Annotated in this window: 58 protein-coding genes and 1 other RNA gene (1 of these 59 cut by a window edge); 43 read left to right on the forward strand and 16 right to left on the reverse strand. The window is 41.8% G+C overall.

The features are described 5' to 3' along the window. Positions 1–149: 149 nt before the first annotated feature. Positions 150–527 (reverse strand): ATP-binding protein, encoded by a 378-nt coding sequence (locus cpu_RS00135; protein ID WP_075857959.1) that lies wholly within the window; start codon positions 525–527, stop codon positions 150–152. 211 nt (positions 528–738) lie between these two features. Here cpu_RS00135 and cpu_RS14095 point away from each other — a divergent pair, with 211 nt between their 5' ends. The 3 genes from cpu_RS14095 (at position 739) to cpu_RS00145 (ending at position 3,257) form a co-directional block, all read left to right on the forward strand. Continuing rightward, positions 739–867: a hypothetical protein gene (locus cpu_RS14095; RefSeq protein WP_268761767.1), complete on the forward strand. Its 129-nt coding sequence runs from the start codon at positions 739–741 to the stop codon at positions 865–867. Positions 868–1,086: 219 nt separating this feature from the next. Next, positions 1,087–2,481: a MurT ligase domain-containing protein gene (locus cpu_RS00140; protein ID WP_075857960.1), complete on the forward strand. Its 1,395-nt coding sequence runs from the start codon at positions 1,087–1,089 to the stop codon at positions 2,479–2,481. Continuing rightward, positions 2,481–3,257, forward strand: a complete 777-nt coding sequence (locus cpu_RS00145; RefSeq protein ID WP_075857962.1) for a type 1 glutamine amidotransferase — start codon at positions 2,481–2,483, stop codon at positions 3,255–3,257. The genes cpu_RS00140 and cpu_RS00145 overlap by 1 nt, the downstream gene beginning before the upstream one ends. Here the strand turns inward: cpu_RS00145 and cpu_RS00150 are convergent. After that, the gene (locus cpu_RS00150; RefSeq protein ID WP_075857963.1) at positions 3,208–5,043 is read right to left on the reverse strand and encodes an APC family permease; all 1,836 of its coding nucleotides are present in this window, start codon (positions 5,041–5,043) and stop codon (positions 3,208–3,210) included. The two genes, cpu_RS00145 and cpu_RS00150, sit on opposite strands and share 50 nt — an antisense overlap. A 301-nt stretch (positions 5,044–5,344) precedes the next feature. Here cpu_RS00150 and acs point away from each other — a divergent pair, with 301 nt between their 5' ends. The 3 genes from acs to cpu_RS00165 all read left to right on the forward strand — a co-directional run bounded on the left by acs (position 5,345) and on the right by cpu_RS00165 (position 9,208). Then, entirely contained in the window at positions 5,345–7,228 is a 1,884-nt protein-coding gene (gene acs, locus cpu_RS00155) for an acetate--CoA ligase (RefSeq protein WP_088775877.1), read from the forward strand. Between the two features lie 57 nt (positions 7,229–7,285). Next, positions 7,286–7,471 carry a hypothetical protein gene (locus tag cpu_RS00160; RefSeq protein WP_075857964.1) on the forward strand — a complete coding sequence of 62 codons (186 nt, stop codon included), beginning with the start codon at positions 7,286–7,288 and terminating at the stop codon, positions 7,469–7,471. A 99-nt stretch (positions 7,472–7,570) separates the two neighbouring features. Continuing rightward, on the forward strand, positions 7,571–9,208 hold the full coding sequence (locus cpu_RS00165; protein ID WP_075857965.1) for a hypothetical protein: 1,638 nt from the start codon (positions 7,571–7,573) through the stop codon (positions 9,206–9,208). 1 nt (position 9,209) lies between these two features. On the opposite strand, the gene cpu_RS00170 is transcribed toward cpu_RS00165, so the two are convergent. Next, positions 9,210–9,776, reverse strand: a complete 567-nt coding sequence (locus tag cpu_RS00170) for a xanthine phosphoribosyltransferase (protein WP_075857966.1) — start codon at positions 9,774–9,776, stop codon at positions 9,210–9,212. 76 nt (positions 9,777–9,852) lie between these two features. Between cpu_RS00170 and cpu_RS00175 the strand changes: the two genes are divergently transcribed. Then, a complete protein-coding gene (locus tag cpu_RS00175; protein ID WP_075857967.1) occupies positions 9,853–10,311 on the forward strand; it encodes a RidA family protein in 459 nt (152 codons plus the stop codon). Here the strand turns inward: cpu_RS00175 and cpu_RS00180 are convergent. Further along, positions 10,308–10,709, reverse strand: coding sequence for a hypothetical protein (locus tag cpu_RS00180; RefSeq protein WP_075857969.1), 402 nt, complete (start codon positions 10,707–10,709; stop codon positions 10,308–10,310). The genes cpu_RS00175 and cpu_RS00180 overlap by 4 nt on opposite strands. A 72-nt stretch (positions 10,710–10,781) precedes the next feature. Between cpu_RS00180 and cpu_RS00185 the strand changes: the two genes are divergently transcribed. Next, positions 10,782–11,270, forward strand: a complete 489-nt coding sequence (locus cpu_RS00185) for a GNAT family N-acetyltransferase (protein ID WP_075857970.1) — start codon at positions 10,782–10,784, stop codon at positions 11,268–11,270. A gap of 32 nt (positions 11,271–11,302) precedes the next feature. On the opposite strand, the gene cpu_RS00190 is transcribed toward cpu_RS00185, so the two are convergent. Next, positions 11,303–11,488 (reverse strand): hypothetical protein, encoded by a 186-nt coding sequence (locus tag cpu_RS00190; protein ID WP_075857972.1) that lies wholly within the window; start codon positions 11,486–11,488, stop codon positions 11,303–11,305. A 59-nt stretch (positions 11,489–11,547) separates the two neighbouring features. On the opposite strand from cpu_RS00190, the gene cpu_RS00195 reads away from it, so the two are divergent. The 3 genes from cpu_RS00195 to uvrA all read left to right on the forward strand — a co-directional run bounded on the left by cpu_RS00195 (position 11,548) and on the right by uvrA (position 17,206). Then, entirely contained in the window at positions 11,548–12,264 is a 717-nt protein-coding gene (locus tag cpu_RS00195) for an NAD-dependent deacylase (RefSeq protein ID WP_075857973.1), read from the forward strand. A gap of 85 nt (positions 12,265–12,349) precedes the next feature. Then, a complete protein-coding gene (gene uvrB / locus cpu_RS00200; RefSeq protein WP_075857974.1) occupies positions 12,350–14,341 on the forward strand; it encodes an excinuclease ABC subunit UvrB in 1,992 nt (663 codons plus the stop codon). 18 nt (positions 14,342–14,359) lie between these two features. Further along, positions 14,360–17,206, forward strand: a complete 2,847-nt coding sequence (uvrA, locus tag cpu_RS00205) for an excinuclease ABC subunit UvrA (RefSeq protein ID WP_075857975.1) — start codon at positions 14,360–14,362, stop codon at positions 17,204–17,206. A 48-nt stretch (positions 17,207–17,254) separates the two neighbouring features. Here the strand turns inward: uvrA and cpu_RS00210 are convergent, their stop codons facing one another. Continuing rightward, positions 17,255–19,249 (reverse strand): cytochrome c3 family protein, encoded by a 1,995-nt coding sequence (locus cpu_RS00210; protein ID WP_075857976.1) that lies wholly within the window; start codon positions 19,247–19,249, stop codon positions 17,255–17,257. Between the two features lie 257 nt (positions 19,250–19,506). Between cpu_RS00210 and cpu_RS00215 the strand changes: the two genes are divergently transcribed. The 30 genes from cpu_RS00215 to ssrA all read left to right on the forward strand — a co-directional run bounded on the left by cpu_RS00215 (position 19,507) and on the right by ssrA (position 49,409). After that, positions 19,507–21,189 carry a hydantoinase/oxoprolinase family protein gene (locus cpu_RS00215; protein WP_075857978.1) on the forward strand — a complete coding sequence of 561 codons (1,683 nt, stop codon included), beginning with the start codon at positions 19,507–19,509 and terminating at the stop codon, positions 21,187–21,189. Next, entirely contained in the window at positions 21,182–22,465 is a 1,284-nt protein-coding gene (locus cpu_RS00220; RefSeq protein WP_075857979.1) for a histone deacetylase family protein, read from the forward strand. The genes cpu_RS00215 and cpu_RS00220 overlap by 8 nt, the downstream gene beginning before the upstream one ends. Then, the gene (locus cpu_RS00225) at positions 22,462–22,755 is read left to right on the forward strand and encodes a hypothetical protein (RefSeq protein WP_075857981.1); all 294 of its coding nucleotides are present in this window, start codon (positions 22,462–22,464) and stop codon (positions 22,753–22,755) included. The genes cpu_RS00220 and cpu_RS00225 overlap by 4 nt, the downstream gene beginning before the upstream one ends. 173 nt (positions 22,756–22,928) lie before the next feature. Beyond that, the gene (locus tag cpu_RS00230; RefSeq protein ID WP_075857983.1) at positions 22,929–23,168 is read left to right on the forward strand and encodes an AbrB/MazE/SpoVT family DNA-binding domain-containing protein; all 240 of its coding nucleotides are present in this window, start codon (positions 22,929–22,931) and stop codon (positions 23,166–23,168) included. Continuing rightward, on the forward strand, positions 23,168–23,548 hold the full coding sequence (locus cpu_RS00235) for a hypothetical protein (RefSeq protein ID WP_075857984.1): 381 nt from the start codon (positions 23,168–23,170) through the stop codon (positions 23,546–23,548). The genes cpu_RS00230 and cpu_RS00235 overlap by 1 nt, the downstream gene beginning before the upstream one ends. Before the next feature lie 2 nt (positions 23,549–23,550). Then, positions 23,551–25,374, forward strand: coding sequence for an excinuclease ABC subunit UvrC (uvrC, locus tag cpu_RS00240; protein WP_075857985.1), 1,824 nt, complete (start codon positions 23,551–23,553; stop codon positions 25,372–25,374). A 4-nt stretch (positions 25,375–25,378) separates the two neighbouring features. Further along, positions 25,379–26,182 carry a Cof-type HAD-IIB family hydrolase gene (locus cpu_RS00245; RefSeq protein WP_075857987.1) on the forward strand — a complete coding sequence of 268 codons (804 nt, stop codon included), beginning with the start codon at positions 25,379–25,381 and terminating at the stop codon, positions 26,180–26,182. A gap of 25 nt (positions 26,183–26,207) precedes the next feature. Then, positions 26,208–27,230: an alpha-hydroxy-acid oxidizing protein gene (locus cpu_RS00250; protein WP_075857988.1), complete on the forward strand. Its 1,023-nt coding sequence runs from the start codon at positions 26,208–26,210 to the stop codon at positions 27,228–27,230. A gap of 1 nt (position 27,231) precedes the next feature. Beyond that, positions 27,232–28,188 (forward strand): ROK family protein, encoded by a 957-nt coding sequence (locus cpu_RS00255; protein ID WP_075857990.1) that lies wholly within the window; start codon positions 27,232–27,234, stop codon positions 28,186–28,188. 13 nt (positions 28,189–28,201) lie between these two features. Then, the gene (locus cpu_RS00260) at positions 28,202–28,945 is read left to right on the forward strand and encodes a PHP domain-containing protein (RefSeq protein ID WP_075857991.1); all 744 of its coding nucleotides are present in this window, start codon (positions 28,202–28,204) and stop codon (positions 28,943–28,945) included. A gap of 21 nt (positions 28,946–28,966) precedes the next feature. Then, positions 28,967–29,845 (forward strand): RNase adapter RapZ, encoded by an 879-nt coding sequence (gene rapZ, locus cpu_RS00265; RefSeq protein ID WP_075857992.1) that lies wholly within the window; start codon positions 28,967–28,969, stop codon positions 29,843–29,845. Next, the gene (locus cpu_RS00270; protein ID WP_075857993.1) at positions 29,842–31,083 is read left to right on the forward strand and encodes a gluconeogenesis factor YvcK family protein; all 1,242 of its coding nucleotides are present in this window, start codon (positions 29,842–29,844) and stop codon (positions 31,081–31,083) included. The genes rapZ and cpu_RS00270 overlap by 4 nt, the downstream gene beginning before the upstream one ends. Continuing rightward, positions 31,084–31,908, forward strand: coding sequence for a polysaccharide deacetylase family protein (locus tag cpu_RS00275; RefSeq protein ID WP_075857994.1), 825 nt, complete (start codon positions 31,084–31,086; stop codon positions 31,906–31,908). Between the two features lie 133 nt (positions 31,909–32,041). Further along, the gene (whiA, locus tag cpu_RS00280; protein ID WP_075857995.1) at positions 32,042–32,980 is read left to right on the forward strand and encodes a DNA-binding protein WhiA; all 939 of its coding nucleotides are present in this window, start codon (positions 32,042–32,044) and stop codon (positions 32,978–32,980) included. Next, positions 32,980–33,954, forward strand: a complete 975-nt coding sequence (locus cpu_RS00285) for an MBL fold metallo-hydrolase (protein ID WP_075857996.1) — start codon at positions 32,980–32,982, stop codon at positions 33,952–33,954. The genes whiA and cpu_RS00285 overlap by 1 nt, the downstream gene beginning before the upstream one ends. Next, positions 33,951–34,439 (forward strand): acyltransferase, encoded by a 489-nt coding sequence (locus tag cpu_RS00290; protein ID WP_075857997.1) that lies wholly within the window; start codon positions 33,951–33,953, stop codon positions 34,437–34,439. Before cpu_RS00285 ends, cpu_RS00290 begins: the two co-directional genes overlap by 4 nt. Beyond that, entirely contained in the window at positions 34,432–35,019 is a 588-nt protein-coding gene (locus tag cpu_RS00295) for a DUF1405 domain-containing protein (protein WP_075857999.1), read from the forward strand. The genes cpu_RS00290 and cpu_RS00295 overlap by 8 nt, the downstream gene beginning before the upstream one ends. A 64-nt stretch (positions 35,020–35,083) precedes the next feature. Beyond that, a complete protein-coding gene (gene rpoN, locus cpu_RS00300; protein WP_075858001.1) occupies positions 35,084–36,466 on the forward strand; it encodes an RNA polymerase factor sigma-54 in 1,383 nt (460 codons plus the stop codon). 287 nt (positions 36,467–36,753) lie between these two features. Next, positions 36,754–37,761: a type I glyceraldehyde-3-phosphate dehydrogenase gene (gene gap / locus cpu_RS00305; protein WP_075858003.1), complete on the forward strand. Its 1,008-nt coding sequence runs from the start codon at positions 36,754–36,756 to the stop codon at positions 37,759–37,761. A 49-nt stretch (positions 37,762–37,810) separates the two neighbouring features. Next, positions 37,811–38,998: a phosphoglycerate kinase gene (locus cpu_RS00310; protein WP_305764296.1), complete on the forward strand. Its 1,188-nt coding sequence runs from the start codon at positions 37,811–37,813 to the stop codon at positions 38,996–38,998. A gap of 17 nt (positions 38,999–39,015) precedes the next feature. After that, positions 39,016–39,771, forward strand: a complete 756-nt coding sequence (gene tpiA, locus cpu_RS00315; RefSeq protein WP_075858004.1) for a triose-phosphate isomerase — start codon at positions 39,016–39,018, stop codon at positions 39,769–39,771. 12 nt (positions 39,772–39,783) lie between these two features. Then, entirely contained in the window at positions 39,784–41,304 is a 1,521-nt protein-coding gene (gene gpmI, locus cpu_RS00320; RefSeq protein ID WP_075858005.1) for a 2,3-bisphosphoglycerate-independent phosphoglycerate mutase, read from the forward strand. A 23-nt stretch (positions 41,305–41,327) separates the two neighbouring features. Beyond that, positions 41,328–42,614 (forward strand): phosphopyruvate hydratase, encoded by a 1,287-nt coding sequence (eno, locus tag cpu_RS00325; protein ID WP_075858007.1) that lies wholly within the window; start codon positions 41,328–41,330, stop codon positions 42,612–42,614. A gap of 155 nt (positions 42,615–42,769) precedes the next feature. After that, entirely contained in the window at positions 42,770–43,003 is a 234-nt protein-coding gene (gene secG / locus cpu_RS00330; protein ID WP_075858009.1) for a preprotein translocase subunit SecG, read from the forward strand. Between the two features lie 39 nt (positions 43,004–43,042). Further along, positions 43,043–45,103 carry a sodium-translocating pyrophosphatase gene (locus cpu_RS00335; protein WP_075858010.1) on the forward strand — a complete coding sequence of 687 codons (2,061 nt, stop codon included), beginning with the start codon at positions 43,043–43,045 and terminating at the stop codon, positions 45,101–45,103. A gap of 112 nt (positions 45,104–45,215) precedes the next feature. Further along, a complete protein-coding gene (locus tag cpu_RS00340) occupies positions 45,216–45,623 on the forward strand; it encodes a PaaI family thioesterase (protein WP_075858012.1) in 408 nt (135 codons plus the stop codon). Beyond that, positions 45,623–46,174, forward strand: coding sequence for an HDIG domain-containing metalloprotein (locus cpu_RS00345; protein ID WP_075858013.1), 552 nt, complete (start codon positions 45,623–45,625; stop codon positions 46,172–46,174). Before cpu_RS00340 ends, cpu_RS00345 begins: the two co-directional genes overlap by 1 nt. A gap of 90 nt (positions 46,175–46,264) precedes the next feature. After that, complete coding sequence (rnr, locus tag cpu_RS00350) at positions 46,265–48,442, forward strand: ribonuclease R (RefSeq protein WP_075858014.1); 2,178 nt, start codon at positions 46,265–46,267, stop codon at positions 48,440–48,442. Positions 48,443–48,599: 157 nt separating this feature from the next. Beyond that, positions 48,600–49,049 (forward strand): SsrA-binding protein SmpB, encoded by a 450-nt coding sequence (gene smpB, locus cpu_RS00355; protein WP_075858015.1) that lies wholly within the window; start codon positions 48,600–48,602, stop codon positions 49,047–49,049. Positions 49,050–49,052: 3 nt separating this feature from the next. After that, positions 49,053–49,409: a transfer-messenger RNA gene (gene ssrA / locus cpu_RS00360) on the forward strand. On the opposite strand, the gene cpu_RS00365 is transcribed toward ssrA, so the two are convergent. The 10 genes from cpu_RS00365 to cpu_RS00410 all read right to left on the reverse strand — a co-directional run bounded on the left by cpu_RS00365 (position 49,388) and on the right by cpu_RS00410 (position 56,761). Then, a complete protein-coding gene (locus tag cpu_RS00365) occupies positions 49,388–50,911 on the reverse strand; it encodes a recombinase family protein (RefSeq protein WP_159433953.1) in 1,524 nt (507 codons plus the stop codon). The two genes, ssrA and cpu_RS00365, sit on opposite strands and share 22 nt — an antisense overlap. A gap of 84 nt (positions 50,912–50,995) precedes the next feature. Further along, a complete protein-coding gene (locus cpu_RS00370; RefSeq protein WP_075858016.1) occupies positions 50,996–51,589 on the reverse strand; it encodes a hypothetical protein in 594 nt (197 codons plus the stop codon). Next, a complete protein-coding gene (locus tag cpu_RS00375; protein ID WP_075858017.1) occupies positions 51,579–52,184 on the reverse strand; it encodes a hypothetical protein in 606 nt (201 codons plus the stop codon). Before cpu_RS00375 ends, cpu_RS00370 begins: the two co-directional genes overlap by 11 nt. 114 nt (positions 52,185–52,298) lie before the next feature. After that, positions 52,299–52,520 carry a hypothetical protein gene (locus cpu_RS00380; protein WP_075858018.1) on the reverse strand — a complete coding sequence of 74 codons (222 nt, stop codon included), beginning with the start codon at positions 52,518–52,520 and terminating at the stop codon, positions 52,299–52,301. 51 nt (positions 52,521–52,571) lie between these two features. Beyond that, a complete protein-coding gene (locus cpu_RS00385; protein WP_075858019.1) occupies positions 52,572–53,243 on the reverse strand; it encodes a DUF4352 domain-containing protein in 672 nt (223 codons plus the stop codon). Between the two features lie 61 nt (positions 53,244–53,304). Beyond that, on the reverse strand, positions 53,305–53,688 hold the full coding sequence (locus cpu_RS00390) for an ImmA/IrrE family metallo-endopeptidase (RefSeq protein WP_075858020.1): 384 nt from the start codon (positions 53,686–53,688) through the stop codon (positions 53,305–53,307). A 100-nt stretch (positions 53,689–53,788) separates the two neighbouring features. Next, the gene (locus tag cpu_RS00395) at positions 53,789–54,058 is read right to left on the reverse strand and encodes a hypothetical protein (RefSeq protein ID WP_075858021.1); all 270 of its coding nucleotides are present in this window, start codon (positions 54,056–54,058) and stop codon (positions 53,789–53,791) included. 19 nt (positions 54,059–54,077) lie between these two features. Beyond that, the gene (locus tag cpu_RS00400; RefSeq protein ID WP_075858022.1) at positions 54,078–54,641 is read right to left on the reverse strand and encodes an NYN domain-containing protein; all 564 of its coding nucleotides are present in this window, start codon (positions 54,639–54,641) and stop codon (positions 54,078–54,080) included. Between the two features lie 213 nt (positions 54,642–54,854). Continuing rightward, positions 54,855–55,979: a type I restriction endonuclease gene (locus tag cpu_RS00405; protein ID WP_075858023.1), complete on the reverse strand. Its 1,125-nt coding sequence runs from the start codon at positions 55,977–55,979 to the stop codon at positions 54,855–54,857. A 20-nt stretch (positions 55,980–55,999) separates the two neighbouring features. Continuing rightward, positions 56,000–56,761, reverse strand: a complete 762-nt coding sequence (locus cpu_RS00410) for a LexA family protein (protein ID WP_075858024.1) — start codon at positions 56,759–56,761, stop codon at positions 56,000–56,002. A gap of 159 nt (positions 56,762–56,920) precedes the next feature. Here cpu_RS00410 and cpu_RS00415 point away from each other — a divergent pair, with 159 nt between their 5' ends. Both cpu_RS00415 and cpu_RS00420 read left to right on the forward strand, forming a co-directional pair. After that, positions 56,921–57,151 (forward strand): helix-turn-helix transcriptional regulator, encoded by a 231-nt coding sequence (locus cpu_RS00415; protein WP_075858025.1) that lies wholly within the window; start codon positions 56,921–56,923, stop codon positions 57,149–57,151. Positions 57,152–57,165: 14 nt separating this feature from the next. Beyond that, positions 57,166–57,340 carry the 5' portion of a hypothetical protein gene (locus cpu_RS00420; RefSeq protein ID WP_075858026.1) on the forward strand. 110 nt of this gene lie beyond the right edge of the window, so 175 of the gene's 285 nt are visible here — the first part of the coding sequence; it begins with the start codon at positions 57,166–57,168; the stop codon falls past the right edge of the window.

The raw sequence follows: 57,340 nt of genomic DNA on the forward strand, positions 1-57,340 counted from the left end.
AAATTATATCATAAATTTAGGGGCTATTGTTATTTTATTCTACATTTTCTATTTTTTATAATACTTTTTTCAGGGGTCTCGGACGGTTCTGAGAGAGGATGTTTTCTACAATGGGTAGAAATAGCTCTCTGACAGAACCGTCCGATAAGTTAGCTGTGGATGAGGCGGGGGAGGCACTGGGCACAGGCCCAGAGGCTGTCGCCCTTAAAGCGAATTGGGAAAAGGGCTTTATCGTATTCGGAATTGCCGCAGAAGTGGCAGAAGATTTCTTCTACCTCCCGGTGAGCTTTGACTTCTTCCACCGCTTCGTGGGAAAAAGGAACTGTTTCCCGCTCTTCAATGGTTAGAGCGCCAGTGGGGCAAACTGCCAGGCAAAAGCCGGCGCCGTCGCAAAGCTCTTCCCTTATGACTTTAGCTTTACCATTTACCAGTTCAATAGCACCCTCCACACAGGGGGTTATGCACTTACCGCAGCCGGTGCAGAGGTCTTCGTTTATTTTGACAATTTTTCTTACTACTTTTTCCATCGAAAACACCCTTTCTTTTTTAATTTACAAGTTTATTATAGCGGAAAAAATTTAAACCTTTTGTATTATGGAGCAAAAATCTCTGTGAGATTAGTCACAGGAAATTACCTGAAAATTATTAATAAGTGTCTTGTCAGAGCGAACAGCAAATGCTAAAATAAAAGTATAAAGTATGGTGTATACAGGCATACACCGTTTGGGGGTAGTTAAAATGTTTTATTTAGTTAGCTGGTCATACGGGGAAGAAGAGGTTTTTTATAAATTTGTAAGTGAAGAAGAGCTGGGCAAAATACTTGAGGAAGACAAAAATTATATCATTACTCCCGTTTACGTTGCTTAAATTAAATTTTTGGCTAAAACCCCCTGATTTGCATCAGGGGGTTTTATTTTTAGGGCGCGCTTCTGTGCGCCTTTTTTATTTTAACGACTGATGTAACGAATTAAACAGCAATTAAATGCCATATCGCAATAAAATTTGCTTTCCTTTGCAACTTTTTTATTTAATTTTGCATCTTAATGATTATCATACAACTACTTAAATGTATTTTGGAGGAAAAAAATGAAAATAAGACGATTAATTGCACTAATTTTGTCCAAGGGTTTATTAAAAGCAATTAATATTATAAAGCAAGGGGCCGGAGGAACAGCATTACCGGGGAAAGTTCTTCTTTTTTTTGATAAAAATTTTTTAAAGGAAATTGCGCCAAAATTTAAAATCATTATGGTTACTGGAACAAATGGCAAAACAACGACTACCAGAATGATTGGACAAATTTTAAAAGAAAATGGTATTAACTTTATCTCCAATTTTGCTGGAGCAAACCTGTTAAGTGGTATTGCCACTACTTTTTTGCAAGGAGTGGATATTTATGGGTGCCCGCGTTACCCGGTAGCCTTATTGGAAGTAGATGAAGCAACTCTAAAAAAAATCAGCAGTTTTTTGTGCCCAGAGGTTTTAGTAGTGACAAACTTTTTTCGGGACCAATTAGATCGCTTTGGCGAAGTATATCAAACATTAAATTATGTAAAAGAGGGTGTTAGGAAATTTTCAAACCCTAAACTCGTACTTAATGCTGATGATTCATTGGCAGTTTCAATTGCTCGAGACCTCAATTTACAGCCAGTATATTATGGGATTAATATTAAAGGATACGAAAATGACCACCAAAATACCGATGCCAGTTATTGTTTGTATTGTAAAACCAAGTATACCTATAATGAACAATACTATGGCCATTTAGGGCATTTCAAGTGCCCAAAGTGTGGTTATAAAAGACCTTTGCCGGATTTAAGTTGTGCAAAAATAATTGAAATGTCCGAGAACCATTCTTTAGTGAAAGTGGAAATAAAAGATGGAAATAAAATACAAGCGGTTTTTTGCCGTATTTCACTTCCTGGTTTTTATAATATTTACAATGGTTTGGCGGCACTAGCCTGTAGTACGGTTTTAAACTTGCCTTTGGTAAATTCCCTTCAAGCTTTAAACAATATATCCGGGGCTTTTGGGCGGATGGAGAACATTTTGCTTGACGGCAAGCTAATAAAAATAATTTTAGTTAAAAATCATACCGGCTTTAATCAAGCCTTAAACTTATTGTTGCAAGAAAAAAATAAGATGCGCCTTGCTTTTTTAATAAATGATCTTTTGGCAGATGGGCAAGATGTTTCCTGGTTATGGGATGTGAATTTTGAGGTATTACAGTTAATAGTTGATAAAATTGAAGTTTTTTTTGCAGCTGGCAGGCGGGCGGAAGATATGGCCGTAAGATTAAAATATGGGGGTATAGAAGAAGAAAAAATAAAAGTTGTTAATGATTATCATGAATTAATTAAATCAGGTTTGAGGGGTTTAAATGACCAAGGATCATTTTATGTTTTTCCAACGTATACGGCGTTACTTGAATTTCGAAAAGTGTTGAGTAAAAAATTTAGCTTAAAGGAGTTTTGGAAGTGATGTATGAATTAACAATTTGTCATTTATATCCTGATTTATTAAATACTTATGGGGATATAGGAAATATTATTGCTTTAAAGATGCGTTCCCAATGGAGGGGAATTAAAGTTAACATTAAAAATATCAGTTTAGGTGATAAGTTTAAGGCATGTGAGTGTGATCTTATTTTTATAGGAGGAGGACAGGACTTTGAACAGGAGCTGATTCAAAAGGATTTTTTGCAAAATAAAGGTAACGAGTTAAAAACAGCTATTGAAAATAATCAGGTGGTTTTGGCAGTTTGTGGAGGCTATCAACTATTAGGAAAATTTTATCGTACCGCAAAGGGTAAAGAAATTGAGTGCTTAGGTGCTTTAGATCTTTGGACAGTAGCTGGGGCAAAGAGGATGATTGGTAATATTTTAATTGAAAGTGAGATCTTAAAAATTTTTGGTCATGACGGAAAAATTATAGGTTTTGAGAATCACTCAGGAAAAACTTATTTAGGGCCCAAAGTAAAGCCTTTGGGCCGAGTTATTACTGGTTATGGTAATAATGGTGAAGACGGCTTTGAGGGTGTAGTCTATAAGAATGTTATTGGTACTTACCTCCATGGAAGTGTACTGCCTAAAAACCCGGTGTTGACCGATTATTTACTCACTCTTGCCTTAAAGAGAAAGTATCCAGAATTCAATGGATTAAAAAGGTTAAATGATGATTTTGAAAATATAGCACGAAATAGACTTATTAGTCGGTTAAGTGGTAAGGGACACTGGTTACTAAAACATTTTTTCTAAAAAGGAGGAGAGTTTTTAATTTAAAGCCTGTTTGGTTGTGCAGGATAAAATGCCACCATTTATGGGGGACAAATTCCGGAATTACTACCATGACAAAACGCCCTTTTTCTACCGCCCGGTGTTCCATGTGGTTAATAAACCTTAATACCGGTCCATAAACGTCCCGGTAAGCTGAAGTAATTACAACCAGCTTGGCCGGGACTTTAAATTTTTCCCATTTTTCTTCAATCTTGGTTTTGCTTTCGGGATCAAAAACGATATTAACAGCAATAACCTCATCGGAAATTGACCGGGCATATTTAATAGCATTTAAAACGACTTTATTAAAGCTGGCCACGGGTATAATCACTAAAGGAGACTGGGTTTCACTTTCCCATAAACCTTCAGGTATGGTAACTACCCTTAACTGGTCGGCGATGGCGGTGTAATGACGCTTAATTTTTAAAAAGCCATAAATCATCAAGGGGATTACTACGATAACTATCCAGGCCCCGCCTAAAAACTTGGTTGCCGCAATAATTATTGAAGCAATACCGGTGGCGATGGCGCCTATACTATTTATTACAATGTTTATTTTCCAGCCGCTTTCTTTTGTTTTGTACCAGTGTTTAATTAAACTTGCTTGCATCAGGGTAAAGGAAACAAAAACACCAACAGCATATAAAGGGATTAAGGCGTGGGTATCTCCTTTAAAAATAATAATTAAAAGGGAAGAGATAATTCCAAGTACCATAATACCTTGGCTGAAAACCAACCGGGTTCCCAGAAAGGAAAGAATTCTTGGTAAATAGCCGTCCTTGGCCATTAAGCAGGAAAGCCGGGGAAAACCGTTAAAACTGGAGTTGGCGGCCAAAAACAAAATTAAAGCGGTACTGGCCTGGACCAGATAGTAAAAAAGGTTTTTCCCAAAAATCAGCCGGGCAATTTGGGAGACAACAGTCTCTCCTTCTTTAGGGGTAATATTTAAGCGGTAAGCCAAGTAAGTTATACCAAAAAATAACACTCCCAGCAAAACTGCCATCCAAACCATGGTGGTGCGGGCATTTTTGTCTTCAGGAGGGAAAAAAGCGGGAACTCCATTGGAGATAGTTTCCACTCCCGTTAGAGCGGTACAACCGGAAGAAAAAGCTTTTAACAAAAGAAAGAGAGTTAAAGGTGCAAAACTGCTACCTAAAGAGGCTGGAGGTAGAGGAGTTAAATGACCAGTTAAGAGTTTAAAAGTGCCGACGCCAATTAAGATAAGGAAAGTAAAAATAAAAACATAAGTTGGGATGGCAAAAAAGCTTCCCGATTCGCGGACACCGCGTAAATTTATTAAAGTTATAAATAATACCGTTATTACAGCCAGGACCACCCGGTAGGGATAAAGGGAAGGAAAAGCAGAGGTTATCGCGGCAATACCTGAGCTGACGCTAACGGCCACGGTTAAAACGTAGTCCACCAGCAGGGCTGAGCCGGCAATTAACCCGGGTACTGGACCTAAATTTTCCGAAGATACGACATAAGCTCCGCCACCATTGGGATACGCTAAAATTGCCTGGCGGTAGGATAAAGTTAAGATTGATAAAAGAACCAAGATAGCAATTGAAATTGGCAGGGAAAAATGTAAAGCTAAGGGCCCTGCGGCGATTAAAACAAGTAAAATTTCTTCGGTGGCATAAGCTACCGACGATAAGGCATCCGAAGAAAAGATAGCTAAAGCTTTTACTTTGGTCAGCCGTTCTTCAGCTATTTTTTCGGTCCTTAAAGGAGAGCCAATTAAAATTTCTTTTAATTTGTAAGGCATAACCATTCCTCCAAACTCTATTTTTACAACAACAATTAAACAACCTTATGGCGAAAAAATAAATCTTAAAAATCAAGCAAAAATCAGGAAATACTGTTAATTTTGCTTTTATTACCAAAAGGTTATAGTATTACCTTTTAAGCATTGTTATTTTGTGATTTTTTATTTTTTTTTAATCAATGGCATTTTACCCCCTTCCTTTGACATTTGAGGTTGAAAATTTTGGCTTTAAGGAAAAAGAGATATTCTTTTTAGGGTAAATTTCTTAAAATTAAGAAAAAAGTGGCAGGAGGGGGACGCGGTGAGCGAGCTTAACAATTTTTTGGCGATGGAGGAAAAGGTTTTTCCGCCCCAAAGGGTTCTTGAGGGAACATATTTAAAAGAATTTGACCGGGAATACCGGGAATCAGTAGAGGACTTAGAAAAGTTCTGGGGAAAAGTGGCTAAAGAGCTTTTCTGGTATGAAAAGTGGGAGCGGGTCTTGGAGTTTAATTACCCCTGGCACCGCTGGTTCGTAGGCGGGAAAACCAACATCACCTACAACGCTTTAGATGCCCAGGTGGCTAATGGTAAAGGGAATAAAGCGGCGTTTATCTTTTTAACGGAAGATGGTCGGGAAGAGGTTTATACCTACCGGATGTTAAAAGACCGGGTGGAGCGTTTGAGCCGGGGATTAAAACAAATGGGGATTAAAAAGGGTGACCGGGTAGTAATTTACATGCCCCTAACCCCGGAAGGGGTGATGGCCATGCTAGCGGTGGCCCGCATTGGAGCGGTGCACAGTGTGGTTTATGCTGGGCTTGGCTTTAAAGCTTTACGGGAGAGAATTTTGGATTCCGGGGCTAAATTAGTGATTACTGCCGATTACGGCTATCGCCGGGGAAAAAAAGTGGCGTTAAAGCCTGTAGTCGATGAAGCTTTAGAAGGTGTTTCTTGTGTAGAAAAGGTGGCCGTATGGTTTCGGGAAAAACGCCAACCTTTGGGTCCCCGGGAAGTGGATTTTCTCTCCTTATTAAAAAATCCTCCGGGAGAGCCGGCAGAGGTGATGGAGGCGGAAGACCCGCTGTTTATTTTATATACTTCCGGTACTACCGGCAAACCTAAAGGAGTGCTGCATGTTCACGGCGGGTACATGGTTGGCACTTACTACCATGCCAGGACTTTTTTTGATTTAAAAGATGAGGATGTTTTTTGGTGCACTTCGGATATTGGCTGGATTGTAGGCCATAGCTATATTGTTTATGCACCGTTAGTTGCTGGCGTTACGACTTTATTTAGGGAAGGGGCCTTAGATTATCCTTCCCCCGATACTCCCTGGCAAATTATTGAAAAATACCAGGTTTCGGTGATTTTTACCGCACCTACGGCCATAAGACTTTTAATGAAATATGGCGAAAAGTGGACGGAAAACTATGATTTGTCGTCTTTAAGGCTAATTACCTGTGCCGGCGAGCCCTTAAATCCCGAAGCCTGGCGCTGGGCCTATGAAAATCTTTTAAAAGCTCACGGAGGCTTTATTGTAGACAACTGGTGGCAAACGGAGCTGGGAGGGCCTACTTTAGGTACGCCTCCGGTAAAACCGGCAAAACCGGGTAAGGTAGGATTTGCGCTCCCGGGAGTGGTAGCAGAAGTTTTGGACCGGGAAGGGAACCCGGTGCCGACAGGTCAGGGCGGGCTTTTATGTTTGAAAAATCCTTTTCCGCATATGTTGAGGACGGTTTACGGGGATGATGCTCGCTATGAGAAAGCGTGGCAGGAAATTCCCGGCTGGTATTTTACCGGGGATGTAGCGGTAAAAGATGAGGAAGGTTATTTTGCCGTCTTAGGACGGGCCGATGATGTGTTAAATATCGCCGGCCACCGGATAGGTACCGCCGAAGTGGAAAGCGCCCTAATTTCCCATCCGGTGGTAGCGGAAGCAGCTGCCGTAGGAGTTCCGGATCCTTTAAAAGGGGAAGTATTAAAAGCATTTGTTATCTTAAAGCTGGGGGTTAATCCAAGCGAGGAATTGGCCCGGGAGTTAATAGAACATGTGAAAAAGGAGTTAGGGCCAATAGTGGTGATCGGGGAACTAAAATTTGTAGATAAACTTCCCAAGACTCGCTCGGGAAAAATAATGCGCCGCGTATTAAAAGCCCAGGAAATGGGTATTGATCCAGGAGATTTAACTACTTTAGAAGAATAAAAAAGGGAAACAGCCCCTTTGGTCGAAATATAAGCAAAAAGGACAGGAGGGGTTATTATGCCAAAGCAGGAAAAAGACCTTGGTACTGGTAAGCTGGTTTTAGATTTTATTGATAACCGCTGGTGTGTAATTTATTACACCGAGTTTTACAGTGAAAAAGGACGGGAACTAAAGGAAGAAAATCGCTGGTATTTTGCAGGCTTAGAGGAAGCAGAGAAATACTTTAATGACTTTGTGTGCTAAGAGCAAAGGCTTTAGGCTTTGCTCTTTTTCTTTTCCCCTTTATTTCTTTAGGTATTAAAGCTAAAATAAAAGTGATTCCAAAAAGAAAAGGGGATGGCCATGCAGGACGTTAATAAAATTTACGCCCAGGCAGTAGCAGAAAGCTTATTACAACCCGACTGGCAGTGGTATTTATTAGAAGACAAAATTAAAAATATTTTAAAAACCCGCAGGTTACCGGAGCTTTCCGGGAAAAGTTTGCCGGAGTATTTAGCGGATGCTACTCCTGCCGAGTTTGCCCGCTGGGTGGATATCTTAAACCGGATAACCGGTCCAGCTTTAAAGGAAATAATCCTGGAGGCTTTTCGGGAAAAGGACTTGGGGTATAAAGTTTTGGTGTTAAAAAATATCGAAAACATTAAAGGAGAATATCTTGTAGACTTGATGGAGGAAGTGGCCTGGGAACAGGTAGAGGTAGATTCCCTAATTTTTTTAACGAAAAAGTTTAACCAAAATGCCCTTGATTTTTATTTTTTACATAAAGTGAAAAATCGGGCCCAGGAATTACCACTGGAAAATCTCTTGCCAGAAAGCCAGGGGGAATATAAAAAAGCCCTTCTCTGGCTTTTAGCTCAGACTAAAAGCGAGAAAGCTTACAGGAAAATTTTAAATCTTAAAGACGAATTACCAAGGGAGTATTTTAATTACCTTTTATTAATTGCCGGCGGCGAAAAAGCCTTGGAAGTAATTAAAGAGGAAGATCCTTTAAAATACTTTGAGAATCCCCAGGAAATTTTTATGCTGTTAGAAGGGTTAGATGAAGCCATGATTTTAGCTAAGATTACCGAAATCCTTCGTCCTGAAGATTTAGAGGAGGGGATGAGGTTTGTAATGGCTTCAATTTTAGAAAGTGGAGGCTTTTATGCCGAGGCCGAAAAATATTTTACGCTACTTTCCAACCTGGAAAGTCCCCAGAGCCTGTATTTAAAAGCTAAGTTTACTCTTCACCAGGGTCGACAGGAAGAAGCCCGGGAAATCTTTTTAATGGCATTAACTGCTATGCGGGAACAACTTTTAAAGTCACCGAATTTTAATGGAGGGGAAATAGAAGAGCTTTATTTCCTGGGATCTAAAGATGGGTTTTTGACTTTGGAAGAAACTGCTAACTTTTATGCTGACCTTTTGGAAGGGGCTCTTTGGTTTTACGGGGCGATAACCGGAGAAGAAGTAGAGCCAATATTTAAAGAAATTCTGGGGGTAACGCTGCCTATTCCGGTAGAAGAGGTAATAAAAGAACTTACCCGACGCCAGGGAGTAGTGGTAACGGAAAAGATTATTGCCCTGAAGCGGGTTTCTGACCCCCAAGGACTTATCTCCCGGAGAATTGCCCGGAAAATTCTCCCCTCTCCTCTGGCGGTGGATACTGTTTTACGGGTTTTTTATGGGGAAAGCTTTCGACTAATATCCAATTACCGGGATATTGAAAAATACCTGCAAAATTTAAAACAACGCCAGGGTTTATTGCTCTTAAATCCCAAGCTTTTTGATTTAAAAGCGTTAATTGAGCGCTTCCAGACGGAAGAACCGGAAGCGATTGTTCACAGCTACTCACCTTTAGTAAACGAAAACGAACCGGAAGAGTACGAAAAATTACTAAACTATTTAGAAACAGTTTGGAACGATACTCCTAACTGGGAACTTTTTGGTATGAGTGTTTCGGAGCTTAAAGAATTATCCGAGGAAAAACTGTTAAACTAAATTAAAGAAACTCAATTTTTCCCCGGTCTAAAGATTTTATTTTTACTAAACTTTCGGTGGGAACTCCAAGGGAACTGAGAAAACTGGCCCCAGCTTGAAAGCTTTTTTCAATAGCGATACCTACTCCTACCAAGGTGGCCCCGGCGGTATTTACGATTTCTATAAGTCCGCGGGTGGCTTCTCCTGTAGCTAAAAAGTCGTCAATTATTAAGATGCGGTCATTAGGAGTAAGGTATTTCCTGTCAACGGTAATAAAAATATTTTCCTGGCGGGTGTAGGAAAAAATTTTAGCATGATAAAAATTGTCGGGGATAGTGCCTCTTCTTTTCTTGGCAAAAACCACCGGTATTTTCATTATGTAACCAGTCATTAAGGCTAAGGCTATACCGGAAGCTTCTACCGTCAGAATTTTGTTGGGATTCTTAGCATAAAACCTTTTAGCGAATTCCTGCCCTATTTCCATAAGAAAAGGAGGATCTAACTGGTGGTTTAAGAACGAATCAACTTTTAACACGTTATTGGGTAGAACCCGACCTTCAGTTAAGATTTTTTCTTTAAGTTTTTCCATTGTACCCTCCCCTTGGCTTTTAAGACTATAAAAGTATTTTACAACCTTAGCTTTTAAAAAGTAAAGGAGGATGAAAATGAAAGTTGAGCAAAAGTTAAATGAAATGGGAATGGTGCTACCGCCAGCACCGGCACCGGTTGCTGCTTACGTACCGGGAGTTTTAATTGACAATTATATTTATGTTTCTGGACAACTTCCCTTTGAAGGGGGAGAATTAAAAACCAAAGGTAAGCTTGGGGCGGAAATTACGGTAGAAGAAGGGTACCGCCTTGCCAAAATTGCTGCCTTAAATTGTCTGGCAGTGGTCAAGGGCCTGGTAGGGGATCTCGACCGGATTGAAAAAATTGTCAAAGTTACCGGCTATGTAGCAAGTAGCCCGGGCTTTAACGATCAGCCGAAAGTAATAAATGGTGCTTCGGAATTTTTAGGAGAATTATTAGGAGAAGCCGGAAAACATGCCCGGGCGGCGGTTGGAGTAAATGAACTTCCCCTTAATTCTCCGGTAGAAGTGGACATGATTGTTAAAGTACGTTAAAAATCCAGAGAATAATAAGCATAAGGTTTAGGGGAGTTTTGGGTCAAGGCTCTTAGACCTGAAAGCTCCCCTATAGCTATATATGGCATTATTTTCCTAAAGGGTTTATAATAAAAAGCAAAGGATAGGCCCCGATAGCTTTCTAAAAGGTACGGCCAGAGCCAGCGACACTTAGGGGTAAGATAAAGATAAATAGGTTGACCATAAATTTTAAGGTAGGCTTCGATTAAAAAGTCTAAACTGTCAATTATTACAGTATTTTGGGGAAGGTATTTAAAGGTTTTTTTTAAGACTAATTTTTCTGGGAGGATGGCTTGCCAGCATTCCAAAGTTTTAATCAGAAAAAAAGTTTGGCAGGATTCTGGGAAAAAACCAAGGAAACAACTGGGATAGACCATAGGATACCTCCTGAAGAAAAGGTATATTATTTTATAAAGAAGGTAAAAAAATGGTGACATGGGAGGAGAAAAATGGTAATAAGGGAAGCTAAAGCGGAGGACCTAAAAGAGATCTTTGCCATTTACAATGAAGAGGTTTTAAAGGGTATTGCCACTTTTGATACCGAACCGGTGGAAGAAGAAAGGCAGTTGCGCTGGCTCATAGAACGGGGAGCAAAACATCCGGTCCTGGTAGGAGAAGTAGAAGGGAGAATTGCTGCCTGGGGGAGTTTAAATCCCTATTCTCCCCGTAAAGCGTATGATTCAACCGTTACCGAATCGGTATATGTTCATAAGGATTTTCGGGGGAGAGGCTATGGGAAGAAAATGCTTTTCACTCTTTTAAAAGAAGCCCGGAACCGGGGGCTCCGGGCAGTTTTGGCTTTAATTGCGGCTGAAAATGAAGGAAGTTTAAAGCTTCACTATAAGTGCGGATTTCAAAAGGTGGGAGAGCTAAAAAAAGTTGGTTTTAAGTTTGGCCGCTGGTTAGATGTGGTTATTTTAGAGTATCTTATATTTTAACTTCCGCCGCCGGCGGATTATCTTTTGCCACCTCAACCGCTACAGAATTTACGGGAAAGATTATTTAAGCTTTTAATATTGTTTTCAATCTGGGGAATTGTTTGGGCAATAAAAGCAGCTAAATCTTTATCTTTGGAATAAGCTAGATAATTCTGGTAATTTTTAAGATTGGCTTGTTCATATCTTAAAAGCCGAAAAACAATTTCCCGGTCAGTCATTTTCTCACCTCCAGCATGATTCTAATTTATAATATGAAAAATTTTCTGGGGGGGATTTTATGGAAAGAGCTGTTAAGATGCTGCTGGAAGCCCGGCATGCTATTGCCTTTACTGGAGCTGGAGTTAGTACCGAAAGCGGTATTCCTGATTTTCGGGGAAAAACAGGACTCTGGGAACAGTATCCCGTGGAAAAGGTAGCATCGAGAAGGGCCCTTGTGGAAAATCCTGCGTTTTTTCTTAATTTTTACCGGGAACGGTTTAAAAGTTATGCCGGTGTAAAACCCAATCCAGCTCACGAGGCGCTGGCCCGGATGGAAAAAGCAGGGATTATAAAAGGCATTGTTACCCAGAACATTGACGGGCTCCACCAGAAAGCTGGCAGTAAAAATGTAGTGGAGATTCACGGTACCTTAAACCGGGTGCGGTGTGATCGCTGTTTAAAATATTACTTGCCGGAAAAGCTCGATGAAGAAGAAGTACCCCGGTGTAACTGTGGTGGGGTTATTCGGCCGGATGTAGTTTTATTTGGGGAAGCTTTGCCCCGGCGGGAGTGGCAAAGGGCTTTAGAACTGGCCCAGAGGTCGGATCTCGTCCTGGTGGTGGGGTCATCTTTAGTGGTTACCCCGGCCAATCAAATTCCCGGCCTGGTACTTTTGGAAGGGGGCAAAGCTATAATTGTCAATAAAGAACCGACTCCCTTGGACGACCAGGCGCTTGTCCTTAGAGGCTATGCCGGGGAAATCCTTTCTAGGATGGTTGAGATGTTAGGTGTTTAAGAAGGCCCGAAGGAACCCTTCGGGTTTTTGTTTTTACTGGAGAAAAAGGATTTAAAGGCTTATAATATAGTTTGAGGTGTTTTAAATGGAACGTTTTAATTTAAGGTCTACTTACTCTCCTAAGGGAGACCAGCCCAAAGCAATAAAAGAGTTAACCGAAGGAATCAAAAAGGGGCTAAAAATGCAGACCCTTTTAGGGGTAACCGGTTCCGGGAAAACATTTACTATGGCCAATGTTATTGCTAACGTTAATAAACCAACTTTGGTAATTGCTCCCAATAAAACCTTAGCAGCGCAACTTTGCTCCGAGTTTCGGGAGTTTTTTCCGGAAAATGCGGTAGAGTATTTTGTAAGCTATTACGATTATTATCAGCCGGAGGCTTACTTACCGGCTACGGATACTTACATTGAAAAGGATTCTTCGATTAACGATGAAATCGATAAATTGCGCCATTCGGCAACCGCTGCTTTGTTTGAGCGACGGGATGTGATAATTGTAGCGTCGGTTTCCTGCATTTATGGTTTAGGCGATCCGGAAGAGTATTCCGAGTTGTTACTTTCGGTGCGGAAAGGGCAAGTTTACGACCGGGAAGAAATTTTACGAAAACTTGTAAATATCCAGTATGAGCGGAATGAGTACGACTTAACCCGGGGTAAATTTCGGGTTAAAGGGGATGTGATTGAAGTTTATCCTGCGTCGTACACCGACCGGGCCATTAGAATTGAGCTTTTCGGCGATGAGGTAGAAAGAATTTTAGAGTTTGATACGTTAACGGGAGAAATTCTTGGTGAACTAAACCATGCGGCAATTTTTCCGGCCAGTCACTTTGCTACTTCCCGGGAAAAGTTAGAACGGGCGATAAAAAGCATTGAAGAAGAGCTAGCAGAGCGCCTTAAATATTTTGAAGAGCAGGGTAAACTTTTAGAAGCCCAGCGCCTTCGGCAACGGACTTTATACGATATTGAAATGCTGAGGGAAGTTGGCTATACCAAAGGGATAGAAAATTATTCCCGGCATTTAACCGGTAGAAAACCGGGAGAGCCTCCCTATACTTTAATTGATTACTTTCCCAAGGATTTTCTTTTAATTATTGATGAAAGCCATATTACCATTCCTCAAATCCGGGGGATGTATGAAGGGGACCGCTCCCGGAAGGAAGCCTTGGTGGAGTATGGTTTTCGTTTGCCTTCGGCTTATGATAACCGGCCTCTTAAGTTTCCCGAATTTGAAGCAAGGATTAACCAGGTGGTTTTTGTTTCCGCAACCCCGGGGCCTTATGAGTTAGAACATTCTCAGAAAATTGTCGAGCAGATTATCCGACCTACGGGATTAGTTGATCCGGAAGTAGAAGTTCGACCGACCCGGGGGCAGGTGGACGATTTGCTCGGGGAGATAAAAGAACGGGTGGCCCGGGAGGACCGGGTGCTGGTGACCACTCTAACCAAAAGAATGGCGGAGGATTTAACCGAATATTTTCGGGAAATGGGGATTAAGGTGCGGTATCTTCACTCGGATATCGATACTTTAGAAAGAATTGAAATTTTAAGGGATTTAAGGCTTGGGGTTTTTGACGTTCTGGTGGGGATAAATCTTCTGCGGGAAGGTTTAGATTTACCGGAGGTAAGCTTGGTGGCCATTTTAGATGCGGATAAGGAAGGTTATTTGCGTTCGGAACGTTCCTTAATCCAGACTATTGGCAGGGCGGCCAGAAATGCTAACGGTAAAGTAATTATGTATGCCGACACCGTAACCGCTTCAATGAAAAAAGCTATCGATGAAACCAACCGTCGAAGAAAATTGCAGATGGAGTATAACCAAAAGCACGGAATTACGCCGCAAACGGTGCAAAAAGCCGTAAGAGATGTTATTGAGGCGACCAAAGCGGTAGTGGAAGAAATGCCCGAAGTAAAACGCGAATTTGTGCAAAAGATGAGTGCGAAAGAGTTTAAACAGTATGTGGAGAAACTTACCCGGGAAATGAAAGAGGCAGCTAAAGCCCTGGAATTTGAAAAGGCAGCCATGCTGCGGGACTTAATTATCGAACTTCGGGCGCAAAAGGCTGCAAAAAAGAAATAATGGAGGTTTTATTTTCTAATGGATACGATTGTCATTAAGGGTGCCAGGGTTCATAATTTAAAAAATATAGATTTAACCTTACCTCGCAATAAATTTATTGTGATTACCGGACTTTCGGGATCGGGCAAATCATCCCTTGCTTTTGATACAATTTATGCCGAAGGACAGAGACGGTATGTGGAGAGCTTATCGGCTTATGCCCGGCAGTTTTTAGGGCAAATGGATAAGCCCGACGTTGATTTTATTGAAGGACTATCCCCGGCAATTTCTATTGACCAAAAAACTACTTCCAAAAACCCCCGCTCTACCGTGGGAACGGTTACGGAGATTCACGATTATTTAAGGCTTTTATATGCCCGCATAGGAATACCCCACTGTCCCGTTTGCGGACGGGTAGTAGAGAAACAAACCATTGACCAGATGGTAGATAGGTTATTGGCTTTACCCGAACGGACCAAACTGGTGATTATGGCGCCTATCGTGCGGGGAAGAAAAGGGGAGTTTGTTAAGACCTTTGAGGACATTCGCCGCCAGGGTTTTGCCCGGGTCCGGGTGGATGGTATTCTTTATGATTTAGCCGAAGAAATTAAGCTAGAGAAGAATAAAAAGCATAATATAGATGTAGTGGTTGACCGGCTGGTTGTAAAAGACGGAATAAAAACCAGGCTTACCGATTCTCTGGAAACAGCTTTAAAATTAGCCGAAGGCCTGGCATTGGTAGAAATAGTGGATGGGGAAGAGATTACTTTTTCCGAAAACTTTGCCTGTCCCCACTGCGAAATCAGCCTCCCGGAAATAAGCCCCCGGCTTTTTTCCTTTAACAATCCCTTTGGGGCCTGCCCCGAGTGCACGGGCCTTGGCTATAAATTAGAAGTTGATCCGGACCTTGTAATCCCCAATAAAGATTTAACCCTGCGTCAGGGGGCGATAGCGGCCTGGAATGCCGGCAATACCGGTTCTTATTATTTCCAGGTGTTAGAAGCCTTAGCCCAAAAGTATGGATTTAGCGTCGATGTTCCGGTAAAAGATTTAGACCCGGAAATTTTAAGAAAAATTCTTTACGGCCTTCCCGGGGAAAAAGTCAGGGTCAAGTACTACAACTATACCAGCGGTAGCTCCTATACTTTCGATGCCAACTGGGAGGGCGTTATACCCAATTTAGAGCGGCGCTACCGGGAAACCCAGTCGGAAGCGATGCGGGAAGAAATTGAAAAATTTATGACCCAAAGGAAATGTCCTGCCTGTCAGGGGGCCCGGCTCAAAAAAGAAGCGCTGGCGGTAACCGTGGGCGGGAAGAATATCCACGAGCTTGGGGAAATGACTGTGGAAAAGCTTTTAGCTTTTATTGAAAATCTTGAGTTAACGGAAAGGGAGCTTTTAATTGCCCGCCAGGTATTGAAAGAAATTAAAGAACGCTTGGGCTTTTTAAATAACGTTGGCCTGGACTATCTGACGTTAAATCGTTCGGCTACCACCTTATCGGGGGGTGAAGCCCAGAGAATTCGCCTTGCTACCCAAATTGGCTCTGGCCTTACTGGGGTGCTTTATGTTTTAGATGAACCATCAATAGGTTTACATCCCCGGGATACCCAGAGGCTCTTAGACACTTTAAAGAGGCTGCGGGATTTGGGCAATACTTTAGTAGTGGTAGAACACGATGAAGAGACCATTCGGGCGGCGGACTATATAGTGGACATGGGCCCCGGGGCCGGAGAAAAAGGAGGCCAGGTAGTAGCGGCGGGAAGTTTCCGGGAAATTTTAAACCATCCCGATTCTATTACCGCCAAATATCTGCGGGGCGAGGAAAAAATTCCGGTACCGCCTTTGCGGCGTAAAGGCAATGGCAAAGCCTTAACCATTGTTGGTGCTCGGGAAAACAATTTAAAAAACCTTACTGTCAAAATTCCTTTAGGTAAATTTGTGGCAGTAACCGGGGTTTCGGGTTCCGGTAAAAGTACCTTAATTAATGAAATTTTGTATAAAGCGGTGGCGGGAAAGTTTTATAAATTAAAAGAAAAACCCGGCGCTTATGAGAAAATTTTAGGTTTAACCTATATTGATAAGATCATAAATATAGACCAGTCGCCTATTGGCCGGACGCCGCGCTCCAACCCGGCAACCTATACCGGAGTGTTCAATGATATCCGGGAGCTTTTTGCGGCAACGCCGGAAGCGCGGATGCGGGGCTACAAGCCGGGACGTTTCTCCTTTAACGTTAGGGGCGGGCGGTGCGAGGCGTGTCAAGGAGACGGTATTATTAAAATTGAAATGCATTTTCTGCCGGACGTTTATGTTCCCTGTGAGGTGTGTAAAGGGGCCCGCTACAATCGGGAAACCTTAGAGGTGCGGTACAAAGGGAAAAATATTGCGGAAGTCTTGGATATGACGGTAGAAGAGGCCTTAGAGTTTTTTGCGGCCATACCAAAAATTCAGCGAAAACTGCAAACTCTCTTTGATGTAGGTTTGGGCTACATCCGTCTGGGCCAACCGGCAACAACCTTATCCGGGGGAGAAGCCCAGCGGGTAAAGCTGGCAACGGAACTTGCTCGCCGTTCTACCGGGAAAACTTTATACATTTTAGATGAGCCTACTACCGGCCTCCACATAGCCGATGTCCACCGGCTTTTGGACGTTTTAAACCGCTTAGTAGAAGCGGGTAATACGGTGGTGGTAATAGAACACAATTTAGACGTAATTAAAACCGCCGACCACATTATTGATTTAGGACCCGAAGGTGGGGACAAAGGCGGGCAAATTATCGCTGAAGGCACCCCGGAGGAGGTGGCGCAAAACCCGGCATCGTATACCGGGAAGTTTTTGCGGCCATACCTTAATTTAGAGGTTAATCTAGAGGTTGGAGATTGATTAGAGATTAGAGAAAAGCCCCTGGTTTTCACCAGGGGCTTTTTAGTGCTATTGTTTTGGAATTTGTGTTAGGTAGTATTCAGCTTTATCTAAGAGGAGCTTGGTTAAAGCGATGTTGTGGATACCATGGGATGCGTCGGCGGATACAATTCCTGCTAAAGTGGAAGCATACTTATAGTTGGTATCGGTGTAAGCTGCTGCATAGGTGGTTTTGAGCTGGTTAAGAATGTTGTTAACCCGGTTATCGACGCTGTCAGTCCAGGTTTTTACAGCGTTAGCGTCAAAGCCAACGGTGTCGTGGCAGGTGCTGCAGCTGTTGTACGTAACTGTTCTCGAAAGAGTAACGTTATTGATGGTGATTTGTGGCGTACCGGGTTTAAAGTAGTGATAGCCGTTAGGCATATGGCAACTTATACACTCGGCACTGCCCATGGGGTTATAAACTTTTTCCGGTATACCTAAAGCGGTAAAGGATGAACCAAGCTGTCCGGTATAAACTTCTTTTTGCGGGTGGTGAACGCCGCTACTACCGGAAGTTGCGGTAAAGCCTTCGCCGGTGTGGCAGTCCATGCAAAGGGTATTGGGGTCGTTTCTTAACTGGCTGCCGTAACCTTTTTCGCTGTGTGGGCTGTGGCAGGTGACGCAAGTGATGCCCAGTTTAAAGTCGCTAAGTTTAACGGTAGCGTTAAAGTCAGCGGCGGTTTTCCCAGGGTTAGCCTTTAAATAACTATCCAAAGCATCCCGGTAATCCTGGGAGTGGCACTCTAAACAGCTTACACTGCCATGGGAATTTTGTTGAATAGTTTGCAGGGAAATACCGTGTTTGCCGTAAACGGTTCCGGTAATACCCGTAATGGAGTATTGGTCATTGTATTCGCCCCCGCGGTGGTTAGCCCCTTCGTGGCACTTTTCACAGGTGGCGCTGGTGGCAATGCCATCTTTTACACCTAAGATTTTGGTCGGGTCGCCAGTGGCGGCATGGAGTGCTCCTGGACCGTGGCAGGATTCACAGCCAATGCCCAGTTCGGTGAACAGTTCTTTGTAAGTATTACCGACAACTGAATACGGAGTTCCGGTTGCACCGTTAGGCCCTGGGTAACCTGTAACGTGGCATTTAGCACAGGAAGTGAGCCAGTTCTGGGTGTGACTGTCAGCTATCCAGCTGTTGGTTTCTTTATTATAGGCATAAGGCATGTATTTATAATCTTTACCAATAAAGAGTAGTTCGGTTGGTGAATTCAGGACATAGCGGACATCGCTGGCCTGGAACTTATCATTTAAGGACCAGAGTAAAGATTCACCAAAGAAAGAAACGGTTTTCACCATGTTAGGATGCCAGGTTGAAGAAAATTTGGAAAAACCATGGCAACTCTGGCAAGTTTTTGTACCAGCATAAGCAGTAGGCGCTGGCAATACTCTTGGATATTTGGCTTGAACCGCATTAAAGGCTTTAACGACTTCGGTGCGGCTGGCAGCAGCAGTGGGACTAAGATAAAGTTTGGTTCCCACTTTTTGGGCACTAAAGTAACCTTTCTTTACGGCCCAAACTAAAGCTTTTTGGTAGGCAGCAGCTGCCTTGGTGTAGTCGGCATACTTCTTAAGGTCGGTAGTGGTGACTTTTGCCACATCACCCTGAGCCTTGAGGGCTACCATTAAGAAGTAAGCCAGTCTTTGTTTGGTGATGTTTCCGGAAACCTTGCCAAAAGCTGACTCGGAAAGTCCGGAAACCCTGGCAAATTCCTTGACCACGTTGGCTTCGGTGAGCGGATCATAATTTAAGTCCACGGCTAATTTCTTGCCGTTTTGCATGAACAGGACGCCCCGCTCGGTCAAGGGGATTTGCGCAGTGCTGGTTGGCGCTGCGTGACAAATGGAACAACTTTTAGCATCCTTGTGGAATGCCAGCGTTCCTTGTGAGGGTACCTGGTGGCAATAACTGCAGTTTTTCCCTGTGTCTTTGGCGTACTGCTCAGTAGCCAATACTGGACTAGCTACTAACAGGAAAAGAACTGCAGCAACCAGTACCCATAAAACTTTACGCATAAAACCCCTCCTTTTAAATTTTTTGGTTATAAAAACCATCTATAACTATAAATACGACATTCACAAACAAATTCCTTCTTAAAATCAGAAAAATTGATAAATTTAACCAACATTAGAAATACTATATAAAATAAAATAGTATTTTCGAAAAACTAAGGATGAAGAAAAAATTAAAAACATTCATACAAATTTTTCTTAAATCCAAAGAATTTCAGTGATAAAATAAAGGAAAAAGTTTTTTTGCGGGGGAGAAAGGAATGATTGTAGGCATTGACGTAGGGGGAACGTATACCGACGGTGTGGCTTTAGACCACGGAAGAGTAGTGGCTAAAGCCAAAGTAGTTACGAAAAAAAACCTACCGGAGACTTTTGCCGAGGTATTGGCAAAGCTTATAGCCCAGCATAATCAGCCCATTAAAAGGGTGGTTTTAAGTACCACTTTAATTACCAATTTAGTAGCGGAGAAAAAATACGACCGGGCAGCGGCTTTACTGCTGCCTGGAGCAGGTATGGCTTATGAAAAGCTCAACTTTCCCTTTCCGGTAAAAGTTTTATCGGGAATGGTAGATTTCCGCGGTCGGGTTTTGGAGGATGTAAACGAGGTTGAAGTATTGAAAGCTTTAAAGGAGCTAATAGATAATGGGTATCATAAAATAGCGCTAGTGGGGAAGTTTTCGGTGCGAAATCCGGAGCTGGAAGCTAAACTTTACCGGATAGTTAAAAAATTTAATCCGGAGATAAAAACAGCTTTAGGACATAAAACCGGGGGGCGGTTAAATTATCTTCGCCGAATTTACTCGGCGGTCTTGTACTTGATGATTAAGGATGAGTTTACCCGTTTTATAGAGGAATTAAAGGTTATCTTTTATGCTTTAAAGATCCCCTTGAACCTGGTTTTTATTATGAAAGGGGATGGAGGTATTGTGCCCCTTGTCGAAGTAGGACGGTATCCCCTTTCTACCCTTTACTCGGGGCCGGCGGCAAGTGCGTTGGGGGCTTTTGCCCTTTGCAACTGTAAGAACATAGTAGTTCTGGATATTGGCGGTACAACAACGGACATAGCCTTAATTTTAAATAAACGGCCGCTTTTATCCCATAAGGGGGCGGATATTGGGGAATTTTTGACTTCGGTCCCCAGCTTAGCGGTGACTTCGGTACCTTTAGGGGGCGATACTGCTGTTGTTGTAAACTCAGGGAAAATTGCCTTTACCGGACAGCGAGAAGGTCCGGCCTACTGCTTAGGAGGGCCTGCGGTTACTGTTACCGATGCCCTAAGGTTTTTAAATTTAATTAATTATGGTGATAGCTACCGGGCCAAGCGGGGTATCACGAAAATTGCTCAAGAAGCGGGATTAACTCCTTTTGAAGCTGCCCAAAAAATTGTGGATATATTTGCCGAATTTGTTGCTGTCGAAGTAAAAAATACCTTTAAACGCTGGGAGAACGAGCCCAGGTACCGAATCTATGAAATTCTTACCGGGAAAAAATTTGAGCCAGAATTAATAAGCGGTATAGGTGGGGCTGCGTATCCCCTAACTTTATTTGTAGCCAAAAAGCTTGGCTTAAAAGGGGTAATATATGAAAATTACGAAGTGGCCAATGCTTTAGGAGCAGCGCTGGCCCGGGATAATCTTTCCATTACTGTATATATCGATACGGAGCAAAACTACGTGGCAATCCCCGAATGGGGCTATAAAGAGGCAATACCGAAACTAAAAAATTATAGTGAAGATGAGGTCAAAGAGTTTGCTCTTTTAGTTTTCCGGATTGGGGCCAAAAGAATGAATCTTCGCTATCCCCCTGGAAGTGAAGAGTTGATTTATTTTGAGCAGTTTAATGTGGTGCGGAATATGGTGACGAAAAATAAAATTTTTACCTTGGAAATAGCAGTACCTGCTGGAATTTTACGGCCGGTGGAGGGGAGGGTGTTGTATGAATAAAACCGGGCTGTTATTTTTTCCGGCTTTTGATTGGGCTATTGCCCCTACCCATCCGGAAAGGGAAGAGCGGCTTTTATATACCCGTGATCAGATAGTAGAGGAAGGAATTTTGGATTTACCTGCTTTTGTGGAATACAATGCTCGACCAGGGAGTATAGAAGACGTGGAGAGGGTTCACCTTACCATGCCCGATACCAGGTCGGTAATAACCGCTGCCCATTTAATCGCGGCGGGGAGCTGTATTGCTTTAGCCGAAGAGGTTTTCAAGGGTGCGGTAAAAAATGGCTTTGCCTTAGTCCGACCGCCGGGGCATCATGCTACCCGAACAGTTTATGGCAACCGTGGTTTTTGTAATATTAATAATGTAGCCATTACCGTTGATTATCTGCGCTGGGTTAAGGGAGTTAAAAAAATTGCTATAATTGATACCGATGTGCATCATGGGGACGGTACCCAGGACATCTTTTATCACGACCCGGATGTTTTGTTTATTTCTTTTCATCAAGATGGCCGAACCCTCTATCCCGGAACCGGTTTTATAGATGAGGCCGGAACTCCCAATGCTTACGGAACTACGATAAATTTACCTCTCCCCCCGGGAAGCGGGGATGAGGAAGTACTTTATCTTTTGGAAGAAGTGGTTTTGCCGATTGTGGCCGATTTTAAACCTGATTTTGTCATTAACTCTGCTGGTCAGGATAATCATTACTCCGATCCTTTGGCGCGGATGGCGGTAACAGCCCGCGGTTACGGCCGTCTAACAGAACTTATAAAGCCTCATCTGGCGGTATTGGAGGGTGGTTATTCTATAGAAGGGGCTCTACCTTATGTAAATTTAGCCATTTTGCTGGCCCTTGCCGGGGAAAGTTATGAAAAAGTTATAGAGCCCAAGGGGCTTCCTATTGAGTACCGGGCCCGCCATTTGGAGTACGCCAAAAAGCTTGCAGCAAAAACCCTGGAACGCTGGCAAAATCGCAGGGAATTAGCTGCAAAAGAGCGGAAAAACTACAATGGCTATTATACCTACAATAAAACCATCTATTACGACACCGAAGATTTTTATGAACACCGCGTTACCACGGTAAAGCTTTGTGAGCATTGTCCCGGCTACCACGGGATTAAAACTTACGCTTACGTTAATAACCGGGTTGTCTCCGGATTTGCAGTGATTATTATGCCGAGTACCTGCCCGGATTGCCGGGAGGAAGCTAAATGGTTGGTGGACGAGGCCCGGGCGAAAAAAAGTTATGATAAGGTAGTTATTATTCCCGAGTGAAAATTATTTCCGGAAAAATATATCAAGGTACCTTGAAACAAAATTCCGCTTTTTACTTACCCCTTTTCCCGGTTAAAGCTCTTTATCCGGATGTTTTTTCCTTACCTTATCCGGTGGATACAGCGGTTATCGTTTTACCAGTAGAAAAAGCAGTAAGTGTTTTAAAAGAGGTAGCCAAGGCTGGGATTGGTTCGGCAATAATCGTTTCCGGTGGATTTAAGGAGACGGGAAGGGAAGGAGCTTATTTAGAACAACAACTAATAATACGAAAAAGGTGCTTTAGTCGTTGACGCAAAAATACTGCATTAGACTTATTAAAGTTAGGGTAAGTAGGTCTTTGGGGGTACCCCAAAAACCTACTTTATTTATTTTTTGGGGGAGTTTGGGCCAGCAAATTTTTTTACTAAATTAAAGATTTAGTTTGGTATAATATATATAGTATATACGCTAGGGAGGTTTTATTTTGAACGTCAGGAAGACCTTTAAAGTGGGTAACAGCCTGGTAATTTCTATCCCTCAGGAATACGTAAAAAGTTTGGGGATAAAAGAAGGAGACCCTTTAATTGTGGAGCCCTGGGAGTCAGGATTTATAGTAAAAACTTTTGGTGCCATGACGCAAAGGCCCCAAAAGATTTCTTCTAAAACGCCGGTGGAGCGTCTTTTGGAGGAATACGGTTTCGTGCTGGAGGAGTTTTCCTCGTGATGAACTTAAAAGAGTGCCTTGATGCTTATTATCGCTATTACGGTGAGGAAAGGTTAATGGCAGTAAATGTTGATGCTTTGGACAAGGCTCTGGTCGAGCCTTATGCTAAAGCTTTTATTGGTGGACGGGAGCTTTATCCCGAAATGGCCGATAAGGCTGCAGCTCTCTTTGCAGCAATTTTAAAGTTCCGACCTTTTCCCCAGGGTAACCTTGCTTTTGCCTTTATTTTAACGGTATTATTTATTCATAAAAATGGCTGGCGGCTTTCTGCGTCCAATGAAGAAGTCCGCCAATTTTTAAATAATTTTTCTAAAGGTACCAGGGCAAATTTTGATATAAAAGGATGGTTTGCCCGGCGGATGGAGCAAGTGAGGGATTAACGTTGAACCTAAAGGATAAAGTTCAAAATCTTCCCGATAACCCAGGGGTTTATCTTTATAAAGATGGAAAAGGTGAAGTTATATACGTTGGTAAGGCCAAAAACTTAAAAAACCGCGTGCGTTCCTACTTCCAGCCTCCGGAAAAACTTTGGCCCAAAACTCGCGTAATGATGGAAAAGGCCCGGGATATAGAGGTTATTATTACTTCATCGGAAGTGGAAGCATTAATTTTAGAACAGAACCTCATTAAAAAATACCGGCCCCGGTATAATATCATGTTGAAAGATGATAAGTCCTATCCTTATTTAAAGCTTACCGGAGAAGAGTTTCCCCGACTTTTAATTACCCGGAAGGTGGTGAAAGATAAAAGTCGCTATTTTGGACCGTATCCCGATGCCGGGGCTTTAAATGAGTCTTATAAACTTTTGCGTTCGGTGTTTAAATTTCGTACGTGTACACCTACGGTTTTTGCTCAGCGCACCCGGCCTTGCCTAAATTACCATATAAAAAAATGTCCGGCTCCCTGTACTGGCGAAATTAGCCGGGAAGAATACTTAAGAGAAATAGAAATGGTAGTGGATTTTTTAGAGGGCCGGGGTGAAAAATTAATTAAAAAGCTTAAAAAAGAAATGAACAAAGCTTCAGAAAATCTAGAGTTCGAATGGGCGGCGAAGTTAAGGGACCAGATTTTAGCTTTAGAAAAAGTCCTGGTCAAACAAAAAATTTCCCGGGGTAATAGAAATGCGGATGTGGTGGCTATTGCTGCTAAAGAAAACTTAGGAGTGGGACATGTTTTTATTATCCGCCAGGGGAATTTACTAGGGCAGAAAGTTTACCCGTTTGAAGGGGAGATGGAGCCGGGAGAGCTTTTAAACCAGGTTTTATTAACCCATTACCGGGAGGAAGAGGAAATCCCAGGGGAAATCATTATTCCTTTCAGTGAGAATTTAGATGAAGAATTTCTTAATGCCTGGTTTTTAAATAAGTTTGGGAAAAAGCCGCAACTAACAATACCCCGGCGGGGAGAAAAATTTCTTCTTTTAAAAATGGCTTTAGAAAATGCTAACTTTGCCTTGGAAGAGAAAATTAAATTAAAAGAGAAAAAACAGCTAACCGCCCAAACGGCTCTTTTGGACTTAAAAGAGGCCATAAAACTCCCGGCGCTTCCCCGCAGGATTGAAGGCTATGATATTTCCCATTTAGCCGGGACGGGGACGGTAGCGTCGATGGTGGTTTTTATTGACGGCGAGCCGGAAAAAGGAAAATACCGGCGTTTTGCCATTCAAAGAGCGACTAACGATGATTATGCTTCGATGCAGGAAGCGATTTTAAGGCGTTTTAAAAAGTATCTGGCTTTAAAAGAGGCAGGGGATGAGGACGGTTCCTTTGAGGAGCTGCCGGACCTCATTTTAATTGACGGGGGAAAGGGTCAGCTAGCGGCGGCTTTGGAGGCTTTGCGGGAGACTGGGTTTTTAGGGCAGTTTATGGTAATTGCCCTTGCTAAAGAGCAGGAGGAATTTTTTCTTCCTGGCGAAAAAAACTCCCTTTTCTTGACACGGGATAGAGAAGGGTTAAAATTGTTACAAAGGGTAAGGGATGAGGCCCACCGGTTTGCTAAAGGTTATCAGGAAAAAAAGAGGACAAAGTCTTTAAGCTCTATCTTAGAACAAGTAGAGGGAATCGGGCCGAAAAGGCGAAAACAATTGCTTGGCAAATTTGGAGGGCTAAAAAACCTTAAAGGAGCCACAGTAGAAGAGATTATGGCCGTTCCCGGAATTACCCGGGAAATGGCGGAAAAACTAAAAGAACTTCTGGAAATGGAGTGATTTTTTGCGTTACCAATTATTAGCGGTGGACTTAGATGATACGTTTTTAACCCGGGAACTTCAAGTTTCACCGCGGGTTAAAGACGCGGTACTCGTTGCCTTAGCTAAGGGGATTATTGTAACTCTTGCTACCGGTCGGATGTATCGTTCGGCAAAAAAGTATGCCTTTTCTTTTTTAGGAGATATACCCCTTATTACCTATAACGGGGCTTTAATAAAATATTCCCAAGCGGGGCGGGAAATTTATCATAAGCCGGTACCTGGTGAGCTGGCTTTGGCCATTTATCGCAAAGTAAAGGGATATTTTCACCTCAATGTTTATCAGGACGATGAACTTTTAGTGGAAGAGGACAATCAATATATCCGGGACTATAGTAAACTTGCCGGTGTTCCCTTTCGGGTGGTGGCGGATTTAGAAGAGCGTCTTTACCAAAAAGCTCCTACTAAACTTTTAGCTATAGGTGACCCGGAAGATTTGAACCGCCTGTGGAATGAAGCACGGGATGAGTTTTCTGGAAAACTTCATATCACTAAGTCAAAGCCACATTATCTGGAATTTTTAGCCCCCGAGGTAAATAAAGGAGAGGCTCTTAAAGCTTTGGCTGCCCATTTAGGCATACCTTTAAAAGCAACTGTGGCCGTGGGCGATAGTTACAATGATTTAGAAATGCTGGAGGTGGCAGGGCTAGGGGTGGCTATGGGAAATGCCCTGCCGGTGGTAAAAAAACGGGCAGACTTTATAATACCGGGAAATGATGAAGACGGAATTGCTTATTTAATTAATGAAGTAATTTTAAAAAATAAATAAATATAAAAAGAGAGGGGAGAAACTTATGGATTTAAAAGAGATTCGGGCAACTGCTAAAGAAAAACTAAAAGGTTTTTGTCGGGTCTGTCCGGTATGTGATGGCCGGGCTTGTGCTGGAGAAGTTCCGGGAATGGGAGGCGTTGGCACTGGAAGGGCTTTTCAGGAAAATTTACGTGCCCTTGCCCGTTATAAGCTAAATATGCGAACCATTCACGGGGTAAAAGAACCGGATCTAAGTAGTGAGCTTTTTGGAGTACGGGTAAGTATGCCGGTTTTTGTAGCTCCAATTACCGGAACTACTTACAATATGGGTGGAGCATTGACCGAGGAGGAGTATACTCTGGCGGTTACCGAAGGAAGTCAATTAGCCGGAACATTAGCTTTTACCGGCGATGGGGCTGATCCATCGATGTATGGCTCTGGTCTTTTGGCCATTAAAAAAGTAAAGGGAAAAGGTATTCCGGTAATTAAGCCCCGGGCCCAGGAGGAAATAATAAAAAGGATTAAAGAAGCCGAAGAGGCCGGGGCAATGGCTGTGGGTGTGGATATTGACGGTGCCGGCCTTTTAACCATGGCGTTAAAAGGTCAACCGGTAAGTCCGAAAACCTTAGAGGAAGTAATGGAAATTGTAAATTCCACCAAACTTCCTTTTATCTTAAAAGGAATTATGACCCCCGATGAAGCAGAGCTGGCAGTAAAAGCCGGGGCTAAGGCCATAGTTGTTTCGAACCATGGAGGACGGGTATTGGATGAGACTCCCGGAGCAGCTGAGGTATTGCCGGAAATAGCAGCAAAGGTAAAGGGGAAAGCCACGATTTTAGCCGATGGGGGAGTGAGATCCGGCGTTGATGTGTTAAAGCTATTGGCTTTGGGGGCCGACGGGGTCTTAATTGGCCGGCCGGTAATTGTAGCAGCGTTTGGTGGAGGCGCCCAAGGGGTTAAACTTTATCTTGAGAAAATTGCTAAAGAGTTAAGGGAAGCAATGCTTTTAACCGGTGTGGCCCGGGTGACGGAAGTACCAAGAACGGTTATTCGGAAGGAGCAGTAAGATGGAAAACTTTGTTGTGGGAATTGACCTGGGAGGCACCAAAATTTACACAGCTTTAGCCAATTTAAAAGGTGAACTTCTGGCGGAATTGATAGAACCTACCGAAAAAGAGGAAAAAAAACTTTTAAACCAGTTAGGGACAATGGTTAAAGCGGTAATTGCGAAAGCAGGAGTGGCCAAAGAAAAGGTGCTGGGAATCGGAATTGGAGCACCGGGGACAGTGGATTTTCGAACCGGTACGATTATTACTGTTCCCAATCTTCCCTGGCAAAATTATCCTTTAAAAGTAAAACTGCAAGCGCTATTACGCTTACCGGTTGAAGTAGATAACGATGCCAATCTGGCGGCTTTAGGAGAGTATAAATATGGAGTTGGCCGGGGCCATCGAGATATGGTTTATGTTACCGTAAGTACCGGGGTGGGCTCGGGAATAATAATTGATGGACAACTTTACCGGGGAAGTTCCGGCAGTGCCGGTGAACTTGGTCATACGATAGTGGAGCCTGCCGGGCCTCGCTGTAATTGCGGTAGAAGAGGTTGCCTGGAGGTAATGGCCTCAGGCACTGCCATTGGCCTGCGGGCAAGGCAGTTAATAGCCGAGGGCTATGGCCAGGAAATCTTAAAACGAGCTCAGGGAAAAGTAGAAGAAGTCAATGCTAGAATTGTCGGAGAGGCATTTTTAGCAGGAGATTTGGAAGCCAGGGCGATTTTAAAAGAGGCGGCTTTTTATCTGGGGATAGGCCTTGCTAATGTAGTAAACCTCTTAAATCCTTCGTTAATAGCTCTAGGTGGCGGAGTTATGAATATTGGGGAGCCTTTTCTGGAGCTGGTTCGAGAGGAATTAGCGGAAAAAGTTTTACCTCAACCGTATAAAGACTTAACCGTTAAAAAAGCCGAACTTAAAGCCAAAACAGGGGTAATGGGAGCGGTGGCCTTAGCTTTAGAACGGTTTTCCTAAAGGAAGTGGCAGGATGTTTTTGGGTGATTTTCATACCCATTCCCGGTATAGCGATGGTCGGGGTACCCTTAGAGAAAACGTCATGGCAGCTTTAAATAAAGGTTTATGTTTTTACGGAGTTACCGACCATGGCCCGGCCAACATTGGTACCGGGGTTCGGCAGGAAAAGGTATATCTAACTATTAAGGCCGAAGCCCAGAGGTTAAAAAAGGAGTTTCCCGGTATTAATGTTCTGGTAGGGGCGGAAGCGGACGTTATTTCTTTAGAGGGGGATATCGACCTCAGTTTAGAAGTCGTTTCCGCCCTTGATTATTTAATTATCGGTCTACATCCGTATATTTTACCAAAAACCTTAAAAGATGGCTTTTTGTTTGTACTGCCCAACCTTTTAGGGCGGATTTTTCCTGGTATAAAAAGATATCTTATCCGGATAAACACCCGGGCATTAATCCGGGCGATAGAAAAATACCGGCCGCTAGCCGTAAGTCATCCCAATCTTGTTCTACCGGTAGATTTAGAAGCATTAGCTCGGTCTTGTGCTAAAAACGGAGTAGCTTTAGAAATAAATACCGGTCATAAGTATCCTAAGGAGGAGATTGTCAAAGCGGCTTTAAAAACTGGGGCGAAACTTATTGTTAATAGTGATGCCCATTATCCTCACACGGTAGGGGAATTAAAAAGCGGCGAAGAGCTTTTAATGCGTTATAATTTTCCTTTAGAAAGAGTGTTAAATGTTGCTGGTTTTAACGCCAAGTAAAGATTTCTGGTAGGTGGAAGAATGCGTTTTTTAATTGTTACGGGACTTTCGGGGGCAGGTAAAACTCAAGCCATACGAGCCTTAGAGGACCTGGGGTATTTTTGCGTGGACAACCTGCCACCGGTTTTAATGCCCAAGTTTGCGGAACTTGTGGCCCATGCGGAAAATAAAATAGAAAAGGTAGCTTTGGTGGTGGATGTTCGGGGACAGAAGTTTTTTCAGGATTTGGACTGGGCTCTAGGAGAGTTAACCAAGCTTGGAATTAATTATGAAATATTATTTTTAGAAGCCCGGGATGAAGTACTTTTAAAGAGGTTTAAAGCCAATCGCCGCGGGCATCCGTTAGGAGTTCGCGGGAGTCAAATATTAGATAACATTAAAAAGGAAAGAAGCTTTTTGGAAAATTTACGGGCAAGAGCGGATAAAGTCATTGATACTTCAGATTTACAACCGGCAGATTTAAAAAACGAAATTTTAAATTATTACGGCGAACAACAAAGGCGCAGTAAAATTTCCATAAATATTGTAACTTTTGGTTATAAACACGGGCTTCCCTTAGATGCTGACTTAATCATGGATGTTCGTTTTTTACCTAATCCTTTTTACATTAAAGAGCTAAGGCCCCTTTCCGGTAGTGATAAGCCGGTTTATGATTATGTGTTTAATTTTGAAGTTACCAAAAAGTTTACCGAAAAATTTTTAGACCTGTTGGAGTTTTTAATCCCTTTTTACCAAAAAGAAGGGAAAAGTAACCTGGTTATTGCCATTGGTTGTACCGGCGGGCGACACCGGTCGGTAGCTATTGCCAACTTTCTGGCAAAAACGCTTAGCGAACGAAACTATGAGGTGTATTTGCGGCACCGGGATGTGGATAAACACCGGGAGGAAAAGGACGGATGAGAAAAGTTTTGCTGTGGTTCTACCCCGGCCTAAAAATTAAGCGGTATATTTTTTTAATTGGGGCAGGGGTAGTTTTATTTGCTTTGGGGTTTCACCAATTATTAACCAAAAACCAAGATCAATGGATTGTTGTTCTGGGCATAAGTGTTTTTTTATTGGCATATGGTTTTAAAAAGCTGTTAAATTCTGTCTTAAATACCTTATACCCGGGTGAGACGGGAAATGTGATAGAAGAAATTTACCTAAGAAAAAAGCTTTTGCGGGGACCGAAAATAGCGGTTCTTGGCGGTGGAACTGGCCTTTCTACTTTGCTTAGGGGTTTGAAGCATTATACCAGCAATTTAACTGCTATTGTTACGGTGGCGGACGACGGGGGAAGTTCGGGAAGGCTTCGGGAAGAAATGGGAATGCTACCACCGGGGGATATAAGGAACTGCCTGGTAGCTTTAGCCGATAAAGAAAGCTTAATGGAAAGCTTATTGCAATTTCGCTTTACTGAAGGAGATTTAGCGGGGCATAGCATTGGAAATCTTCTTATAGCTGCCCTCTGGAAGATTAGTGGTAATTTTTCCCGGGCAGTTTTTTCCTTGGGGCAAATACTAAAAGTAAGAGGTGTTGTTTACCCTTCGACCGAAGAAAAAGTAGTTTTGCGAGGAATCCTGGCTAACGGGGATGAGGTGGTTGGGGAGAGCAATTTTGGGGAAGTGACTTCGCCAGTTAAAAAAGTATATTTGCATCCAGCAGGAGCTAAAACCCTGCCAGAGGTGGAAAAAGCTATTAGGGATGCGGATTTAATTATTTTAGGGCCGGGAAGCCTATATACCAGTATTATTCCCAATTTGCTGGTAGAAGGTGTTGTTGAAAGTATTAAAAGGAGTAATGCTCCGGTTCTTTATATTATGAACATTATGACGGAAAAAGGGGAAACCTCCGGGTATGATGCTCTTGACCACTTGCAGGCAATTATTGACCACGCAGGACCAATTGTTGATTATGTTTTAATAAACAACGAAAATCCTGCTCCTGAATTGTTAGCAAAATACCGCCGGGAAGGACAGTATCCGGTAAAGGTAGACGAAAAGCTTTTAAAAAAACTGGGGATTAAAAAAGTAATTAAAGCACCAGTGTTAGACCAGAAGCAGTATTTGCGCCATGATCCGGAAAAGCTTGCCCGGGTAATTTTAAATTTTTACCGGGAGGAAATTGCTGAAAAAAATCTTGCAAGTGAGGGATGGTAAATGAAACGAATATTGTTTATAAGTTTATTGGCAGCAATTGCAATTGCTAGCATTGTCACAGTCGGATGGTTTACCGCTTCCAGAGTAACTTTTGCCGATTACCGGGAGCGGGGTGTTATAATCCTCATGTACCATAAAGTAAACCCCGATTGGAAAACCGGTGGTCTTGGCCTTAGAGTGCCACCTCGAGAATTTGACTGGCAGATGCATTTTTTAAAGGAAAATGGTTTTCATGTGGTTTCATTAAACGAAGCGGTAGATTACCTTGAATACGGAAAGCCTCTACCGGAAAAGCCAATTGTTATTACTTTTGATGATGGGTACCGGGATAATTATTATTATGCTTTTCCAATATTAAAAAAGTATGGTTTTAGGGCTACAATTTTTATAATTACCGGAATTGTTGGGAAAACTAATGAGTGGGACGAACGGGAAGGGAAACCGACTAATTATATGTTAACCTGGCAGCAAATCGATGAAATGGCCAAATATGGTATTGAATTTGGAGCTCACACGGTAAATCATCCAAGGCTTACCAAGGTTCCCCTTACGGTGGCCGAGAAGGAAATTGTTGATTCGAAAAAAATGTTAGAAGAGCATTTTAAACGGCCAATTAAGTATTTTTGCTATCCCTACGGCCTTTATAATGATCAGATAATAAAGATTGTTAAAAAAGCTGGATTTCGGGCTGCTACTACTACTAAACTTGGGATAAATACAAAAGGTGTCGATTTATATCAATTAAAAAGAGTTCGGGTTACCGGCCATATGTCGAGAAGGCAATTTGTGGAGCAGTTAGAAAAATATTTAAGGGAAAGGGCCTAGCAAAAAAGGCATAAAAAACCTAGGGATGGGTTAAGTTAAAAATAGAATCCTCCCTTTATTCCCGGAGTGCTCCGGAAGTACCACTCCTGGCCGGTCAGGTGGTTTTATGTTATAATCTTTTTGAGGTGGTAAAATGTCCTTTGCCCGGGAAACTAAAGAGGAATTGGCCCATATCATCCCCCAAAAAAGCTGCTGCCAGCGGGCAGAGCTGGGAGCGTACCTTAAAATGTTAGGGGATTTGGGCATTTCTAATAAAAGGTTAAAACTTACTATTAAAACTCCCCTTTCTTTTTTAGCCCGAAAAATTCTAATTCTTCTAAAAAATTATAGCGGCTTAAAAACTAAAACGATGGTTCAAGACCACGGTCGGCTCATGCAAAAAAATTTTTACTTTATTGAAATTGATGAACGGGTGGAAGAGCTTTTAAAAGAATACGGTTTTTTAGATGATAAAGGAAATTTATCGAACCGAATTAACGAACAATACATTAAAAATGACTGCTGCCGGCGAAGTTTTTTAAGGGGGGTCTTTTTAGCTGGCGGTTCTTTAAATGACCCGTTGGGGGACTATCACTTAGAATTAAATTTGCCCGATGAAGCCTTTGCCCGGCAGGTTCTCAATATTTTACAAAAATACCATTTTACTTTCCGGCTTTTAAAACGAAAAACCATGCCTTTTTTATACTTAAAAGATGCGGAACAAATACTATCATTTTTAAGCTTAATTGGTGCCCACCAGTCCCTTTTGAAATTTGAAAATGTTCGGGTAATGAAAGAAGTGAGAAACCAGGTAAACCGCCTGGTAAACTGCGAGACGGCTAATATCGAAAAAGCAGTGAAAACTGCCGTTAAACAAATTAAGGATATTAAATTAATTAGCGAAAAAATTGGTTTGGAAAGCCTTGACCCTGCCTTAAAAGAAATTGCCCAGTTAAGGCTAAATAACCCGGATTTAAGCTTAAAAGAACTGGGCGGACTTTTAAATCCACCCCTAACTAAATCGGGGGTCAATCATCGTTTCCGTAAACTTGAACAATTGGCGGAAAAAATTAGAAATGGGGCGCTGAGGTGATGGAGATAGATAGACTAGACCGGGAACTTCGAGAAAAAACTGCTTATGGAATTGAGCTGGCCCGGGAGCGATTTAGAAGCAGAAAAAATCTTCAAAGTACGAAGGAAAATTATCTTTTGTTTGCGGGTACTGGTGGAAATCCCGAGGCAGTTTTAACCCAGACTCCTCATACGGCAGGGTTTATTATAAAGTTTGAGGAGTTTTTTATGTGGGTTGATCCCGGACCTTCAGCAATCATGCGGGCAAGGGAGCTAAACATTGATCTTGGAAGCCTGACTGCGGTTTATATTTCCCATGGCCATCAGGATCATTACGGTGGAGCTGAACCGATAATTGAGGGCATGTGCTGGGGCATGTTTGCCCGGCGGGGTTTTCTTCTAGCTCCAGGAAAAGTTTTAGATGATCGGATGATAAGCCCCTTTCATCAGGGGATAAATACCGGTTTTTATTCCGGGGGACCGGAGGTTGTAGCTCTTAAAGCAGGGGTACCGGTAGAGTTAGGGACGGCAGTTTTAACACCGGTAAAAGCCTATCATGGCGAAGAAAATTATGGTTTTATCTTAAAATATAAAAATCTAACAATTGGTTATACCAGTGATACCAATTACATTTTAAGTTACAAAAGCTTTAAGGGAATAAAAAAGGTGGAACGTATGGGGCCAGTAGGTGATTTTATTGAGGTGGAAGGGTATCGGGAAGACATTAAAAAAGCTTATGAAGGTGTGGATATCTTAATTGCTAACGTTACTGCCCACAACTCCTGGATGCACCGCCATTTAACTACTTTGGGACTTGTCCATCTTTTGCAAGGGAGTAAAGTAAAGCTTGCCTTTTTAACCCACTTTAATTATTGCTGTCTTTATCCGGAAGATTTAAGGGAAAAAATGGCCCGGTATGTAGAGGAAAAGACCGGGATTAAAACTCTTGCAGGAATAGATGGTTTAAAAATTGAGTTAAATCCGGAGGAATTATGAGAAAATTATTGGAACACCCAAAGCCAGGGCCGGAAAACTCCATGTACTACTGGAGGAGATATGTGGGGTTTTTTAAAGTAGCCAGGAATTTTATAGTGATTAGTCTTGGCAGGTACATTCCTTTTTTAGGGTTAAAAAGGTGGTTATACCGGTATGGCTTAGGGATGAGAATTGGAGAAAACGTAAGTTTGGGCTTAATGATGATGCCCGATGTGCTTTTTCCGGAATTAATTGAAATCGGGGATAACAGTGTAATAGGCTATAATGCTACCATCTTAACCCATGAATTTCGCGTCGATACCTTTAAAACCGGTGCGGTAAAAATTGGGCGCAATGTTTTAATTGGGGCTAATGTTACGATCTTAGCCGGGATAGAAATTGGCGATGGGGCAATGATAGGGGCAGGGGCGGTGGTAACAAAAGATATTCCCCCAAAAGTGCTGGCAGCGGGCGCTCCCGCCCGGGTGGTGAAAAAGCTTGAGTAAGATTTTTCAAGTTATTGAAGATTATTTAAAACAACCCCGGAAAAAAAATTATGTCCTTATTTTACTTTTTATTAATTTTATTGGAAGTATCTGGGGATACTGGTGGTATTGGGGCCAGCTTTTAAAGGAGCCTTTTTATCTATGGCCGCTAATTCCCGATAGTCCGATGTCGACCACTTTAATTTCCCTTGCTTTATGGTTTATTTTTATTCGACGGGAAATAACCGGATTAACTTTCTGGGCAGGGATAATGTGTTTTAAGTACGGTTTTTGGGCGCTAGGGGTATTAATCCAGTTCTGGATTTTCTCCGGTAGGATTGAGCCGGTCGAGGTAATGTTGTTTTTAAGCCACCTAGGTATGATTATCGAAAGCATTATCTATGTAAAAAATTTACCTGTGAAGAAAAAAGCCTATTTTTTTGGAATCGGCTGGCTTTTCTTTGAAGATATCGTAGATTGGGGCTTTGGCTTACATCCATATCTTTTTTTAGAGAAGCAGTTTTTCTTTGCAGTAATTTTAGCAATAAGCTTAAGTGTCCTAATCACGGTTTATTTTAGAAAATTGGCTCATATAAATTAACAAGAAGGATAATTTCAGGTCTTGGGCGAATAAACTACATAAAGGTTTTTTAGGAGTGAAAGGCATGACGATGGATTTTGGGCTAAATCTAGAGCAAACACAAAAGTTAATTTTAACGCCCGAGCTAAAACAGGCTATAACTATTTTACAATTAAATACTTTAGAACTGGTAAATTTTATTGAACAACAGGTTGAGGCCAATCCGCTTTTAGAGATTGAAAACGATGATGACAAGGAAGTAGACGAGATTGAAGAAATGGAAGAACGCCAGGAAATGCGGGAAATTGCTGAGTATTTTGCTGACTCGAGCGATTTAGGTCCGGGGTTTAGTCAAAAGGATGAGGAAAAGAGAAGTTATGAGCCAGCCAGTAGTGCTGATAATAGTTTATGGGAGCATTTATCTTTTCAGCTGCATTTTTTAAAATTGCCCCAGCTGGATAATAAAATAGGCGAGTTTATTATTGGAAATATTGATGAAAACGGTTATTTAACCTGTGCACCGGAGGAAATAGCGGAAATTTTAAAGATCGAAAAAGAGGTAGTTTTAAGGGTTTTAAAAATTATTCAAAACTTTGATCCACCTGGAGTAGGTGCCCGGGGACTTTTAGAATGCCTTTTAATTCAGGCAGAGCAGAAAAATCTGTTAACCCCATTAATTAAAGAAATAATTACCAATTATCTTCCGGATTTAGCCCAGAGTAAATATTTAAAAGTAGCCAATCGCCTGGGGGTAGCGGTGGAAGAAGTATACCGGGCGATGGAAGTTATCAAAAGCTTGGATCCCAAACCAGGAAGGAATTTTGCAGCATTAAAAGAAGTGAGATACGTAGTTCCGGATATTACTGTAGAAAAAGTAGAAGGAGAGTATATTATTTTAGTTAATGATAGCCTGTTGCCGCGTTTAAATATCAATAATGTGTACCGGAATATTTTAAAGCAAAAGGGACACGATGAAAAAACCAAAAAGTATGTAGAGAAAAAATTAAATCAGGCAATCTGGCTTATAAAAAGTATTGAGCAACGTCGTTTTACTTTGTATCGTGTGGCCCGTTTTATTGTTGACTACCAGAGGGAATTTCTAGAGTACGGCCTTAAGTATTTAAAGCCGCTAACTTTAAAACAGGTAGCCAAGGAACTTAATTTACACGAGTCCACCATTTCCAGAGCCTGTGCCAATAAATATATGGCAACTCCCCGGGGAACTTTTGAACTGAAGTATTTCTTTGCAACGGCTTTGGAAAGCGAGAAGGGGAATTTTTCTTCCTCTACCAGCATTAAAGCGCAAATTAAAGAACTAATTGCCCGGGAAAATCCCCAGGATCCTTTATCTGACCAGAAAATTGCCGATATTTTAACCCAGGGGGGCGTAAAGATTTCCCGTAGGACCGTTGCAAAGTACCGGGAAGAGCTGGGGATTTTAGCGGCGGCTAAGAGAAGAAAAGTGTAGAAATTACGACGGGCGCAAGCCCGTTTTTCTTTTTGATATATTGAGCAAATTCCAAAAACTTCAACCGGGCAAATTGTTAAAATGCCTTTAAGGTAAAAGGCGACTGACCTGTTTAAAGTTACTACTGCTATTTGACAAGTATGCTTTTAAAATTCAAAAAATAAAGATATTTTTTCTGAAAAATGTTTTATACGTTTAAAACTTGCCTACCTTAGAATAATCGTTTTATAATACAAGAGAAGCAATCTAAGTTTTTCCATTTAATTTTCCATAAAGGAGGAGTTAGAATGGCGGTTAAAGTAGGGATTAACGGTTTTGGCCGGATTGGCCGGAACATGTTTCGTGCTGCCTTAAACAATCCGGAAATTGAAATTGTAGCGGTAAACGATTTAGCCGATGCTAAAACTTTAGCTCACCTCTTAAAATATGACTCGGTTCATGGTATTTTTGGTGCAGAAGTAGAAGCCAAAGACGATGCTCTAGTGGTCAACGGCAAAGAAGTTAAAGTTTATGCCGAAAAAGACCCGGCTAACTTACCCTGGAAGGAGTTAGGAGTAGAAATAGCCATTGAGTCGACCGGTAAGTTCACTAAAAAAGCTGATGCTGCTAAACACTTAGAAGCTGGCGCCAAAAAAGTTATCATTTCCGCTCCAGCTACCGATGAAGACATTACCATCGTAATGGGGGTAAACCAGGATAAATACGATCCAGCCAATCACCACGTGATTTCCAATGCTTCCTGCACCACCAACTGCTTAGCTCCCGTTGCTAAAGTGCTGCATGAAAAATTCGGTATAGTTAAAGGCCTGATGACTACCGTTCACTCTTATACCAACGACCAGCGGATTTTGGACCTGCCTCATAAAGACCTGCGCCGGGCCCGGGCAGCAGCGACTTCCATCATTCCTACCACTACCGGTGCAGCAAAAGCAGTTGCCTTGGTTCTTCCCGAATTAAAGGGTAAATTAAACGGTTTTGCGATGCGGGTACCAACTCCAAACGTTTCGGTAGTTGACCTGGTGGTTGAATTAGAAAAGTCCGCTTCCAAAGAAGAAATTAATGAAGCCTTAAAAGCTGCAGCGGAAGGAGAATTAAAAGGGATTCTCGGTTATACGGACCTGCCTTTGGTGTCAGTAGATTTTAACGGCAATCCTTTAAGCTCCATTGTTGACGGCCTTTCTACCATGGTAATTGAAGGCAACATGGCTAAAGTGGTTTCCTGGTATGATAATGAATGGGGTTACTCCAACCGCCTGGTGGACCTTGCGGTATACATTGCAAAAAAAGGCTTATAATAATGGGGGCAAAGTCCCCCGTTTCCCATTTTAAGAAGGGAAGGTGATAATGGTGAATAAAAAGACGGTAAAAGATGTGGACTTAAAAGATAAAAAAGTTTTTGTGCGGGTTGATTTTAACGTACCTTTAAATGATAACCGGGAGATAACCGATGATACCCGGATCCGAGCAGCCCTTCCTACCCTCCAGTACTTGAGAGAACAAGGGGCTAAACTTATCGTCGCCTCCCACCTGGGCCGACCCAAAGGCCAGTTTAACGAAAAATACAGCTTAAAGCCGGTGGCTAAAAGATTAGCCGAGCTTCTTGGTATAGAGGTTAAAATGGCTCCGGATGTCGTAGGGCCTGTTGTTGAACAAATGGCTCAGGAATTGCAGCCGGGAGAAGTACTTCTTTTAGAGAACGTCCGCTTTTATCCCGAAGAAGAAAAAAATGATCCGGAATTTGCCCGGAAACTGGCGCGGCTTGCCGAAATTTTTGTCAACGATGCCTTTGGGGCTGCTCACCGGGCTCATGCTTCTACCGCCGGTATAGCATCGTATTTACCAGCTGTAGCTGGATTTTTAATGGAAAAAGAAATTAACTTCCTTTCCCGGGCATTAAATAACCCGGAACGTCCGTTTGTGGCTATTATTGGTGGAGCCAAGGTTTCCGATAAAATCGGAGTGATTGAAAATCTTCTCGGCAAAGTTGATGCTCTTTTAATTGGCGGTGGCATGGCCAACACCTTTTTAAAAGCTATGGGCTATGAAACCGGAAAATCTTTGGTGGAAGAGGATAAAGTAAATTTAGCCGGGGAGTTAATGAATAAAGCAAAAGAAATAGGAGTTAAACTTTTACTGCCGAGTGACGTGGTGGTGGCTCCCAGGATTGAAGCGGGGATACTCAGCAAAATTGTGGCGGTAGACAGCATACCTGCTGAAGAAATGGCTTTGGATATTGGCGATAAGACTTCTGAACTCTTCCGGGAAGAGATTTTAAAGGCTAAAACCATTGTCTGGAACGGCCCTATGGGGGTTTTTGAGGTAGAGCCCTTTGACCGGGGGACTGTAGCGGTTGCTGAAGCAGTAGCCGTAAGTGGAGCTCTTTCCGTGGTCGGCGGTGGAGACTCGGTTGCGGCGGTAGAAAAGGCCGGCGTTGCGGACAAAATAACCCATATTTCCACCGGTGGGGGAGCATCCTTAGAATTTTTAGAAGGAAAAAAACTTCCGGGAGTAGAAGTTTTAAACGATAAATAATTTAATGGAGGGTGGGTATGAGAACACCTTTTATTGCTGGCAACTGGAAAATGTATAAAACCCCTATCGAGGCGGCCGGATTTGTCCGGGAGCTCATCGATAGCTTAAAAGATGTTAACGGTGTGGACGTGGCAGTTTGTCCGCCTTTTCCTGCCCTGTGGCCGGTTAAGGAAGCTTTAGAGAGTAGCAATATTGCGCTGGGAGCCCAGAACATGCATTTTGAAAAGGAAGGGGCTTTTACCGGTGAAGTATCTCCGGCCATGCTTCAAGATATAGGGGTTAAGTACGTAATCTTAGGACACTCCGAGCGGAGAGCTTACTTTGGGGAAACGGACGAACTTATTAACCAGAAAATAAAGGCAGCTTTTACCTGGGGTTTAAATCCTATTTTATGCGTTGGGGAAACCTTAAGCGAGCGGGAACAGGGAATTACCAAAGCAGTGGTGGAAATCCAGGTGCGAAAAGGTTTGTTAGGAGTTACTCCGGAACAGGCAGAAAAGTTAACTTTAGCGTACGAGCCGGTCTGGGCTATCGGTACAGGGAAAACCGCAACCCCTGAAGATGCCCAGGAGGTTTGCAGTTTTATTCGAGAAACCCTGGCCAGTCTTTTTGGCCGGGAAGTGGCGGCAAAGATTCGCATTCAATATGGCGGTAGCGTGAAACCGGAAAACATCAAGGAACTTATGGCAGAGCCAGATATTGACGGGGCTTTAGTGGGCGGTGCCAGCTTAAAAGTAGATAGCTTTACCGCAATTGTCAAAGGCAGTATTTAAGGAGGACTTAAAGTGCCGGTATTACTGACAATATTAGACGGCTGGGGTATAGCAGAAACTACCTATGGCAACAGTATAAAAGCGGCGGGAACTCCCAATTTCAATCGGTACTGGGATAATTACCCCCATACAATTTTAGAGGCCTCGGGACTTGCGGTAGGTCTTCCCCGCGGGCAGATGGGCAACTCGGAGGTTGGCCACCTCAACATGGGGGCCGGAAGGATTGTTTACCAGGAATTAACCCGGATTACCAAAGAAATAGAAGAAGGCAGCTTTTTCCAAAATCGTGAGCTTTTAGAGGCTATAAATCATGCCCAAGAAACAGGAGGCAATCTCCACCTCATGGGTTTATTGTCCGATGGTGGGGTACATAGCCATATTGAACACCTCTTTGCCTTGTTAGAACTTTGCCGCCGGGGAAATTTTCCGCGGGTGTTTATTCATGCTTTTTTGGATGGGCGGGATGTCCCTCCCAAAAACGCCCAGGAGTATATAGAAGCTTTAGAAGCCCGGTTAAAAGAACTTGGCTTTGGGCAGATTGCTACTGTTATGGGCCGGTATTACGCCATGGACCGGGATAAGCGCTGGGAGCGGACGGAAAAAGCTTACCGGGCCCTGGTATTTGGGGAAGGGTTTAAAGTAACAGAACCGGAGGCGGCGGTAGCTTTAGCTTACGATCGTGGAGAAACTGATGAATTTGTTGCTCCCACGGTGGTTTTGACTCCCGAAGGTCAGCCCCGGGGATTAGTTAAAGAAGGAGATAGCATCATCTTTTTCAATTTCCGCCCCGACCGGGCCCGCCAGATAACAAGAGCTTTTGTGGACGACGACTTTACCGGCTTTAACCGGAAAAAGATAGAAAATCTACATTTTGTTTGTTTTACTCAGTACGATAAAACGATCAAAGCGCCAATAGCTTTTTTACCCCAGCCGATTGAAAATTGCTTGGGCGAATATCTTTCCAAAAAACAAAAAAAGCAGCTTAGAATTGCCGAAACGGAAAAATACGCTCATGTGACCTTTTTCTTTAACGGTGGAGTAGAAAAACCCTATCCTGGGGAAGAAAGAATATTAATCCCTTCGCCGAAAGTTGCAACTTACGATTTAAAACCGGAAATGAGTGCTTATGAAGTCACGGAAAAGCTTTTAGAGGAAATGGAAAAGGGATACGATTTAATTGTTTTAAATTACGCCAATCCCGATATGGTTGGCCATACCGGGGTGTTTGAAGCTGCAGTACAAGCTATAAAAGCGGTGGACGAATGCCTGGGAAGGGTAGTAGATAAGTTTTTATCTTTAGGAGGTACGGCCATAATTACGGCTGACCACGGCAATGCGGAAAAAATGCTTGAAGAAGATGGCAGCCCGCATACCGCGCATACCACAAATCCAGTCCCTTTTATTTTAGTGGGGGAAAAATACCGGGGAATTAAGTTAAAGGAAAAGGGAAGTCTGGCTAATGTGGCCCCGACAATTTTAAAAATTTTAGAGCTGGATATACCAAAGGAAATGACCAGTGAGCCGTTATTTTAAATTTTAAGAAGGAGGGGTTTTTGATGAGCGAGATTCGGGAAGTAATTGCCCGGGAAATTTTAGACTCCCGGGGAAATCCAACGGTAGAAGTGGATGTAATTTTAGAAGACGGTAGCTGGGGCAGAGCTGCAGTACCGTCCGGGGCTTCTACGGGAGCCTTTGAAGCGGTGGAACTTCGGGATAATGATCCGAAAAGGTACCTGGGCAAAGGGGTAACTCAGGCGGTGGAAAATGTAAATTCCATAATTGGTCCGGAAATACTGGGGTTTGATGCTCTGGACCAAGTGGGCATTGATGAATATTTAATTGAATTAGACGGTACTCCCAATAAAGGTAAGCTTGGTGCCAACGCTATCCTTGGAGTATCGATGGCGGTGGCTAAAGCGGCGGCCAACTATCTTGGGCTTCCCCTTTACCGCTATCTGGGGGGAACCAATGCCCGGGTACTGCCGGCTCCGATGATGAACATCTTAAACGGTGGTAAACATGCCGACAATAATGTTGATATTCAGGAATTTATGATTATGCCTTTAGGTGCCGACTCTTTTGGGGAAGCTTTAAGAATGGGAGCTGAAGTTTTCCACAATTTAAAGAAAGTTTTAAAAGGTAAAGGCTACAATACTGCTGTAGGAGATGAGGGTGGCTTTGCTCCAAATCTCAAGTCTAACGAAGAAGCAATTGAAGTTATAGTGGAGGCTATTGAGAAAGCAGGTTTTACTCCTGGAAAAGATATTTATATCGCCCTTGATGTGGCTGCCACCGAACTTTATAAAGATGGCTTTTATGTTCTTGAAGGAGAAGGTGTAAAAAAGACGGCTAGCGAAATGGTTGAGTATTACGAAAAACTCAGTGCTAAATATCCTATTATCAGCATTGAAGATGGAATGAGCGAAGAGGATTGGGAAGGTTGGAAGCTCTTAACCGAACGGCTCGGCAAGAAAATTCAGCTGGTGGGTGACGACCTTTTTGTGACAAACGTTGAGCGGCTGCAAAAAGGGATTTCGTTGGGAGTTGCCAACAGTATTTTGATTAAGTTAAACCAAATCGGTACCATTACCGAAACTTTAAATGCCATTGAGCTCGCCCGGCAAAATGGGTATACGGCGGTGATTTCTCACCGTTCCGGTGAAACTGAAGATACTACTTTAGCGGATCTGGCAGTGGCGGTCAATGCCGGGATGATTAAAACCGGAGCACCATCTAGAACTGACCGGGTAGCAAAATACAACCAGCTTTTAAGAATTGAGGAAGAATTGGACTACACTGCTATTTACAAAGGGCTTAAAGCTTTTTATAATATAAAAGCGTAATTTTTTAAATTGCGGTCGGGAAGGAGCCTTCCCGGCCTTAAACTATCTTTTTAACTTTACGGTATATGTATAAATATTTAAAATAGTTAGAAAATTATTGTTTACCAATTTAAAATATGATATAATTTTTTTGGTTTTTAAGGAGGTGAGGCGGGGTGGCCGTACTAAAGGGGATATTAATTTTTATCCATATTTTAGCTGCATTTGGAGTAATTGCGGCAGTTCTTCTCCAATCCGGGAAAAGTGCCGGACTTTCCGGTTCTATTGCTGGGGGGGCAGAGGTGCTCTTTGGTAAGAAAAAAGGGCTGGACGAACTGTTTGAAAAAATGACCATAATAGCGGTAATTTTATTTATGGTTTTATCCTTGGTTTTGGCGTTACTTTTTTAAAAATATAAATTCTAATTAATAACTTGAGGAGGGTGAGAAATGGAAAACGGGTTGACCTTAGCTTATTACGGTCTGGGAGCGGGTATTTTAGCCATTCTTTTTGCCCTGTATCTCTTTTCCTCTGTTTTAAAGGAAGATATGGGGAATGAAAAAATGCGGGAAATTTCCCAGGCAATTTTTGAAGGGGCAATGGCTTATTTAAACCGCCAGTACAAAACGCTTATTCCTTTTGCTCTGGTAGTATTTGTTCTCTTAGTGGTAGGTTTTGGTTATAAAGAAGGAGACTTTGGCTACGGGCTTAAAGTTGGTGTATCGTTCTTAGTAGGTGCTATTGCATCAGCTCTTGCCGGTTATGCCGGGATGACCAGTACTACCAAAGCCAATGCCCGGACTACCCAGGCAGCGAGAAAAAGCTTGAATGCCGCTTTAAATGTGGCTTTTAGAGCTGGCGGCGTTATGGGGATGTCCGTTGCCGGCCTTGGCTTATTAGGTGTTTCGGCCTTATATATCATCTTTAAAGATGTTCATGTTATTGATAGCTTTGCCTTTGGGGCTTCGGCTATTGCTTTCTTTGCCCGGGTTGGCGGGGGAATTTACACTAAAGCTGCTGACGTTGGTGCTGACCTGGTGGGTAAAGTAGAAGCTGGTATTCCCGAAGATGACCCGAGAAACCCTGCTGTTATTGCGGACAACGTTGGGGACAACGTGGGAGACACCGCTGGTATGGGTGCTGACCTGTTTGAGTCTTACGGTGCTACTACCATGGCGGCAATGCTTTTGGGCCTTACCTTTGCCCAAAATCACGGCTTTAGCGAAGTTTTAGGTGCAACTTTCCCCTTGGTCCTTGGTGCTGCGGGGATTGTAGCGGCTATCATTAGTACTTTCTTTGTGCGGACTTCCGAAGATGGAAATCCCCAGATGGCCTTAAATATAGGCCTGTGGTCTACTAACTTTATTACAGCAATTTTTACCTATGGTTTAGCCCAGTATATTTTTGGCAGTGAATGGGCGCTGAAGATTTTCATTGCCGTAGTTTCCGGACTCATTGTTAACGTCGCTATTGGTTCGTTAACGGAATATTATACTTCGAACCTAAAACCACCGGCTCAAAAAATTGCTGAGGCATCCACTACTGGACCTGCGACTAACATCATTGCCGGAATTGCCGTAGGTATGCGGAGTACTTACTTACCGATTATTGTAATTGTAGCTGCTATTATGGTGGGCTACTGGGCTGCTGGTTTTTACGGTATTGCTTTGGCTGCAATGGGGATGCTGGCTACTGCTGGTATGGTGGTAGCGGTGGATTCTTTTGGCCCGGTGGCGGATAACGCCGGCGGTATTGCGGAAATGGCCGAACTTGGCCCGGAAATCCGGAACAAAACCGATAAGCTCGATGCGGTGGGGAACACCACTGCAGCGGTAGCTAAAGGGTTTGCTATAGGTTCTGCAGCATTAACCGCCCTTGCTCTGTTCTCCGCTTATACCGATCTAGCCAAAGCCAATCCTAACTTGCAAAAGTATCTGGTAAACGGTCAGTTTAACTTAAATATTACTGATCCGTGGGTATTAGTAGGTCTCTTCTTAGGTGGTACTGTTGCCTTTTTAGTAGCGGCGTTAACTATGGAATCGGTGGGGAAAGCAGCCTTTGACATGATTGAGGAGGTCCGGCGGCAATTTAGAGAAATTCCCGGCTTAATGGAAGGGAAAGCCCGGCCGGACTACGCTCGCTGTGTATCGATCAGTACTGCAGCGGCTATTCGGCAGATGATTGCTCCCGGTTTACTGGCAGTAGGTGCACCTCTGGCGATAGGCTTTATTTTAGGCTTTAAAGCTTTAACCGGATACTTAGCTGGTGTTACTGCTACTGGCGTGCTTCTTGCCATTTATATGGCCAATGCCGGTGGAGCCTGGGATAACGCCAAGAAGTACATCGAAGCTGGAAACCTCGGGGGTAAAGGCAGCGACGTTCATAAGGCAGCGGTAGTTGGTGATACCGTTGGCGACCCCTTCAAAGATACCTCTGGTCCTGCCATGAACCCGTTAATGAAAGTAGCTGGAACCTTTGCATTGATAATTGTTCCCCTTTTATTGCGCTAATAAGTACGTTAAAGCAGCCCTAATATGTAGGGCTGCTTTTTTGTTACCTTACCCAATCTTGCCGCGGAAGAAATTACCTGCTAAAATGAGACCAGAAAGGATGGTATGGGGCATGGACGAGGAGGAAAAATCCCCAAACTACTGTTTTGCCTGCGGGAAAGATAATCCTTATGGTCTAAAGTTAGAGTTTTCTTATATTAATGAGGAGGCAGTAGCGGAATTTACGGCCCGGCCGGAACACCAGGGTTATCCTGGAGTAATGCACGGGGGGCTTATAGTTACGTTATTAGATGAAGCTATGGCCCAGTGGCTTTCCTTTAACGGTGTTCGGGCGGTCACTGCGGAAATGAGTATTAAATTTAAAAAACCGGTGCCTATTGGAGTGCCCCTTACGGTAAAAGGGAAAATGATTTATAAAAAACGGAAAATTTACGAAATGGAAGGCTATGTTTTCGGGCCGGAGGAACAAATACTGGCTTTTGCGGTGGCAAAATTCTGGCAAACGGAGGGGGAGAAGTAATGGATAGGGAACAGGCATACCGGGAACTTACTAAAAGAGTGAAAAGCCCCAATTTACTAAAACATATGTTAGCGACGGAAGCGGTGATGCGGGAACTGGCGAGGCATTTTGGTGAAGATGAGGAGTTATGGGGATTAGCCGGACTTTTACACGATATTGATTATGATGAAACAAAAGATGATCCCCGGAAGCATAGTTTAATAGGAGCGGAAATCCTGGAAAAACTCGGACTTCCCGCAGAAGTGGTCTATGCGGTCAAGGTTCATAACGAAGCCCATGGCCTGCCGCGTAAATCCCGTTTGGATAAGGCTTTATATGCCGTAGACCCTTTAACGGGTCTGATAGTTGCTGGAGCTTTGATCCGTCCGGAGAAAAAATTAGAAGCGGTAACGGTGGATTTTCTTTTAAATCGCTTCCATGAAAAATCTTTTGCCCGGGGGGCCAAGCGCGAACAAATAGCAGCCTGCAGTGAAATTGGCTTGACTTTGGAAGAATTTTTAGCTATTGCTTTAAAAGCGATGCAGGAAATTCACGAGGAGTTAGGTTTATAGGCGGGGAAGGTGTACCCGCCTTTTGACATAATTGTAGTAAATTTAGGTGAAAATAAGGGACGAAGTGACTTTAAAAGGAGGAAAGAATAAATGAGAGAAAAAATTTTGGAGTATTTAATAAAAGCTAATGCTCCGCAGTACCTCGATAAAATCATCGAAGGTCTTGGCCTTACTGATGTTTCGGAAATAAAAAAATTGATTGCGGCTTTAAGAGATTTGGAAAAAGAAGGAGAAGTGTATGTAACAAAGGCCGGTAAATATGGTCTTCCCGAGCAAATGAACATGGTGCGTGGAAAGATTCAGGGGCATCCGAAAGGATTTGCCTTTTTAATTCCCGAGGACCGGGAAAAGCAGGATGTATTTATTTCTCCCACCAATTTAAAAGGAGCCATGCACAACGATCGGGTGTTGGTAAGATATCTTCCTTTTTCCGATGGTAACCGTCCGGAGGGAGAAGTGGTAAAAATTTTAGAGCGGGCCAATAAAACAGTGGTAGGAAGTTTTTACCGCCGGCGCCACTACGGATTGGTGGAACCGGATGATGAGCGGATTACCAGTGCCATTATTGTGCCACCGGGGAAAAAGGGAGTTCGGGTAAAAGACGGGGAAAAAGTGGTGGTGGAAATTACTGCCTATCCGAAAAAGGGGGAACTGCCGGAAGGAAAAATTGTGGAAGTTTTGGGTGACCCAGAAGATCCGGAAACCCGGTTAAATGCCATAATTAAAAAGTATGGTCTATTAGATGCTTTTAAAACTGAGACCATTAAAGAGGCAAAGGCCGTATCTTCCGAAATTGGCCCGGAAGAATTAAAAGGGCGGCGGGATTTACGGGGGGAAATGATTGTTACCATTGACGATGAAGACGCCAAGGATTTAGACGATGCGGTGAGCTTGGTAAAGCTTTCTAACGGTAATTACCAGTTAGGAGTGCATATCGCCGATGTCTCGTATTACGTGCGGGAAGGTTCGGCTTTGGATAAAGAAGCGTTGGAGCGGGGAACCAGTGTTTACCTTGCGGGTAAAGTGTTGCCGATGCTTCCCCCGGAGTTGTCCAATGGAATTTGCAGCTTAAATCCCCAGGTGGACCGGTTAACCCTATCGGTGGTAATGGAAATTACTCCCGCCGGAGAAGTGGTAAGTCATGAAATTTTTCCGTCGGTTATCAAGACCCGGGCCCGGCTTACCTACACCATTGTGAAAAAAGCTGTTTTGGATAAAGATCCAAAAGCCAGGGAAGAGCTCGGGGATTTGGTGCTCATGTTGGAGGAAATGGCCAACCTTGCCATGATTTTAAGAAAGCGCCGGCTTGAGCGGGGGGCAATTGATTTTGACCTTCCCGAAGCGAAAGTAATTCTGGACGATAAAGGGGAAGTGGTGGATATCGTCCGGCGGGAGCGAAACATTGCCCACCAGTTAATTGAGGAGTTTATGTTAATAACCAACGAAACGGTAGCGGAAAGATTTTTCTGGCAGGAAGTGCCGTTTTTGTACCGGATTCACGAAGATCCCGACGAAGGGAAAATCCAAAGCTTAAAAGAGTTTTTAAGGCTTTTTGGTTATAACTTAAAAGGTGGCCGGGACGGGAAATACCACCCCCGCGAATTTCAACGGCTTTTGGAAAAAGTGGCGGGGAGGAAGGAAGAAAGGGTAATCAATGCGGTCATGCTGCGGTCAATGAAACAAGCTCGTTATTCGGCGGAAAGAATCTGGCATTTTGGCCTTGCGGCGGAATACTACACCCACTTTACTTCACCCATTCGCCGTTACCCCGATTTAATGATTCACCGGATAATCCGGGAAGTATTAGAAGGGAAACTTACCCCGCGGCGGGAAGCAAAACTTGCCAAAATTTTACCAAAAGTGGCAAAGCACTCCTCGGAGATGGAACGGCGGGCGATGGAAGCGGAACGGGAATCGGTGGAAATGCGGATGGTGGAATTTATGGCAGGAAAAGAAGGCACCGAATACGATGCAATTATTTCGGGAGTTACTTCTTATGGCTTCTTTGTGCAGCTACCAAATTTAATAGAGGGACTGGTACGGGTCTCTTCCCTTGAGGATGATTATTACCTTTATGACGAAAAAAGCTATGCTTTAATTGGCCGACGGACAAAGAAAGTCTTTCGTCTGGGAGACGAAGTGCGGGTAAGGGTGATAAAAGTAAATACTGTGTCCAGGGAAATTGACTTTGTCTTGGTTAGCAAAAAAGGGGAAAGCCCCAATACCAGGGAGTCGGCCGAGGAAATTTTAGAAAGAATCGTGAAGTAAACTACATCTCTCTTTTTTGGTGAAATAGTTAATAATATTTTGCGTTGGAATTAATTTACGGGAGTGATCTGCTAAGATATATTTAGCCAGGACTACTTTTTGCTCTTAAGTATGATATAATAATTTAAGCCAGTCATTTTTGTAAGGGGAATCATTTATGGAGAAAGTAATTACAGAAAACCGTAAGGCTTTTCATGATTATCATATTTTGGAAAAATACGAAGCAGGTATTTCTTTAAAAGGAACCGAAGTAAAATCGATCCGTCTGGGTCGGGTAAATTTAAGGGATAGCTTTGCCCGGATTGAAAACGGTGAACTCTGGCTTTACAACATGCATATAAGTCCCTATGAGCAGGGGAACCGCTTTAACCACGAACCTAAGAGACCTCGAAAGCTATTAATGCATAAAAGGGAGATTATGCGCCTTTTTGGTAAAACCAGGGAAAAGGGTTTAACATTGGTACCATTAAAGCTTTACTTTAAAGGAAATTATGCTAAAATAGAATTGGGCTTAGCTAAAGGGAAAAAGATTTACGACAAACGGGAAGAGATGGCAAAAAGGGATGCAGCCAGAGAAATTGAGAAGGCTCTTCGAGCTCGTTATTAACCTGGGGGCGTAAAGGGTTCGACGGGGGAACGAAGGGCCGCAAGTAGCGAGGCGAGGACCCCACCTTACCTCGTAAAAAAGGGTGGGAAAGATATAATTGCCAACGAAAGCTACGCTTTAGCTGCTTAAGTCAGCTACGTCCTGACGGAAATTGGCCCGGGATTTCCGCCGGGGCGTGACCCAACCGGGCTGGCTTAGAAAGGGTGTCCCGGCTCTTTCTAAGCGAGATTTTACGGGATATCCCGATTGTGGCCTGCCGGTAGGCACCAATCGGGTGAAAGCTAAAATACCGGCTGCCCTCGGAGAAGCTTTCGGCACTTGTCCTCCGGACGGTGGGTTCAATTCCCCCCGCCTCCACCATCAATAACCACAGTTATTTTAAATTCAACGTCGGTTTTATCATTGTTTACAGTAACTTTATCAATAAATTCCTGGCAAAGCGATTTAAGAGCGACTGGATCATTACTATCTAGTTGCTCTTTTTTGCTTTTTAAGAAGGCAATAATATTGTCTTTGGTGACAATGTTATCCTGCAACTTTAAATACCACTCCTGGAGTTGTACTTCGAGGGTGGCTTTTTTGCTTTCTAATAATTTTAGTTGCTCGACGATAGAATTTACGGTCGATGCGCCATTAGCTAAGGCATTAACCAGGTTGGCTATTTTTCTCCCTGTTTCTTTTAACTCTTTCTCAATATATTTAACTTCTTTCCCCATTTCTTTTTTCTGGCTGGTAAAGCTGGAGTAAATTTTCTCGGCCAATTCCGGGATAGCTTTTTCCGCAAAAAATCTTTCTCTTAATTGCTTTAAAACAAACTCTTCTACTAACTCTTTCCGAACCTTTTGGGAATTGCACTGTCCGGTCCGGCCGTTATAATTGCAGGTATAATAATATAATTTTTTATGCTCTTTGCTTTTTTTGGTAAGATAACTTGATGAATCGCCTATCATTGCATTCCCGCATTCACCGCAATAAATTAAGCCAGAGAGGAGATAAACTGTTTTAGCTTTATTAGAAGCTCTGTTTCTTTTCCTTTTATCCATGATGGACTGAACCCTCCAAAAAAGTTCTTCATCAATAATAGTCGGAATGGTACCCGGAATCTCGATTATTTCATCGGGTGCTTTGGTTAAATGGTGGTTGCGCTTACCCTCTTTTTTAGGAGCGCTTCGATTAAAAATATAAATCCCAATATATTTTTTATTTCGTAATATTTCAAAAATGCTGTTTTTACCAAAAGGCTTGCCTTTTTTTGTTTTAAAGCCGTACTGATTAAGAGCGGAAATAATGTCGTTGTAACTTTTGCCCTGGGCATACAACTCAAAAATAAGCCTTACAATTCTTGCCTCGCTTTCATTCACTACAAGCTTTTTAGTTTCCGGATCAACATCATATCCTAAAGGTGGTAGCCCGCCATTGTGTTTGCCCTGGAGGGCATTTTCCATCATGCCCTTCATTACTTCCCGGGCTAAATTGCGCGAGTAGTATTCGGCTAAGCCTTCCAGAACACTTTCAAGGATAATGCTTTCCGGGCTGTCGTCTAATTGCTCAAGGACGCTTTCTATTCTTACTCCACATCTCCGGAGCTCCCGCTTATAGATAGCACTGTCATATCTATTGCGGGCAAAACGGTCCAGCTTGTGAATGAGAACAATATCAAATAGGCCAAGCTTGGCGTCACTAATCATTCTAAGAAAGTTTGGCCTGTCATCGGTTAACGCTGATCGTGCTTCATCAGCGTATATTTTGACAATGTGGTAGCCTTTTTGCTTTGCATATTCAGAGCAGGCCCTTACCTGAGCAGTTATGGATTCTTCGCGTTGGTTGTCACTGGAAAAACGGGCATAGATTACAGCACGCATAATGCCACCTCCAAAACAAATGTTCGATGTGGGAGCAAAAAGAAAAAAGCGGTGGGGCGCTTTTAAAATTACAAAAATTTATTGTTACTTGTTAGAAGTTAGCAAAGAAGTGATTAATTGTGCAAGTGATGATAGGAACTGATGGTTAGCATAAATTAATCCCGCAAAACCAATGATAACTGAAATTATTATTCCAAAGAACCACTTTTTAGTATCTGCAATATCAGTTTTTATAGTTAAAAATTCTTGGTGTCTTTGATTATCCCTATCACGCATTTCTGATAAGGTTTGGCTAATCATTTGGGCGACTCTTTCTTCAGTTGCTCTCAATGATGCCTTCATATCGCTTATATCACGGTCTAATTTATCTAAGTATTTTTCTTGCCAGTCCATAGAATTAACCTCCTTTGAGGCTGCTTGCTCGATGTTGCTTATTTCGGCATATCTTTCAAAAATATTGTTATGAGCATTTATGACTTCTTGCTTAGTACGGATTATTTCGTTATACATTGCAAAAATGCGGTTATAGATTTTTAATATTAAATAGTATTTTTGGTTATTTTCATTATACGATATATTTTCAAGGTTGTTAATAATCTCGTGAAATTCTTTGTTAAAATTATTAGTTCCCCACTGGTTAGGGAAATTCCTTGAATTAGTAGATAGTCTATTTGACACTCTCTAACACCTCTTTAATAAGCTCTAATGAGAGTTGGAAGTCAGTATGTAATTTGTTGGATATTTTGTTTGCTAAAATACTAGCCTTTAATTTTTCTTCATGATGGACATTGACATGTAAATTTGAGGAAATTTTATCATCCTTAATATCAAAAACAAAAATTAGATTGTTTTTCTCAAAAGCTAAACTTAAAAAAGTTTTTGGTTTATATTGAAAACTTTTTAAGTTTATTTGGATTTTAAATAAATCTTTAACTTCCTCGAGATCTGGGGAGAAGAAATCAAAATTAAAACCATAAGCTATAATATTTCTCTCGTTAGCGGCTTCTAATGATTTTTTTAAAACATCTGGAAAATATTTTGGGATTTCATTATTGGTAGCAACTGTACTTATTTGATATTTATTATCGACAATTGATATATCAAGAGCTTTGTCATTATACTGAATAATTCCTGGTGAAATAGGATCGTTATACCAAATTACATTTGGTTCGCTATCGGTAAATAGCTTTTCGAGTATATCACGCTTAATTTGAAATTTCCCAAACTCTTCAAATACAACAACAAGGTTTAGTGCTTTTAGTTCAATAGACATTTTTAACCCTCCTTTGGAGTTTTATCAAAATATCATTGAATTGGATTACAATTTTAATATTGTTTGTAGGTTTGCTACTAAAATCCCTATAATCATGGCTATTATTCCACTCTTTTATCCTAAACCAAAAACTACCCATCCTATAAAAGAAGTAATAGTTTCAAAATTTACTCCACCAGATGTAAAAAGGTAAACTGCAATAATGGCAATAACAACTAAAATATAGAGAAGTTTTTTCAATATACTCACCTCTTTTTGAAATTTTTGCTCACCATACATAATTTTATTGAGGCGGATTACAAACACTACAAGGCGTGTAACCTCTGGCTTTTGCATCTTTTATAATCGCCTCCCTAAAGAAAAAAGCGGGCTGGCCGCTTTGTTAAATTAATTTATGGTTACAGGGACATTTAAAAAGGTATAATATTCATAATTGGCTCTTAATATTATGCGGACATTTTTTTCTATATTTGGTATCGGTGGCAAGAGAATAACCGAGTCAGCTATTACGCCTGGTTCTATTTCAGAAGGAGCATGCGGGTAGCTTGTATATTCATCTCGGTATTTGTCCATGTAATCTAAAACAAAAGATAAATCGTATTCGTATTGCCTGCCATTACTAATTACTTTCACTAAGGATTCAGCGGGGTCAATTCTTTCAGGACTATTATTTGTATAAGCTACATATATTTTTAAAGCCTTACTATCTTGTTCAACTTTTGTAATTGTTACTTTTACATCTTTAATAGTTATTGAAGCAGGTAAAGATGTAACTTTACTTCCGTTAGGGATATTGCTTTTATCCAGTATTTCAAAACCTTTACTTGTGGTAATTACTTTTTTATTAAGTAAGTCAGTTACTTTATTAAGAGGAACATAAGTTACATTGTTGTATTTAATTGTTGAAATACCAATGCTTTTACCGTTGTAAGAAAGGGTAATTGTATTTAAGTAAGCTTTAATCGTTTTAAGTACAGGTTTTGCTAATACTGTAGTACTGAAGAAAAATAGAGATACAATTACAAATGCAAAAGCATTAAAGATAAATTTCTTTTTCATAATTCCCCCCCTATTTGATTTTGAAAGCAGCCAGCCACTTAAATAAAACTTTATTTAATATTTAATAAGCACAGTATTTAGTTGTGCCTTCAGCCACTTTGTAGCTTTGATTTTGCCGGCATATCATCCTTGCTTCTCTATCGGCAAACTTTTCTTTGGCGTTTCGAGCTAATCGCAAGATTATCTTCTGTTCTGACAATTCGCAAATTAAGTGATAAAGCTCATGGATAAACACAAATAATCGATGTGGGCCATCAAGATCCTGATTTATTACAATGAAATATGTATCTTTCGGCCCTTTGTAAATAAAGCCATCTATCTCGGGGTCTAACTGCTCCAGTTTAACTCTCACATTATAAGCGGCTAAAATATCCTCGAAAAGGCCAGGATTATTCATCAAAAGCTGGAACAATTCGCTTTCGGTAAGCTTAGATGTTTCTTTCATGACTGCCTCCTGAAATGTCAGTTATTTAGGGATTTTGTCGAAATGTCTCTAAAACACAAAGACCCGCTATCGTGAGTGTCGAGATAGCAGGTCTTTTGCTTTATTTAGGTATAACTCCTTTTAGGTCGAATATTTCGGCATCATGAACGGTTAATTTGTACATTACATAATCAAACTTTTTTGAGTGCTCTTTAAGCGTTTGCTTTACTTCTTTCATGTCGCTTTTTAACTCATCAACATCTTTTCTAAGCTCGTTCATGTCGCGCCTTAATTCTTCAACTGCTGCATTGGTATTGCCAACAATGCGGATTAGTTCGGTGAGCATGTCCGTAATCTGGTCTAAACGCGCTTCGATTTTGGCGTTATCCATGTAATCACCTCCAAAATATTTAACGCCGAATACTATTAATTACAGAAAGAGTAATAGGCGTTTTTTCATCGCAAATAGCAAGTAGTTCTCGATGGGGTAGTAATTCACGATGTGGGCTATAGAAAAGATGAATAAAAACTCCTTCATCTTTAGCTGTTTGAATTGCGGGGAGATAATCGCTATCACTGGCAAAGATAGCCGCATGTGTTATTTGGCCTTTGGTGCTTAGTCTAACTAAATCTACGGCTAACATGACGTCTACTTGTTTTTGTTCAAATATTTTCTCGCCCGTTTCTCGAGATATACCTCGAAAGGCTAATTTTCCTTGTCGTACTTCATATCTTTGTAATCTTTTTAATGCTTCGTGAAATTCTGAAGCATTTGAAAATAGTTTTCTTTCTTCTTCTGTTGGAGTAGGGCTTTGATAGGGCAAACAGTTGTAATAATATGTACGAAGAATATCAATGCCGTTTGCCATCCAGGTGGAAAGTTTTAAATAATCAATTTTGGCTTTTTGAAACTGTATTGCCAAGACTTTATCGAGATATCCACCATCGATAAAACATGCAATTCTATAATTCATTCAATTCACCTCAATAAAGTATAAAGCCGCCATAAAGGCGGCTTTTTTGAAAATATGACTTATTCTATGCCTATCCTTCCTTATCCCTACTTCAAATTGAAGAGGGGGGAACGATAGGGATTATTCTGTTATTAATATTATATGCATTTGCCGCCAAAGTCAATCATTATTTTTAGTTAATTATACTAAAAACTACTAATCGTAGCTTTCCTCTTAGAAATTTTCGACTATTTCAAAGCATTTTATAATATAGTCTTTTAAATTTTCAATATCTTCCTTTTGGTTAATGATAACCCTGGATTCACCAAGGCCTTTAGGTGCTTCTTGAACCTCATATCCAAAAACGACTTTTTTTGTTTCATCTATAGGTAAACGAGATGCAATATACTTTATTGTAGAGGTCAGATTAATTCTTAAAAACCAACCATTTATATTTCGTTTATAAATACCAAAATAATTTACAGTATCTTTATAATTTATTTGGGAGATATCTTTATTTGCTTTTAATAATATTTCTTTAATTTTTTCAAAAGCATATAATTCTTCATCATTTGTTTCGATTTTCCTTTGCCTTTCCTCGGTGTCATTGTTTTCTGGAATACTTGGCTCCGGAAGTTGAGCAATAGTTTCATCATCTTCTTTTAAAATTCCTTGACTTATTATTTCAACTAATGTGGCTTGGATTGCTTTTTTAACAACCGGTCTAAATCTTTCAATAACATTTGCAGTAATTCTCGTATCGCTAAAATCCTTGATTAAAAATCTAATAAATTCATCTGAAGGATTTTTAAAAAGCTCTTTTAGATTCTTATTTAAATTTGCCATGTAAACTAAATCTTCAGCGTATTTTACCAGATTATCTTGGTCAAAAACTTCTTTGCGGAATTTAGCGATAGCTTCATAATCAGATTCTTTTAAATTTTCCAAATCAAATTCGTAAAATGGTGTAGGGTCCATAACATTATTTTGATTTAAGTCAGTAAAAAATTTATAAATAATGCCATTTGTTAAAATAGCTATTTTAACTTCAGGAGTAGAATTAAAATATCTACTAAGCTGAGTATCGTGGTTTTCTAATTTTTCAGTTACCGATTTTGCTTCAATAAACATTATTGGTTTATTGTTTTTAAAAATGGCGTAGTCTACTTTTTCGCCCTTCTTTTTCCCAAAATCAGCAGTATATTCAGGCTTTACCTCAAGGGGATTAAAGACGTCATAGCCCAAGATCTGAATAAATGGGATAATAAGGGCGTGTTTAGTGGTTTCCTCATTGTTGACGTGGACTTTTCTTTCGCTTATTTGCATACTTAGTTTTAAAAGATCATCTTTGAAGCTCATAGTAAACCTCCTTTATAAATTTATTCATTAGTTTTAATCATTTTTGACAGAGTAGCTTGGATTTCAAGTAATTGCTTAACATGTAACGGTGACATCCCGAGAGATAAGGCCGTTTCAATTGTTTCTATCCAGGAATTTTCAAATTCGTCTTTGGAAATTATTAGTGAAATGTACTCAGTCATTGAAGGCGGATTATGGCGAACGAGTCCAGTCATTGTTCCAATTATTTTGTGCTGTGATGTAACCTCAATATCTTTATATTTTGGGTTTGCTGACCTAAGAAAAGCTTTTCCATTTGTTTTCACATAAAATTTAAGATTTGCTTTCCAAGTTTCTTCCACAACGCCTGCTGCTACTACTTGTCCATTCAAAGCTGTTTCACTTTGCTTAAAAAAAGCAATATCTCCAGGGAATATCCCAGCATAAATCATTGAATCTCCTTCAACCTGCAAGGCAAAATCCGCTTTAATACCTGCTGGTAATGCAATTTCTTCAATCCAATTTTCTTCTGCTAATATTGGTATGCCTGCGCGGATTACTCCGAGTAGAGGGATGGCTTTAGTAGAGATAGGTTTATTATTTTCATTTGTCCGGCCAAGGAGAAAGTCTATTGTTACATTAAAAAAATTTGAAAGTTTAATAAGTGTGTCAAAATCCGGTTGCCTTTTATTTGATTCATAAAAGGATATTGTTGATTCCCCAATTGAAAGCAATCTTGCCAATTCTGCTTGAGTCAAATCTCTTTCAGTACGCAATTGTCGTAGTCTTTGTCCGAAGTTCACCAAAATCACCTCTATTTACCAAAATTATAACATTGCAAATAGCAAAGTGATAAGATAAAAAATTTTTCTTTGCAAATTAAAAAATATATCTTGACAATATGCAAAGTTAGGTTTAGAATAAAATCAAAGGTTTGCAAAACGCAATGAAGGAGGGAGAGAATGAACAAGCTAAAGCAATTGCGCAAAGCGAATGGGCTTACTCAGATGGAGATGGCCAAAAAATTGGGTATATCTGACAGCTACTATTGTCAGATAGAAAATGGTAAGCGAAGAATGTCCCTAAAAACTGCTCTTGATATTGCTGCAATATTAAAAGTAACTCCTAATGACCTTTTTTTGTCCTCTGACTTTGCAGAATGCCAAGAAAAATCCCAAACCAAAGCGGGGTAAGGAGGTGAGGGAGAATGAAGGCCAAAGAACTAAAAGCACGTATAATGTCAACCTACGTAGAGGATACGACACTTGAAGCAATTTCTGGATGGGTTTTACATCTTTGTTCCATTCTTGAGGACTTAGATAAAAGGGTGGCTGAACTGGAAGGGCGAGTTCCAGAACAGCCAAAAGCGTATGAAGTAAAAC

The organism is Carboxydothermus pertinax, from assembly GCF_001950255.1.
In the GTDB taxonomy this organism is placed as follows: Bacteria; Bacillota; Z-2901; order Carboxydothermales; family Carboxydothermaceae; genus Carboxydothermus; species Carboxydothermus pertinax.

What these genes read in the sequence shown, in the direction of transcription:
- cpu_RS00135 (WP_075857959.1), bottom strand. Translation starts at nt 527, where the DNA reads ATGGAAAAAGTAGTAAGAAAAATTGTCAAAATAAACGAAGACCTCTGC.
- cpu_RS14095 (WP_268761767.1), top strand. Translation starts at nt 739, where the DNA reads ATGTTTTATTTAGTTAGCTGGTCATACGGGGAAGAAGAGGTTTTTTAT.
- cpu_RS00140 (WP_075857960.1), top strand. Translation starts at nt 1,087, where the DNA reads ATGAAAATAAGACGATTAATTGCACTAATTTTGTCCAAGGGTTTATTA.
- cpu_RS00145 (WP_075857962.1), top strand. Translation starts at nt 2,481, where the DNA reads ATGTATGAATTAACAATTTGTCATTTATATCCTGATTTATTAAATACT.
- cpu_RS00150 (WP_075857963.1), bottom strand. Translation starts at nt 5,043, where the DNA reads ATGCCTTACAAATTAAAAGAAATTTTAATTGGCTCTCCTTTAAGGACC.
- cpu_RS00160 (WP_075857964.1), top strand. Translation starts at nt 7,286, where the DNA reads ATGCCAAAGCAGGAAAAAGACCTTGGTACTGGTAAGCTGGTTTTAGAT.
- cpu_RS00165 (WP_075857965.1), top strand. Translation starts at nt 7,571, where the DNA reads ATGCAGGACGTTAATAAAATTTACGCCCAGGCAGTAGCAGAAAGCTTA.
- cpu_RS00170 (WP_075857966.1), bottom strand. Translation starts at nt 9,776, where the DNA reads ATGGAAAAACTTAAAGAAAAAATCTTAACTGAAGGTCGGGTTCTACCC.
- cpu_RS00175 (WP_075857967.1), top strand. Translation starts at nt 9,853, where the DNA reads ATGAAAGTTGAGCAAAAGTTAAATGAAATGGGAATGGTGCTACCGCCA.
- cpu_RS00180 (WP_075857969.1), bottom strand. Translation starts at nt 10,709, where the DNA reads ATGGTCTATCCCAGTTGTTTCCTTGGTTTTTTCCCAGAATCCTGCCAA.
- cpu_RS00185 (WP_075857970.1), top strand. Translation starts at nt 10,782, where the DNA reads ATGGTAATAAGGGAAGCTAAAGCGGAGGACCTAAAAGAGATCTTTGCC.
- cpu_RS00190 (WP_075857972.1), bottom strand. Translation starts at nt 11,488, where the DNA reads ATGACTGACCGGGAAATTGTTTTTCGGCTTTTAAGATATGAACAAGCC.
- cpu_RS00195 (WP_075857973.1), top strand. Translation starts at nt 11,548, where the DNA reads ATGGAAAGAGCTGTTAAGATGCTGCTGGAAGCCCGGCATGCTATTGCC.
- uvrB (WP_075857974.1), top strand. Translation starts at nt 12,350, where the DNA reads ATGGAACGTTTTAATTTAAGGTCTACTTACTCTCCTAAGGGAGACCAG.
- uvrA (WP_075857975.1), top strand. Translation starts at nt 14,360, where the DNA reads ATGGATACGATTGTCATTAAGGGTGCCAGGGTTCATAATTTAAAAAAT.
- cpu_RS00210 (WP_075857976.1), bottom strand. Translation starts at nt 19,249, where the DNA reads ATGCGTAAAGTTTTATGGGTACTGGTTGCTGCAGTTCTTTTCCTGTTA.
- cpu_RS00215 (WP_075857978.1), top strand. Translation starts at nt 19,507, where the DNA reads ATGATTGTAGGCATTGACGTAGGGGGAACGTATACCGACGGTGTGGCT.
- cpu_RS00220 (WP_075857979.1), top strand. Translation starts at nt 21,182, where the DNA reads ATGAATAAAACCGGGCTGTTATTTTTTCCGGCTTTTGATTGGGCTATT.
- cpu_RS00235 (WP_075857984.1), top strand. Translation starts at nt 23,168, where the DNA reads ATGAACTTAAAAGAGTGCCTTGATGCTTATTATCGCTATTACGGTGAG.
- cpu_RS00250 (WP_075857988.1), top strand. Translation starts at nt 26,208, where the DNA reads ATGGATTTAAAAGAGATTCGGGCAACTGCTAAAGAAAAACTAAAAGGT.
- cpu_RS00255 (WP_075857990.1), top strand. Translation starts at nt 27,232, where the DNA reads ATGGAAAACTTTGTTGTGGGAATTGACCTGGGAGGCACCAAAATTTAC.
- cpu_RS00260 (WP_075857991.1), top strand. Translation starts at nt 28,202, where the DNA reads ATGTTTTTGGGTGATTTTCATACCCATTCCCGGTATAGCGATGGTCGG.
- rapZ (WP_075857992.1), top strand. Translation starts at nt 28,967, where the DNA reads ATGCGTTTTTTAATTGTTACGGGACTTTCGGGGGCAGGTAAAACTCAA.
- cpu_RS00270 (WP_075857993.1), top strand. Translation starts at nt 29,842, where the DNA reads ATGAGAAAAGTTTTGCTGTGGTTCTACCCCGGCCTAAAAATTAAGCGG.
- cpu_RS00275 (WP_075857994.1), top strand. Translation starts at nt 31,084, where the DNA reads ATGAAACGAATATTGTTTATAAGTTTATTGGCAGCAATTGCAATTGCT.
- whiA (WP_075857995.1), top strand. Translation starts at nt 32,042, where the DNA reads ATGTCCTTTGCCCGGGAAACTAAAGAGGAATTGGCCCATATCATCCCC.
- cpu_RS00285 (WP_075857996.1), top strand. Translation starts at nt 32,980, where the DNA reads ATGGAGATAGATAGACTAGACCGGGAACTTCGAGAAAAAACTGCTTAT.
- cpu_RS00290 (WP_075857997.1), top strand. Translation starts at nt 33,951, where the DNA reads ATGAGAAAATTATTGGAACACCCAAAGCCAGGGCCGGAAAACTCCATG.
- rpoN (WP_075858001.1), top strand. Translation starts at nt 35,084, where the DNA reads ATGACGATGGATTTTGGGCTAAATCTAGAGCAAACACAAAAGTTAATT.
- gap (WP_075858003.1), top strand. Translation starts at nt 36,754, where the DNA reads ATGGCGGTTAAAGTAGGGATTAACGGTTTTGGCCGGATTGGCCGGAAC.
- cpu_RS00310 (WP_305764296.1), top strand. Translation starts at nt 37,811, where the DNA reads ATGGTGAATAAAAAGACGGTAAAAGATGTGGACTTAAAAGATAAAAAA.
- tpiA (WP_075858004.1), top strand. Translation starts at nt 39,016, where the DNA reads ATGAGAACACCTTTTATTGCTGGCAACTGGAAAATGTATAAAACCCCT.
- eno (WP_075858007.1), top strand. Translation starts at nt 41,328, where the DNA reads ATGAGCGAGATTCGGGAAGTAATTGCCCGGGAAATTTTAGACTCCCGG.
- cpu_RS00335 (WP_075858010.1), top strand. Translation starts at nt 43,043, where the DNA reads ATGGAAAACGGGTTGACCTTAGCTTATTACGGTCTGGGAGCGGGTATT.
- cpu_RS00340 (WP_075858012.1), top strand. Translation starts at nt 45,216, where the DNA reads ATGGACGAGGAGGAAAAATCCCCAAACTACTGTTTTGCCTGCGGGAAA.
- cpu_RS00345 (WP_075858013.1), top strand. Translation starts at nt 45,623, where the DNA reads ATGGATAGGGAACAGGCATACCGGGAACTTACTAAAAGAGTGAAAAGC.
- rnr (WP_075858014.1), top strand. Translation starts at nt 46,265, where the DNA reads ATGAGAGAAAAAATTTTGGAGTATTTAATAAAAGCTAATGCTCCGCAG.
- smpB (WP_075858015.1), top strand. Translation starts at nt 48,600, where the DNA reads ATGGAGAAAGTAATTACAGAAAACCGTAAGGCTTTTCATGATTATCAT.
- cpu_RS00365 (WP_159433953.1), bottom strand. Translation starts at nt 50,911, where the DNA reads ATGCGTGCTGTAATCTATGCCCGTTTTTCCAGTGACAACCAACGCGAA.
- cpu_RS00375 (WP_075858017.1), bottom strand. Translation starts at nt 52,184, where the DNA reads ATGTCTATTGAACTAAAAGCACTAAACCTTGTTGTTGTATTTGAAGAG.
- cpu_RS00380 (WP_075858018.1), bottom strand. Translation starts at nt 52,520, where the DNA reads ATGCAAAAGCCAGAGGTTACACGCCTTGTAGTGTTTGTAATCCGCCTC.
- cpu_RS00385 (WP_075858019.1), bottom strand. Translation starts at nt 53,243, where the DNA reads ATGAAAAAGAAATTTATCTTTAATGCTTTTGCATTTGTAATTGTATCT.
- cpu_RS00390 (WP_075858020.1), bottom strand. Translation starts at nt 53,688, where the DNA reads ATGAAAGAAACATCTAAGCTTACCGAAAGCGAATTGTTCCAGCTTTTG.
- cpu_RS00395 (WP_075858021.1), bottom strand. Translation starts at nt 54,058, where the DNA reads ATGGATAACGCCAAAATCGAAGCGCGTTTAGACCAGATTACGGACATG.
- cpu_RS00400 (WP_075858022.1), bottom strand. Translation starts at nt 54,641, where the DNA reads ATGAATTATAGAATTGCATGTTTTATCGATGGTGGATATCTCGATAAA.
- cpu_RS00405 (WP_075858023.1), bottom strand. Translation starts at nt 55,979, where the DNA reads ATGAGCTTCAAAGATGATCTTTTAAAACTAAGTATGCAAATAAGCGAA.
- cpu_RS00415 (WP_075858025.1), top strand. Translation starts at nt 56,921, where the DNA reads ATGAACAAGCTAAAGCAATTGCGCAAAGCGAATGGGCTTACTCAGATG.